Source organism: Rhizobium mayense, from assembly GCF_030272705.1.
GTDB lineage: Bacteria > Pseudomonadota > Alphaproteobacteria > Rhizobiales > Rhizobiaceae > Rhizobium > Rhizobium mayense.
The window spans coordinates 1-56917 of record NZ_JARFYM010000002.1; the positions used below are offsets into that span (position 1 = coordinate 1).

Annotated in this window: 54 protein-coding genes (1 of these 54 cut by a window edge); 29 read left to right on the plus strand and 25 right to left on the minus strand. The window is 60.4% G+C overall.

Annotated elements, in window-relative coordinates:
• Nucleotides 1-171: 171 nt before the first annotated feature.
• Entirely contained in the window at nt 172-1365 is a 1194-nt protein-coding gene (locus PY649_RS02655; RefSeq protein ID WP_285866575.1) for a Gfo/Idh/MocA family protein, read from the plus strand.
• 128 nt (nt 1366-1493) lie between these two features.
• Nucleotides 1494-1643: a hypothetical protein gene (locus PY649_RS02660; RefSeq protein ID WP_285866576.1), complete on the plus strand. Its 150-nt coding sequence runs from the start codon at nt 1494-1496 to the stop codon at nt 1641-1643.
• Between the two features lie 128 nt (nt 1644-1771).
• On the opposite strand, the gene PY649_RS02665 is transcribed toward PY649_RS02660, so the two are convergent.
• The 4 genes from PY649_RS02665 to PY649_RS02680 are packed head-to-tail and all read right to left on the minus strand — an operon-like array spanning nt 1772 to nt 6003.
• Nucleotides 1772-2563: an HpcH/HpaI aldolase family protein gene (locus PY649_RS02665; RefSeq protein ID WP_285866577.1), complete on the minus strand. Its 792-nt coding sequence runs from the start codon at nt 2561-2563 to the stop codon at nt 1772-1774.
• 10 nt (nt 2564-2573) lie between these two features.
• A complete protein-coding gene (locus PY649_RS02670) occupies nt 2574-4052 on the minus strand; it encodes an NAD-dependent succinate-semialdehyde dehydrogenase (RefSeq protein WP_285866578.1) in 1479 nt (492 codons plus the stop codon).
• A 35-nt stretch (nt 4053-4087) separates the two neighbouring features.
• Complete coding sequence (locus tag PY649_RS02675; RefSeq protein ID WP_285867175.1) at nt 4088-5206, minus strand: tartrate dehydrogenase; 1119 nt, start codon at nt 5204-5206, stop codon at nt 4088-4090.
• A gap of 32 nt (nt 5207-5238) precedes the next feature.
• Nucleotides 5239-6003, minus strand: a complete 765-nt coding sequence (locus tag PY649_RS02680) for an SDR family NAD(P)-dependent oxidoreductase (RefSeq protein ID WP_285866579.1) — start codon at nt 6001-6003, stop codon at nt 5239-5241.
• Between the two features lie 578 nt (nt 6004-6581).
• Between PY649_RS02680 and PY649_RS02685 the strand changes: the two genes are divergently transcribed.
• From PY649_RS02685 to PY649_RS02695, 3 genes are read left to right on the plus strand one after another with little or no spacing between them, the layout of a single operon-like run.
• Complete coding sequence (locus PY649_RS02685) at nt 6582-7613, plus strand: methionine ABC transporter ATP-binding protein (protein ID WP_285867176.1); 1032 nt, start codon at nt 6582-6584, stop codon at nt 7611-7613.
• Nucleotides 7603-8271: a methionine ABC transporter permease gene (locus PY649_RS02690; protein WP_285866580.1), complete on the plus strand. Its 669-nt coding sequence runs from the start codon at nt 7603-7605 to the stop codon at nt 8269-8271. Before PY649_RS02685 ends, PY649_RS02690 begins: the two co-directional genes overlap by 11 nt.
• Before the next feature lie 42 nt (nt 8272-8313).
• Entirely contained in the window at nt 8314-9090 is a 777-nt protein-coding gene (locus PY649_RS02695) for a MetQ/NlpA family ABC transporter substrate-binding protein (protein WP_285866581.1), read from the plus strand.
• Between the two features lie 341 nt (nt 9091-9431).
• On the opposite strand, the gene PY649_RS02700 is transcribed toward PY649_RS02695, so the two are convergent.
• Entirely contained in the window at nt 9432-11015 is a 1584-nt protein-coding gene (locus tag PY649_RS02700; protein WP_285866582.1) for a DHA2 family efflux MFS transporter permease subunit, read from the minus strand.
• Between the two features lie 27 nt (nt 11016-11042).
• On the minus strand, nt 11043-12227 hold the full coding sequence (locus PY649_RS02705) for an HlyD family secretion protein (RefSeq protein WP_285866584.1): 1185 nt from the start codon (nt 12225-12227) through the stop codon (nt 11043-11045).
• A 138-nt stretch (nt 12228-12365) separates the two neighbouring features.
• Here PY649_RS02705 and PY649_RS02710 point away from each other — a divergent pair, with 138 nt between their 5' ends.
• Complete coding sequence (locus PY649_RS02710; RefSeq protein ID WP_285866585.1) at nt 12366-13013, plus strand: TetR/AcrR family transcriptional regulator; 648 nt, start codon at nt 12366-12368, stop codon at nt 13011-13013.
• Nucleotides 13014-13015: 2 nt separating this feature from the next.
• On the opposite strand, the gene PY649_RS02715 is transcribed toward PY649_RS02710, so the two are convergent.
• The 3 genes from PY649_RS02715 to PY649_RS02725 form a co-directional block, all read right to left on the minus strand.
• Nucleotides 13016-13891 (minus strand): ABC transporter permease, encoded by an 876-nt coding sequence (locus tag PY649_RS02715; protein WP_285866586.1) that lies wholly within the window; start codon nt 13889-13891, stop codon nt 13016-13018.
• A complete protein-coding gene (locus tag PY649_RS02720; protein WP_285866587.1) occupies nt 13888-14829 on the minus strand; it encodes an ABC transporter permease in 942 nt (313 codons plus the stop codon). Before PY649_RS02720 ends, PY649_RS02715 begins: the two co-directional genes overlap by 4 nt.
• A gap of 115 nt (nt 14830-14944) precedes the next feature.
• Nucleotides 14945-16453, minus strand: a complete 1509-nt coding sequence (locus PY649_RS02725) for an ABC transporter substrate-binding protein (RefSeq protein WP_285866588.1) — start codon at nt 16451-16453, stop codon at nt 14945-14947.
• 222 nt (nt 16454-16675) lie between these two features.
• On the opposite strand from PY649_RS02725, the gene PY649_RS02730 reads away from it, so the two are divergent.
• The 4 genes from PY649_RS02730 to PY649_RS02745 all read left to right on the plus strand — a co-directional run bounded on the left by PY649_RS02730 (nt 16676) and on the right by PY649_RS02745 (nt 21464).
• A complete protein-coding gene (locus PY649_RS02730; RefSeq protein ID WP_285866589.1) occupies nt 16676-17869 on the plus strand; it encodes an ROK family transcriptional regulator in 1194 nt (397 codons plus the stop codon).
• A 74-nt stretch (nt 17870-17943) separates the two neighbouring features.
• Nucleotides 17944-19533: a gamma-glutamyltransferase gene (gene ggt / locus PY649_RS02735; protein ID WP_285866590.1), complete on the plus strand. Its 1590-nt coding sequence runs from the start codon at nt 17944-17946 to the stop codon at nt 19531-19533.
• Between the two features lie 18 nt (nt 19534-19551).
• Nucleotides 19552-21165, plus strand: a complete 1614-nt coding sequence (locus PY649_RS02740) for an ABC transporter ATP-binding protein (protein WP_285866591.1) — start codon at nt 19552-19554, stop codon at nt 21163-21165.
• A gap of 53 nt (nt 21166-21218) precedes the next feature.
• A complete protein-coding gene (locus tag PY649_RS02745) occupies nt 21219-21464 on the plus strand; it encodes a type II toxin-antitoxin system prevent-host-death family antitoxin (RefSeq protein ID WP_285866592.1) in 246 nt (81 codons plus the stop codon).
• 4 nt (nt 21465-21468) lie between these two features.
• Here the strand turns inward: PY649_RS02745 and rhaI are convergent, their stop codons facing one another.
• Nucleotides 21469-22761: an L-rhamnose catabolism isomerase gene (rhaI, locus tag PY649_RS02750; protein WP_285866593.1), complete on the minus strand. Its 1293-nt coding sequence runs from the start codon at nt 22759-22761 to the stop codon at nt 21469-21471.
• Between the two features lie 221 nt (nt 22762-22982).
• Nucleotides 22983-25079, minus strand: a complete 2097-nt coding sequence (locus PY649_RS02755; protein ID WP_285866594.1) for a bifunctional rhamnulose-1-phosphate aldolase/short-chain dehydrogenase — start codon at nt 25077-25079, stop codon at nt 22983-22985.
• A 203-nt stretch (nt 25080-25282) separates the two neighbouring features.
• On the opposite strand from PY649_RS02755, the gene PY649_RS02760 reads away from it, so the two are divergent.
• From PY649_RS02760 to PY649_RS02795, 8 genes are all read left to right on the plus strand, one after another.
• Nucleotides 25283-26095, plus strand: a complete 813-nt coding sequence (locus PY649_RS02760) for a DeoR/GlpR family DNA-binding transcription regulator (protein ID WP_285866595.1) — start codon at nt 25283-25285, stop codon at nt 26093-26095.
• Nucleotides 26096-26151: 56 nt separating this feature from the next.
• A complete protein-coding gene (gene rhaS / locus PY649_RS02765) occupies nt 26152-27147 on the plus strand; it encodes a rhamnose ABC transporter substrate-binding protein (protein ID WP_104826770.1) in 996 nt (331 codons plus the stop codon).
• A gap of 72 nt (nt 27148-27219) precedes the next feature.
• Nucleotides 27220-28755, plus strand: coding sequence for a sugar ABC transporter ATP-binding protein (locus tag PY649_RS02770; RefSeq protein ID WP_285866596.1), 1536 nt, complete (start codon nt 27220-27222; stop codon nt 28753-28755).
• A 10-nt stretch (nt 28756-28765) separates the two neighbouring features.
• Entirely contained in the window at nt 28766-29770 is a 1005-nt protein-coding gene (locus PY649_RS02775) for an ABC transporter permease (RefSeq protein ID WP_285866597.1), read from the plus strand.
• Entirely contained in the window at nt 29767-30780 is a 1014-nt protein-coding gene (locus PY649_RS02780; protein WP_285866598.1) for an ABC transporter permease, read from the plus strand. The genes PY649_RS02775 and PY649_RS02780 overlap by 4 nt, the downstream gene beginning before the upstream one ends.
• Nucleotides 30777-31103 carry an L-rhamnose mutarotase gene (gene rhaM / locus PY649_RS02785; RefSeq protein WP_285866599.1) on the plus strand — a complete coding sequence of 109 codons (327 nt, stop codon included), beginning with the start codon at nt 30777-30779 and terminating at the stop codon, nt 31101-31103. Before PY649_RS02780 ends, rhaM begins: the two co-directional genes overlap by 4 nt.
• Nucleotides 31100-32485 (plus strand): FGGY-family carbohydrate kinase, encoded by a 1386-nt coding sequence (locus PY649_RS02790; RefSeq protein ID WP_285866600.1) that lies wholly within the window; start codon nt 31100-31102, stop codon nt 32483-32485. Before rhaM ends, PY649_RS02790 begins: the two co-directional genes overlap by 4 nt.
• Nucleotides 32486-32589: 104 nt before the next feature.
• The gene (locus tag PY649_RS02795; RefSeq protein ID WP_285866601.1) at nt 32590-33240 is read left to right on the plus strand and encodes an HD domain-containing protein; all 651 of its coding nucleotides are present in this window, start codon (nt 32590-32592) and stop codon (nt 33238-33240) included.
• A gap of 54 nt (nt 33241-33294) precedes the next feature.
• Here the strand turns inward: PY649_RS02795 and PY649_RS02800 are convergent, their stop codons facing one another.
• The 3 genes from PY649_RS02800 to PY649_RS02810 form a co-directional block, all read right to left on the minus strand.
• A complete protein-coding gene (locus PY649_RS02800; protein WP_285866602.1) occupies nt 33295-34254 on the minus strand; it encodes a GlxA family transcriptional regulator in 960 nt (319 codons plus the stop codon).
• Between the two features lie 91 nt (nt 34255-34345).
• Nucleotides 34346-34585 carry a tautomerase family protein gene (locus tag PY649_RS02805; RefSeq protein ID WP_285866603.1) on the minus strand — a complete coding sequence of 80 codons (240 nt, stop codon included), beginning with the start codon at nt 34583-34585 and terminating at the stop codon, nt 34346-34348.
• 60 nt (nt 34586-34645) lie between these two features.
• Nucleotides 34646-35356, minus strand: a complete 711-nt coding sequence (locus PY649_RS02810; protein WP_285866605.1) for an SDR family NAD(P)-dependent oxidoreductase — start codon at nt 35354-35356, stop codon at nt 34646-34648.
• Nucleotides 35357-35571: 215 nt separating this feature from the next.
• On the opposite strand from PY649_RS02810, the gene PY649_RS02815 reads away from it, so the two are divergent.
• Entirely contained in the window at nt 35572-36498 is a 927-nt protein-coding gene (locus tag PY649_RS02815) for a LysR family transcriptional regulator (protein ID WP_285866606.1), read from the plus strand.
• Nucleotides 36499-36522: 24 nt separating this feature from the next.
• Here the strand turns inward: PY649_RS02815 and PY649_RS02820 are convergent, their stop codons facing one another.
• Nucleotides 36523-37419, minus strand: coding sequence for a LysR family transcriptional regulator (locus tag PY649_RS02820; RefSeq protein ID WP_285866608.1), 897 nt, complete (start codon nt 37417-37419; stop codon nt 36523-36525).
• 122 nt (nt 37420-37541) lie between these two features.
• On the opposite strand from PY649_RS02820, the gene PY649_RS02825 reads away from it, so the two are divergent.
• Entirely contained in the window at nt 37542-38159 is a 618-nt protein-coding gene (locus tag PY649_RS02825) for a glutathione S-transferase family protein (RefSeq protein WP_285867177.1), read from the plus strand.
• Nucleotides 38160-38213: 54 nt separating this feature from the next.
• Nucleotides 38214-39197 carry a pyridoxamine 5'-phosphate oxidase family protein gene (locus PY649_RS02830; RefSeq protein ID WP_285866609.1) on the plus strand — a complete coding sequence of 328 codons (984 nt, stop codon included), beginning with the start codon at nt 38214-38216 and terminating at the stop codon, nt 39195-39197.
• Between the two features lie 28 nt (nt 39198-39225).
• Here the strand turns inward: PY649_RS02830 and PY649_RS02835 are convergent, their stop codons facing one another.
• Nucleotides 39226-39948, minus strand: coding sequence for an SDR family NAD(P)-dependent oxidoreductase (locus PY649_RS02835; protein WP_285866610.1), 723 nt, complete (start codon nt 39946-39948; stop codon nt 39226-39228).
• Between the two features lie 88 nt (nt 39949-40036).
• Nucleotides 40037-40654, minus strand: a complete 618-nt coding sequence (locus PY649_RS02840) for an FMN-dependent NADH-azoreductase (RefSeq protein WP_285866611.1) — start codon at nt 40652-40654, stop codon at nt 40037-40039.
• 87 nt (nt 40655-40741) lie between these two features.
• Between PY649_RS02840 and PY649_RS02845 the strand changes: the two genes are divergently transcribed.
• From PY649_RS02845 to PY649_RS02860, 4 genes are all read left to right on the plus strand, one after another.
• Complete coding sequence (locus PY649_RS02845) at nt 40742-41116, plus strand: winged helix-turn-helix transcriptional regulator (protein ID WP_285866612.1); 375 nt, start codon at nt 40742-40744, stop codon at nt 41114-41116.
• A gap of 346 nt (nt 41117-41462) precedes the next feature.
• The gene (locus PY649_RS02850) at nt 41463-42995 is read left to right on the plus strand and encodes a DUF4153 domain-containing protein (RefSeq protein WP_285866614.1); all 1533 of its coding nucleotides are present in this window, start codon (nt 41463-41465) and stop codon (nt 42993-42995) included.
• An 8-nt stretch (nt 42996-43003) separates the two neighbouring features.
• Nucleotides 43004-43720 carry a response regulator gene (locus tag PY649_RS02855; protein WP_285866615.1) on the plus strand — a complete coding sequence of 239 codons (717 nt, stop codon included), beginning with the start codon at nt 43004-43006 and terminating at the stop codon, nt 43718-43720.
• Nucleotides 43720-44733: a HAMP domain-containing sensor histidine kinase gene (locus PY649_RS02860; protein WP_285866616.1), complete on the plus strand. Its 1014-nt coding sequence runs from the start codon at nt 43720-43722 to the stop codon at nt 44731-44733. The genes PY649_RS02855 and PY649_RS02860 overlap by 1 nt, the downstream gene beginning before the upstream one ends.
• An 89-nt stretch (nt 44734-44822) precedes the next feature.
• Here PY649_RS02860 and PY649_RS02865 read toward each other — a convergent pair whose 3' ends face one another.
• Complete coding sequence (locus PY649_RS02865; RefSeq protein WP_285866617.1) at nt 44823-45161, minus strand: carboxymuconolactone decarboxylase family protein; 339 nt, start codon at nt 45159-45161, stop codon at nt 44823-44825.
• 124 nt (nt 45162-45285) lie between these two features.
• Here PY649_RS02865 and PY649_RS02870 point away from each other — a divergent pair, with 124 nt between their 5' ends.
• Entirely contained in the window at nt 45286-46212 is a 927-nt protein-coding gene (locus PY649_RS02870; RefSeq protein ID WP_285866618.1) for a cupin domain-containing protein, read from the plus strand.
• Between the two features lie 233 nt (nt 46213-46445).
• Entirely contained in the window at nt 46446-47552 is a 1107-nt protein-coding gene (locus PY649_RS02875; RefSeq protein WP_285866619.1) for a branched-chain amino acid ABC transporter substrate-binding protein, read from the plus strand.
• Between the two features lie 80 nt (nt 47553-47632).
• Here the strand turns inward: PY649_RS02875 and PY649_RS02880 are convergent, their stop codons facing one another.
• The 5 genes from PY649_RS02880 to PY649_RS02900 all read right to left on the minus strand — a co-directional run bounded on the left by PY649_RS02880 (nt 47633) and on the right by PY649_RS02900 (nt 52659).
• Nucleotides 47633-48457, minus strand: coding sequence for a sugar phosphate isomerase/epimerase family protein (locus tag PY649_RS02880; RefSeq protein WP_285866620.1), 825 nt, complete (start codon nt 48455-48457; stop codon nt 47633-47635).
• Nucleotides 48458-48487: 30 nt separating this feature from the next.
• On the minus strand, nt 48488-49660 hold the full coding sequence (locus tag PY649_RS02885) for a dihydrodipicolinate synthase family protein (protein WP_285867178.1): 1173 nt from the start codon (nt 49658-49660) through the stop codon (nt 48488-48490).
• 16 nt (nt 49661-49676) lie between these two features.
• Complete coding sequence (locus tag PY649_RS02890) at nt 49677-50834, minus strand: Gfo/Idh/MocA family protein (protein WP_285866621.1); 1158 nt, start codon at nt 50832-50834, stop codon at nt 49677-49679.
• Between the two features lie 231 nt (nt 50835-51065).
• Nucleotides 51066-51785, minus strand: coding sequence for a TetR/AcrR family transcriptional regulator (locus tag PY649_RS02895; RefSeq protein ID WP_285866622.1), 720 nt, complete (start codon nt 51783-51785; stop codon nt 51066-51068).
• Between the two features lie 244 nt (nt 51786-52029).
• On the minus strand, nt 52030-52659 hold the full coding sequence (locus tag PY649_RS02900) for a VOC family protein (RefSeq protein ID WP_285866623.1): 630 nt from the start codon (nt 52657-52659) through the stop codon (nt 52030-52032).
• 292 nt (nt 52660-52951) lie between these two features.
• Here PY649_RS02900 and PY649_RS02905 point away from each other — a divergent pair, with 292 nt between their 5' ends.
• Entirely contained in the window at nt 52952-54160 is a 1209-nt protein-coding gene (locus PY649_RS02905) for a TIGR03862 family flavoprotein (RefSeq protein ID WP_285866624.1), read from the plus strand.
• 10 nt (nt 54161-54170) lie between these two features.
• Here the strand turns inward: PY649_RS02905 and PY649_RS02910 are convergent, their stop codons facing one another.
• Both PY649_RS02910 and PY649_RS02915 read right to left on the minus strand, forming a co-directional pair.
• On the minus strand, nt 54171-55124 hold the full coding sequence (locus PY649_RS02910) for an NAD-dependent epimerase/dehydratase family protein (RefSeq protein ID WP_285866625.1): 954 nt from the start codon (nt 55122-55124) through the stop codon (nt 54171-54173).
• A gap of 134 nt (nt 55125-55258) precedes the next feature.
• Nucleotides 55259-56014 carry a GntR family transcriptional regulator gene (locus PY649_RS02915; protein ID WP_285866626.1) on the minus strand — a complete coding sequence of 252 codons (756 nt, stop codon included), beginning with the start codon at nt 56012-56014 and terminating at the stop codon, nt 55259-55261.
• 184 nt (nt 56015-56198) lie between these two features.
• Here PY649_RS02915 and PY649_RS02920 point away from each other — a divergent pair, with 184 nt between their 5' ends.
• Nucleotides 56199-56917, plus strand: partial view of an ABC transporter substrate-binding protein gene (locus PY649_RS02920; RefSeq protein ID WP_285866627.1) — the 5' portion only. It continues 268 nt past the right edge of the window; the window shows 719 of its 987 coding nt (coding positions 1-719); the start codon lies at nt 56199-56201; the stop codon falls past the right edge of the window.

Sequence of the window (56917 nt, forward strand, 5' to 3'; positions counted from 1 at the left end):
TGCGACCATCGATGCTGACCTCCTCTCAGCCAGCATCTTGAATCACATTCGACATCAAAAGGGAATCCGCGATTCAAACATAATCAGAAACGCTCTAGTGTGGCGCTGTGCTCTTGCTAAGGTTGCGCTATCTAATTTCTCTCATCGGTCAGTATGAAGGGCGAGTTTCCCATGTCGCAGGCTGTGGTCTTCAAACTTCTCGGCAGGCGGGTGCGGCTCGGCCTGATCGGCGGCGCACAAGGCTCGCTCATCGGCCCAGTGCACCGCACGGCCGCGCGCCTCGACGATTGCTTTGATCTCGCCGCCGGTGTCTTTTCCTCCGATCCGGAGCGGTCGCTGAACTCCGCCCATGCCTTCGGCATCAAGCGCGGCTATACCGATGTCCAAGCCATGATCGAGGCCGAAACCGTGCGGGCTGACGGCATCGACGCCGTCGCTATCATGACGCCGAACGACAGCCACTATGAATATGCTGCTGCCGCTCTCGACGCCGGTCTCGACGTCATCTGCGACAAGCCGCTGACCAACGATTACGACAGCGCGCTGGCGCTCGCCCGCAAGGCGCATGACCGCGGCCGTATCCTCTCGCTCACCCATAATTATTCCGGCTATCCCATGGTGCGCGAGGCGCGTGCCACCGTCACCGGCGGCGAGATCGGCGCACTCCGTCTCGTCAATGTCCGCTATGTGCAGGGCTCGCTCAGCCGACCCGTCGAGGCCGAGCCGGACAAGATGGCGCCGCGCACCAAATGGCGGCTCGATACGGCCAAGGGCGGCAAGAGCCATGTCCTTGGCGATATCGGCGTCCATGCTCATCAACTGATGAGCTTTGTCTGTGGCCGCCGCATCGCCGCCGTGCTCGCCGATGTCGGCCCGTCGCTGCCTGGCCGCACGGCACATGACACGGCGCAGGTGATCCTGAAATTCGATGACGGCACGCGGGGCCAGATGCTGGTCAGCAAGGTGGCGACGGGCGCGCAGAACGTCGTCAGCATAGAAGCCTATGGCGAAGACGGCGGCATTTTCTGGAACCAAGCAGAAGCCAACGATCTGCGCGTCATGCGGCTGAACCGCGCCGACGAGGTGCGCACGCGCGGCCTGCCGAGCCTACATCCGCACGCCCAACGCGCCACCCGCCTGCCCACCGGCCACCCCGAAGCCTTCTTTGAGGCCTTCGCCAATATCTATACCGATTTCGCCGAACTGGTTGCCGCCCGCATTGCCGGCGCCGAACCTGATCCGCTGGCCCAATTGACGCCCAATGCCTGGACCGGTGTTGATGGTCTGGCCTTTATCGATGCTTGCCTGGAGTCGACTGCGACGGGGACATGGGCTGACGTGGTTTACGAGCACGATCGGTTCTGATTTCCGGGCAGTGATTTTTCCATTCAGGACCAACGACAGATTTCAATTCGCATTCCCCTCCGCCCCTCGCAATCTCGCGAGAATCACACTAGATATATCCGCATAGGTTGTATATTTAGGGGAATATTATGGACAAATATGCGAAGACGATTCTGACTGTAATAGCCGCCGCACTGGTAGTGATCGCGCTGCAGAATTTCATTACGCCTGCCCAAGCCGTCGGCAACGGCTGCGGCTACAATATGTATAATCCTTGCTACGTTAAGCTCGCACCTTAAAGGACCTCAATATCTCCAATCTCGGCGTGACCGTTCCATCCCGCGCTGCCTAGGCGATCGGAGCGAGGCGATAAGCCGTGCGGCACCATTGATGATGCGCACGGCTTGGCTCCGAAAGCAGAGATCTATCAGCTATCAGCAATCTTGCGGGCAGCGGTGATCGCGGCGCGAGCGCCGGCGCGGAGCTGCCCTGTTTCGCCGCCGGCAATGACGAGATCCAAACCGAGCTTCAGGAATTGCCCCGCCCGATCACCGTCTGTTCCGAAGGCGCAGATCAGCTTGCCATGGGCGCGGCAACGCCCCACCGCATGCGCCAATGTCTGGTCGATCGCGGCGCTGTCGGGCGCGAGGCGCGCACCATTCGAGAGCGCGATGGAGAGATCGGACGGACCGATGAAGATGCCGTCGATGCCGTCGACGGCGAGGATTTCATCGATGGCATCGAGCGCGGCACGGGTCTCAACCATGGCGATGGTGACGGTCAGTCCATTGGCACCCTGCAGATATTCGTCAGCGGCAATCCCGAAATGATTAAGCGCAAGCGACGGTCCCCAACTGCGCTCGCCGAGTGGCGGATATTTCGTTGCTTTGACCAGGGCGCGAGCGTCATCGGCCGAATTGATCATCGGCGCAATGATGGCGGAGGCCCCGGCGTCCAGAAGCCGCGAGGCCGAGGCAAAATCGGCGACCGGAATGCGTGCGATCGCTGGCTTGCCGGTCAGGCGCACCTGGGCGATGCCATTGGCGGCGGAGGCCATGTCCCACATCCCGTGCTGCATATCGAGCACCACGGCGTCGAAGGCCTCTTGCGACAGGTGGTTGACCAGCAACGGGTCGGGCGTACCGATCCATGCTGCGATCATGCCACCATTTTCCCGGCGCTTAAGTCGCCCGGCGAAACCGTCAATATCAGTCGTCATATGTTTTTCCTCAACCACCAAGCCCGCCAAGGGCAAGATATTTCACTTCAAGATATTCCTCGATGCCGTATTTCGAGCCCTCGCGACCGATGCCGGATTGCTTCATGCCGCCAAAGGGGGCAACGGCTGTCGATATCAGGCCCTCGTTAATGCCGACAATACCGAATTCCAGCGCCTCGGCTACCCGAAAGATACGGCCGACATCACGCGCATAGAAATAAGAAGCAAGGCCGAACGGCGTGTCGTTTGCCATTTCGATCGCCTGCTCCTCGGTCTCGAAACGAAACAACGGTGCGACAGGCCCAAACGTTTCCTCATGGAAAATATCCGCAGCCGTTGAGACGCCGGCCAAGATAGTTGGCTCGTAGAAATTGCCGCTGCGACCGTCCCGTTTGCCGCCGGAAACCAGTCTGGCGCCTCGCTCCAGAGCGTCGCCGACATGCGCCTCGACCTTGCGCATAGCGTCTTCGTCGATCAGTGGGCCAAGCGTCACGCCATCCTGCATGCCGTTCCCGAGCTTCAGCTTGGCGACGGCCGCACTGAGCTTTTCGGCAAAGGCGTCATGTATTTTGTCCTGCACCAGGATGCGGTTGGCGCAGACGCAGGTCTGACCGGTATTGCGGAACTTCGAGACGATCGCGCCTTTCACGGCTTCATCGAGATCGGCATCGTCGAAAACGATGAAGGGCGCGTTGCCGCCGAGTTCCATGCTCGTCTTCTTGATCGTCGGCGCACACTCGGCGAGCAATCTTGCGCCGACAGCGGTGCTGCCGGTGAAGGAGAGCTTTCTGACCAGCGGACTTCCGGTGATCGCCGGGCCGGTTTCCGACGAAGGGCCGGTGATGACGTTGCAAACACCGGCGGGAAAACCGGCCTCTTCGGCGAGAACCGCGATCGCCAAGGCTGAATAGGGTGTCTGGCTCGCCGGTCGGATGACGCCGGCGCAGCCCGCGGCCCAGCCGGGGCCGGCCTTGCGTGTGATCATGGCGGAAGGGAAATTCCAGGGCGTAATCGCCGCGAAAACGCCGATCGGCTGCTTCTGAACGATCAGCCGCCGGCCGGCGACGGGCGCCGGGATCACATCGCCATAGACACGCCTGGCCTCCTCCGCGAACCATTCGATGAAGCTCGCCGAATAGGCGATCTCGCCTCGACTTTCACTCAGCGGCTTGCCCTGTTCGATCGTCATGATCGCCGCCAGATCCTCGGTGTTTTCGAGCATCAGCGAGCAAAGTTTTTTGAGATAGTCGGATCGTTGTTGCGCGGTCAACGCTGCCCAGGCCTTTTGCGCCTTGTAGGCGGCATCGATCGCGCGGTTGGTCTCCGTCGCGCCCATGGACGGCACGCGGCCGATGATATCGCCCGTTGCCGGGTTGAGGACATCGTAGGTCCGGCCGCCATCGGCAGCGACCCATTTGCCGCCGATGTAGTTGGCCTCGCGAAAAAGCTCCGGGCGACGGAGCGTGTGACCAGAAAGACGCTGATACATGATCGTGATCCTCCCATTTGGAATGGCGCCGGCGATCAGGCGGGAATGCTCGCCTCCCCCGGCGCGAAGTTGGAGCCGCGAAGCGCGTCGCAAACTGCGCGTGTCACCTCCACGGTCGTTGCCTTGCCACCAAGATCTCGAGTGAGAATGCCGGCCGCGCAAACCTGTTCCACCGCCGTGATCAGTGCATGAGCGGCGGCGGCCTCGCCGAGATGCTCGAGCATCATCGAGGCGGTCCAGAAGCTCGCGACTGGATTGGCAATACCCTTGCCGGTGATGTCGAAGGCCGAACCGTGGATCGGCTCGAACATCGAAGGAAACCGGCGCTCGGGATCAATATTGCCTGTGGGTGCAATGCCGAGCGAGCCGGCGAGCGCAGCGGCGAGATCCGACAGAATATCCGCATGCAGATTGGTCGCCACGACCGTATCGATGCTTCTTGGCCGGCTGACCATGCGGAAGGTCATCGCGTCGACCAACTCTTTGTCCCAGGAAATATCGGGAAAATCAGCCGCGACCTCGGCGGCGATCTCGTCCCACAACACCAGGCCGTGGCGCTGTGCGTTCGATTTGGTGACGACGGTCAGATGCTTGCGCGGACGTTTCGCAGCCTCAGTGAAAGCGAAGCGCATGATCCGCTCGACGCCGCGGCGGGTGAAGATCGACGTTTCCGTCGCCACCTCCTCCGGCAGGCCGATATGGGCGCGGCCGCCATGGCCGGAATATTCGCCCTCGGAATTTTCGCGGATGATCAGCCAGTCGAGATCACCCCGCTCGACACCGCGCAGCGGGCTGGTAACGCCGGGGAATATCCTGGTCGGGCGGACATTGGCATATTGGTCGAGCCGCTGGCAGATCGGCAACCTAAGTCCCCATAAGGTGACATGGTCCGGGATATCCGGCGCGCCGACGGCGCCAAAATAGATCGCATCCGCCTTCTTCAACAACGTCAGTCCATCGGATGGCATGAAGGCGCCGGTTCTGCGGTAGCGCTCGCTGCCCCAATCAAAGTGATCGACCTCGATCGAGAAACCGCCGTCACGCGCTGCCAGCACATCCACCACTTCCAATCCGGCCGCAATCACCTCCGTGCCGATCCCGTCTCCCGGAATGGCGGCAATCCTGTATTTCCGCTGTGGAACGGAAGCTTCCATGTTGCTCACGCAGACCCCTCCTCTCGGCCGCCTCAGACCGTTCCGCCATTCACCAGAAGCACTTGCTTGGTGATCATCTTGCTGTCATCGGCGGCGAGGAACAAGCAGACGCGCGCCACGTCGCTTTCCTCGACCGGATCGGGGATGCATTGCATCTGGCGACCGGCGGCGATCTTGTTTTCATCCTGATACCATAGTGCGCGCTGCCGGTCGGTGATGATCATGCCCGGCGCCACGGCATTGACGCGGATGCGGTCCGGGCCAACCTGGCGAGCAAGCGAATTGGTGAAACCAACGATCGCCGCCTTGGCGGTGCAATAGGCCTGCATGTCCAACGCACCGCGAATCCAGGCGCCCGACGTCATGTTGATGATCGAGCCGTAGCCGAGTTCGCGCATGTTCGGCACCACCGCCTGTGCGGCAAAAAAGACGTGGCGCAGATTGACGGACATCATCCAATCGAACTCTTCGGCAGAGACATCAAGGAAATCCTGGCGGCGGTCATTGGCGGCATTGTTGACAAGGACGGCGACCGGGCCGATCTCACGCCTGATCCTGGCGAAAGCGGCTTTCATCGCCTCGATATCGGTGAGATCGCAGCGATAGAAATCAACCTTCGTTTGCCCGCTCGAAAGATCCGATACCAGCCGGCTGCCGGCTTCCTCCTGAATATCGAGGATAGCGATACGGGCGCCGTTGGCGGCAAAGGCACGAACGATCGCCTCGCCGATCCCCGACGCTCCGCCAGTGACGACGACCGTTCGGTTACGAAGGCTCGGATATTGAGTCATTTCCATCGATAAAAGCCGCTCCTATCGGCCAGTCATGTCATGCCCGGCGCGCCGTCAGGCGAAGCCGGCTGCGTCTGTCATATCAAAGCCACTCCGTAGCCTTCAGAGTCTGATAGGCGCCCTCCACCAGCGAGGCTTTGCGGTCGGCTTGCACCTGAGGTTCGTGGGGATTGACGCGCATGCCCGTGGACTGGGCGGAGGGTCGTGCGGGGCGACGGGATCTGGCATCAAAACCTTTCGAAGCGCGGGTCGAAAGTTGTCGTCAGACTCGACCATACAAGTGGTCCGATACCTTTGCATACCAGATAGAATTTCACCAGCAAGTTTCGCCGGAGGCAGACGGATCCCCCTCGTGACCGCTCGCCAAGAAAGCTCTCTCAATGCGCCAAACGCTTGTTTGTCTTCGAATGTGCAGCCTGATTGGCTAATCTGTTCAATTGCGGTTATAGAGCCGCTAGTTTGTGAAGACCAACACTTGAGAGCATAGCATGACAACGCAAAACGCGGGCCAGCAAACGGCTGCCAGCGCCGCGACAAACGGTCAGCTCGGAAGCGAGCCGGCGGGCACCGCGCATTCGGTGCCGATGGTAGATTTCCAGGGTGCCGGGAAGCGTTACGGACCCGCCGGCGAAGGCGGCTTCACCGCCGTCGAGAGCGTCGATCTTACTGTTGGACGCGGCGCCATCACCGGCATTATCGGCCGCTCCGGCGCCGGCAAGTCGACGCTGATCCGCATGGTCAACGGGCTCGAGACCGTAACGTCGGGCAAGGTGCTCGTCGATGGCGTCGACGTCGGCGGGCTCGGCGAGGACGCATTGCGAGGTTTGCGCCGTCAGATCGGTATGATCTTCCAGCATTTCAACCTTCTGTCGTCGCGCACCGCCTTCGACAATGTGTCGCTGCCGCTGGAGATCGCCGGCGTCGATAAAAGGACGATCCGCACCAAGGTCGGGCCGCTGCTCGATCTCGTCGGTCTCGGCGACAAGGCCGGCAGCTATCCGTCGGAGCTGTCCGGCGGCCAGAAGCAGCGCGTCGGCATTGCCCGCGCGCTGGCCACCGATCCGAAACTGCTGCTCTCCGACGAAGCGACCTCGGCGCTGGACCCCGAGACGACGCAGTCGATCCTTGAGCTCCTGAAGCGGATCAACGCCGAGCTCGGTCTCACCATTCTCCTGATCACGCATGAGATGGACGTCGTGAAAACCATCGCCAGCCACGTGGCTGTCATCGACGCTGGCCGCATCGTCGAGGCCGGCCGGACCTTCGATGTCTACACCAATCCGCAGCACGACACGACACGCACGCTGCTTGCCTCGGCCCTGAAACTGCCGCACTGGCTGCGCTCCGTCGTCAAGCCGGAGCCGTCGGCCGGCGACAGGATACTGGTCCGGCTGGTGTTCTTCGGGGACACGGCCTTCAAGCCCCTGACCGGTCGGCTGGTCGCCGAACTCGGCTCGGACGTCAATATCCTCGCCGGCGCGATCGAGGAGATCTCAGGCGAGCCCTTCGGTTCGCTTGTCGTCTCCTATTCGGCCGAGCCCGATGTCGTCGCGCGAGCGAATCGCTTCTATGCCGAAACGGGTCTTTCCACGGAGGTGCTCGGTTATGTCGCCTGATATGCTCTTCAACCTGCTTTCCAAGGCGCTGATACAGACCCTGCAGATGGTTTTCGTCGCCGGCATCGTCGGCTCGATCATCGGTTTGCCGATCGGGGTGTTTCTGGCAACCAGCGGCAAGGGCGAGCTGTTTCCGGCGCCGACGACCAATCGCGTGCTCGGCCTCATCGTGAATGCGGCGCGCTCGACACCGTTCATCATCCTGGTCGTCGCCATCGTGCCTCTAACGCGGCTTTTGACCGGCACGTCGATCGGCACCTGGGCGGCGATCGTGCCGCTCACCATTGCCACCATCCCGTTCTTTGCCCGCCTGGTCGAATCCGCGATCCGCGAGGTCGACAAGGGCCTGATCGAAGCCGCCCGCGCCATGGGGGCGACGCCATTCCAGATCGTCTTCAAGGTGCTGCTCGCCGAGGCGCGGCCCAGCATCCTGATGGCGCTGACGATGACCATCGTCAGCCTGATCGGCTACTCGGCCATGGTCGGGGCCGTCGGCGGCGGCGGTCTGGGCGACCTCGGCATCCGCTTCGGCTACCAGCGCTTCAATCCCGAGATGATGGTGCTTGTCGTCATAGTGCTGATCGTTCTGGTGCAGGCGGTGCAGAGCGCCGGCGACGGGCTCGCCCGGCGTTTCGACAAGCGCAACCGGAAGAACTGATCTGTTACACGCATAACCAATAGAAATACCAAGGAGACACCAATGAAGAAGTTCATCATCGCAGCCGCGATTGCGGCCTTTGCCGCCGGCTCTGCCTTCGCCGAGAATATCAAGGTCGGCGTCACGCCGGGCGAGCACGCGCAGATCATGGAAAAGGTTGCCGAAGTCGCGAAGACGAAAGGCCTCAACATCGAGATCGTCGAATTCTCCGACTATGTCGTGCCGAACCAGGCGCTGGCCGATGGCGACATCCAGGCCAACTCGTTCCAGCACCAGCCCTATCTCGACAACCAGATCGCCGACCGCAAGTTCGACCTCGTCAGCATCGGCACCACCATCACCACCCCGATGGGTGTCTACTCCAAGAAGGTGAAGAGCCTCGACGAGCTGAAGGAAGGCGCCACCGTCGCTATCCCGAACGACCCGACCAACGGCGGCCGCGCGCTTCTGGTTTTGGCCAGCAAGGGCCTGATCAAGTTCAAGGCAAACGCGGGCATCAAGGTGACGGTCGCCGATATCGTCGAAAACCCGAAAAACATCGATTTCGCAGAGATCGACGCCGCGCAGCTGCCGCGCTCGCTTGAAGATGTCGATGCCGCCGTCATCAACACCAATTACGCCATGGAAGCCGGCCTGAATCCGAAGAAGGATGCCATCGCCATCGAAAGCGAAAAGTCGCCTTACGCCAATGTCATCGTCGTCCGCGCTGCTGACAAGGACGCGCCCTGGGCCAAGACGCTGGTCGAATCTTACCACGATGAAAGCATCCGCAAGTTCATCGACGAGCAGTTCAAGGGCGCCGTGATCGCATCCTGGTAAGAGCTGTTTCTTCAGGTAAAAACATCGAACGGTCCGGCTCTGCCGGGCCGTTTTTCGTTGGGAGATGGCATTTTGGCATCGCCGTGAGGGGCGGCGTGATCGAGGAACGCGGCCATCGGGTGTTCGTTCGAGGAGAGAACGCAATCTATCTGTGATCGGCTCGATAGATTTTGGTCATGCGCTCAGCCGAGCGGTTAGCAACTGCATTCGGGCGGCGTCATCGAATTGGCGGGCAACCGCGGCAAGCTGACGGAGCTTGTCGCGGCCCATATGAAGCCATCGAAGGAAGTCTATTTGCGCCCGGCCAGGGGGCAAGATCGTTTCGCGAGAGCCGGTGCCGGTTAGTGGGCACCGGCGCCGCCGCCGGCTTGGGGCTTGCGAGCGAAGAGCGTGGCGACCGCGGCGGTGGCCAAGAGGATACCGATGACGGCGAAGGTGTCGCTGAAACCCATGATCAGCGCTTGCCGCTTGATGATGTTGCCGAGGGCGACTGTCGCCTTCTGCGTGGCAAGGGCATGATCCGATACGCCATGCGACAGGAAATAATTGGTCACCTGCGTCAAGCGCTCCCGCACCTCGTCGCGTGACAGGGTCACCGACTGGCCTATGATATTGGAATGGAACTGCTCGCGCTTGGTGAGCACCGTGCCAAGCGTCGCCGTTCCAACCGCACCGCCGAGGTTTCGCAGCATATTGGTCAGGCCGGATGCCGCGGCGGCATCGGCGGGCGCGATGCCGGCCGTTGTGATGGCGGTGATTGGGGTGATGACCATTGCCTGGCCGATGGCACGCACGATATTCGGTATCCAGAACTGATCACCCGCGGTGTCGGCGGAAAGGGTCACGTTCATGAAGCAGCTTATGGCGAAGATACCAATGCCGAGGAAGCCGATATAGCGGACATCGAAGCGCCTCATCATCATCGGAACAAGCGGAATGAGGATGAGTTGCGGCAGGCCTGTCCAGGCCAGCACGTTGCCGATCTGCTCGGCATTGTATCGCTGCACCTGGCCGAGATATTGCGGCAGGATATAGACCGATCCGAAGAGCGCGAAACCGACCAGCACGTTGACGAGAACGCCGATGCCGAAATTGCGTTGCTTCAAAAGCCGCAGCTTCACCAGCGGGTTCTTGACGGTCAGCTCAATCCAGATGAAGGCACTGAGCGAAACGACAGCGATGGCGCTGAGCTTCAGGATGAAGGGCGAGGAGAACCAGTCATCCTTATTGCCCTCTTCGAGCACGGTCTGCAGCGCAGAAAGCCCGATTGCCATCGTCACGATGCCAGCCCAGTCGCCCTGCTTCAGAAGGCCAAGCTGCAGCGGTCCCTTTTCAAGCGTCAGCGCAAGCGCGATCGCCATGATGGCGCTCGGCAGCGCGTTGATGAAGAAGATCGTCTGCCAGCCATAATTTTCGGTCAGGTAACCGCCGATGGTCGGGCCGATGGCCGGGGCTACCGTGACCGAAAGCGCGAAGATCGCAAGCCCGGTCGGCTGCTGCACCTTCGGCAGCTTGGTCAGGATCATCGTGAAGGCCATGGGGATGAGCACACCGCCGGCAAAGCCCTGCAGCCCGCGAAGCACGATCATCGTGCCGAGATCGTGCGCGAAAGCGCAGGCGATCGAGAACAAGGGGAACAGGATAGAGTTTGCCAAAATATAACGGCGGAACGAAAAGACGTTGCTGAAGAAAGCCGTCAGCGGGATGACGACGATTTCGCCGATCAGATACGAGGTGGAGATCCAGGCGCCGTTATCGACGCCCGTGCCGATGCCGCCCTCAATATCGAGGAGCGAGGCATTGGTGATCTGGATGTTCAGGATCGCCATGAAGGCGCCAATCATGGCGGCAAGCACGGCGATCCATTCTGTGGTGCTTGCTCGCGCGCTCCGCTGCTGGATGGCGGTGGCTGTGGTGGTGGACATGGTTCGATACTCCTCATCCTTCACCGTTCAAGCGCCGTGGCCCTGGTCGGCCGTCTTGATGTCGATGCTCGGTTGTACCGACATGCCAGGGCGCAGATCGCCGGAAGCGGCGCTGTCGCTATCAAGCACGATCTTGACCGGGATGCGTTGTACGACCTTGGTGAAATTGCCCGTGGCGTTGTCCGGCGGCAGCAGTGCGAATTCCTGGCCGCTGGCAGGCGCCAGGCTGTCGACATGGCCGTGATAGACTCGTCCAGGGAACATATCGACTTCGATGTCGACCGGCTGGCCGGCATGCACGTCGGTTAATTGCGTCTCTTTGTAATTGGCGACGATATAGGCCGCCGATGTCGGCACCACCGACATCAACTGCGTGCCCGCTTGCACATATTGGCCGACGCGGAGCGTGCGGTTGCCAACGACACCGTCGAGCGGCGCGATGATCGTTGTATAGGATAGATTAAGCTCGGCCTGGTTTTGGACGGCCTGGTCACGGGCAAGTGTTGCCTTGGCTTGCGCCAGTTGCGCCTTCAGCAGATCAACCTGCTTGGTCGTTGCGGCGAGTGATGCCGTGTCACGATCGATCGCGGCGCGGGCGGCGGCGATCTGCGCCGCGGCCTGTTGTGCGGTCTGCACCGGCGCGTATCCGTTGACCGAAAGGTTCGCATAGCGCTTGTCGTTTTGCTCGGCGAACGTTTCATTGGCCTTATCGACTTCGACCGTCGACTGGGCAGCCGTGACTAATGACTGCTGCATCTCGATGGACGCTTGCCTGGCCTCGACATCCGCTTGAGCGGCGGCAACATCGGCCTTAGCTTGATCGAGCGCCGTCTTGAAGTCGCGGTCATCGATACGTGCAAGCACCTGCCCCGCCTTGACCGCTTGGTTGTCGTTGACGACGACATCAGTGATATAGCCGGAAATCTTCGGCGCGATGGCGCTGTTGTCGGCCTGCACGTAAGCATCGTCGGTCGATACCTGGAAGCGGCCGACCGTCCAGTAGTTATGACCATAGTAGGCAGCGGCGGCGATCACGACGAGCGCCGTAGCGCCGAGCAGGAATGACTTGCCCCGCTTCTTCGCCGCCGGCTTTTCCTCGACGGCGATGCGTGCCAGTTCGACGGACACATCCGGCTTGCCGGCATCCATTGTCGGGGCCTCGGCACCCGGTGCCTGCTTGCCGGCATTCAGTATATGAACCTTGTTTTCCACTGTTGTCTCTCCTGATGGACAGGTTGTCTTGGAAGGGCGGATGGCCCGTAAAAATCCCCGGTCCGATATTTAGGAAACTTGTTGTTTTCCAAAATATGCGCTATAAATGGGAAGTCAACAGGAATTTGGAAAATCACAATGGTCGAAATTCACATTATTGAGAAGCGCCCCCGCGGACGGCCCCAACTTCGCTGCGACGATGATACGAAAAGCGTGATTATCGAGGCCGCCGACGTGCAGTTTCGTGAAAACGGCTACGCGGCGGCGAGCATCAACGCGATCGCCCAATCCGCCGGTGTCTCGACAAAAACGCTCTACCGGCTGTTTCCGACCAAGGCCGATCTGTTCTCAAGCATCGTTTCCGACCGCATAAGCCGGTTTTTCGTGGCTCTGGATCAGTCGACGCTAGCGACGATGGATGTGCGACAGGGCCTCGAGCGGCTGCTGACGGCCTATGGCATGCTCACGATGTCGGACGACACCGTTGATATGATGCGTCTTGTCATTGCCGAATCCGATCGCTTTCCGGAACTCGCCACATCCTTCTATGAAAAGGCGATCGTTCGCTCGAATGCCTTCATGGAAAATTGGCTGACGACTCAGTGCGAACGCGGGCTCATTCGCCTGGAAGACCCGCATATGGCCTCCGGCATGCTGCGCGGAATGATGATCATGGAGCCGCAACGCGCCGCGATCCTGCGCCAGCTCCCTGCCCCCAACATCGCGGAGATCAATCGGCGGGCGCGAATTTGCGCGGAGGTGTTCCTAAAAGGCTGCCAGGTTTGAAATCAATCCTGGCGCGGATCGAGCGCGTCGTTGAGGCCGTCGCCGAGCAGGTTGAAGCCCATGACCAGCACGATGATCGCCACGCCCGGCCAGATCGGCATCCACGGCGCTTGCTGCAGGAATTGCCTGGCCGTGTCGAGCATCGAACCCCAGGACGGGTCCGGTGGACGCTGACCCAGGCCGAGAAAGGCAAGGCTCGCTTCGGCAAGCACCGCAGTCGCCATGGTGATGGTGGCCTGTACAACGACCGGCGCAAGGATATTCGGCATGACATAGACGCCCATGATCTTGATATTGGGCACGCCGAGCAGGCGCGCTGCAGCAATATAGTCCTCGGTCTTGACGGTCAGCACTTGCCCGCGTGTGAGGCGAACGAAGATCGGCATTGCCGAAATGCCGATGGCGATCATTGCATTTTCAAGGCTGGGATTGAGGAAGGTCGCAAATGCGATTGCCAGTACCAGGAAGGGGCATGACAGCAGCGCATCCGTGCAGCGGGAAATCACGACATCGACGATACCGCCGAAATAGCCGGAGATCAGGCCCAGCGGCACGCCGATGACGATGGCGATCACCACCGAAACGAGACCGACGAGCAACGAAGCGCGTGCGCCGAAGATGACGCGGGAGAGGATATCTCGGCCGAGGTCGTCAGTGCCGAACCAATGCAGCGCCGAGGGCGCCTGCCGGACGGTCAGCCAGCTCGATACGTTCGGCGGGAATGGTGCAATGACAGGCGCAAGGATCGCCACCACCACGAAGAAGAGGACAATGAGGCCGCCGATGATGGCACTCGGCTGGCTGAGGCAGCGCCTCAGTGCGGATTTGCGATAGCCGGAAGCGGCGGGAATGGCGAGCGTGGTTTCGGTCGTGTTCATCCGCGCAACCTCGGGCTCAGAATGACATAGGCGATATCGGCGAAAAGATTGAGCAGCAGGAACATCGCCGAAGAGCACAGAACGACGGCCTGGACTACGGCATAGTCACGGCCGAACACGCCGTCGACCACCATCTTGCCGAAGCCGGGGATACCGAAGACCTGTTCGGTCAGCACCGCGCCGGACAGAAGCTCGCCGAAATGCAGCGAGCTGACGGTGACCACCGGGATCAAGCCGTTGCGCAGCACATGCCTGATAACGACGATGCGCTCCTTCAGGCCCTTGGCGCGGGCGGTTCGGACATAATCCTGCCGCAGCGTCTGCAGCATGGAGCTGCGCGTATGACGCATGACGATGGCGGAAGCCGCCGTTCCCAATACGAGGCTCGGCATCAACATATAGCGCAGATTGTCGAGCGGAGAATCGAACAAACCGACATAGCCCCCCGATGGCAGCCAGCCAAGCTTTACCGCAAAGGCTAGGATCAGCATGATGCCTAGCCAGAAGCTTGGAACCGAAAGACCAGCCAATCCGAGAATGCTGACACCGTAATCCACCGGCGTGCCGCGCTTCAGCGCCGCAATGACACCGGCTGGAATACCGATGACCAGCGCCAGGATCATCGCCATGACAGAAAGCTGGATGGTGACCGGCAATTTCTCGAGGATCATCTCGCCAATCGGCAGCTTCGTGCGGATCGACAGGCCGAAATCGCCTTGCAGGATGCCCCAGAGCCAATGGACATATTGGGTGTAGAGCGGCTGATCCAGCATGTATTTATGCCGCAGGAACTCGATGACGGTGGGATCGCGATCCTCGCCGGCGAGTGCAATCGCCGGGTCGCCGGGCAGAAGCTTCAACAGGCCGAAAACCAGGATCGATACCAGCAGCAGGGTCGGAATGGCGATCGCCAGGCGGCGCAGGATAAAAAGAAACATGGCTTTTCTCTCGCTGCATGATCCCGAAAGCTTCAATTCGGTCTTCGATGGAGATCATGCAAAACCGGAAAACGGATGGCGCGGCAGCCCCGCGCCATCCTCAGCGAATGATCGCTTACTTAGCGGGCTTTACGCCCTGCAGGCGCAGGATGCCATCCGGAAAGATCGTGATGCCCGTCACATCGGCCCTCGATGCATAGAACCAGTTCGGGTGATAGAGCGGAATGGTCGGCAGGTCGGTCAGGTAAATGTCCGTCGCCTTCTCGTAGAGCTGCTTGCGCGTTGCTTCATCCGATGCCTGGCGGGCGTCGACCAGCGTCTTGTCCATCTCCGGATTCTTGTATTTGTTGACGTTCTGGCTGCCGTCGGAGCCGAAGAAGGCATAAAGCGTCGGGTCCGGATCGGCGCGGCCGCTCCAGTTGCCGATATAGGCCTGGAAGTCTCCGGCCAGGTAGCGCTGGATGGCGGAGGTCGTCTCGAGCGGCAGCAACTGCACGTCGAAGCCGGCTTCGCTGGCGAGCGCTTGAATGATCTGCGCCACGCGCCCGTCGGTCAACGAATTTTCATAGGTGATTTCCAACTTCGGTGCGGGACCGCCGACTTCCGCGATCAGCGCCTTCGCCTTGTCGACATCGCGCGCCGGCATCGGGTGCGCCTTGCTGTAGAAGGCGCTCGACGACGGAATCATCTGATTGTCGGGAATGAACTCGCCATTGAAAGCCACCTGGTTGATGACGTTGCGGTCGAGCGACAGTTCCAAGGCCTTGCGCAGGCGGGGATCGGTGCCGATCGGCGTCTTGGCCTTGTCGCCGTTACCGACATTGATCATCAGATGGGAAACAGCAAGACCTGGCGAGGAATGCAGCGCCAACTTGTTGTCCGAACGCACGGTGGCGAGGTCCGTCGGCGCGATACGCTCGGCGACTTCGAGATCGCCGGCCTGCACTCGTGACAGGCGCACGGTGGAATCAGGAATGATGAGATACTGGACCTCGTCATAGCCAATAGCGGCGGCGTTCCAGTAACCTGGATATTTGTCGAGGGTAATGGAGTCGCGCTGCTTGCGCGCCTTCAGCATATAGGGACCGGAGCAGACCGGGTTGGTCGCGAACTCACCGCCCTTTTGGGCAGCCGTCGGCGACACCATCATGCCGGCGCGGTCGCTGAGCACGGCGAGCAGCGGGGCAAACGGCCCCTTCAGATGAAAGGTTACGTGGGTTGGATCGACCACTTCGACGGTATCGATCGGCGCAAGCTCGGCCTTGCGGTTCGATTCCTTCAGCGTCTTCATTCGTTCGATGTTGAACTTGACAGCGGCAGCATCAAATGGCGTGCCATCCTGGAAGGTGACGCCGCTGCGCAACGTGAAGGTGACGTCCGTGCCCTTGTCGTTCCACGCCCAGGCGGTTGCCAGCTGCGGCACGATATCGAGATTGGCGTTGATATCGACAAGCTTGTCGCACATGGCGGCAAAAACGATGCGGCCGGTATAGGTGCCGCTCGTCGCCGGATCGAGCGAATCCGGATCATCCTGCAGTCCGACGCGCAATGTTGCAGCATGCGCGGATCCAATCGTCACCGCCATGGCCGACGCCATCAAAAGCGCCTTGAATGAAGTTCCCATAAATTATCTCCCTGTGGCTAACCCGTCAAAGGTCTGCCCACCTGCCCAGAATTTATACAGCCGTAAGTGATGCATGGTTTTTCGCGATTGTAAAGCATCCTGACTAAATATTTGACCCAACAATAGTCAATGATTAAAAATCGACCATTTATACCGAAAATTCCACTTGACGCCCCTCCTTCATTGGATAATTTGTTCGCGAAGCTGACAAAAAATTAGGCCATGATCGACATTTCAACATCCGTTCCCCTCACGCGGCAGATCACATCGCGCACCGTGCTGCGCGCTGTCTTCGAAAACGCCCCCGTGTCGCGCGCTGAGCTGGCGCGCCTGACGGGGCTTTCGAAGCAAAGCATGTCCGAGATCGTCCGAGATCTTGAGGATGAGGGCTGGCTGCGCGTAACCGGCCGCACACAGGGCGCGGTCGGCCGAAGTGCGGTGACCTATGAACTGGAACCGCGCAAGGCCTTCGTTTTCGGCGTCGACATCGGCGGCACCAAGATTCATGCCGCGCTCGCCGATCTTACCGGCGCAATCGTCGGCGAACTCATTGAGAGCACCGACTCGCGCGGCGGCGAACGCGTGGTCGACCAGATCGTGCGCGTGCATGACGCGCTGCTGGAAAAGACCGGCATTGCCAAGAAGTCCGTGAAGATGGGTGCGATCGGCATCCCTGGCGCCGTTCATCCAAAGACCCGGCGGCTGACCATGGTGCCGAATATCCCCGGCCTGACGGACTTGGCTTTTGAAGACCTGCTTCGCGACAGGCTCGGCTATGGCATCCTCATCGAGAACGATGTCAATATGGCCGCCAAGGGAGAGCAATGGCTGGGTAACGGCCGCAGTATCGACAATTTTGTTTTCGTCGCGCTCGGCACCGGCATCGGCATGGGCATCGTCAACGAGGGCCGCATCGTCCGCGGCGCCCGTGGCGCAGCCGGCGAAATCGCCACCCTTCCGATCGGGGCCGATCCTTTCGATTCCCGTACCTTCATGGCCGGCGCGCTGGAATCGGCTATCGGCAGCATCGCCATCCGCGGCCGGTATGAAGCGCTCGGCGGCACACCGGGCCTGACCGTGCGCGAATTGTTCGAGCGCAGGGATGACCCGGCGGCGGGCATGGTGATCGATGAAGTGGCCCGCGTCGTCGCGACCTCGCTCGTTGCCATCTCCGCGGTCGTCGATCCCGAGGTGGTGATTTTTGGCGGCAGCGTTGGGGCGCGGCCCGAACTGGTGGAGCGGATCAGCTTCTATCTGTCGCGTTGCGTGCCAGTGCCCCTGTCCTGCACCATCAGCCCGCTCGGCAGCCAGGCCGGCCTTTTCGGCGCCATCGCCATCGCGCTTGACCAGTTTCGCGAGACGCTGTTTGAAATGCCAGGGCGCGTGGATCTCGGCATGGCTTTCCTGGCGGAATAAACGCCGTAAAACGATATTGAGGCCCCGCAGCAGACACGCGGACGACAACAGGCATATGGAGGAAATTGACAAACATGCAGCAGCGGGATTTTTTCAAGCCGGGCCGTTCGGTCGCAATTTCCGACAGGGGCATGGCGGCAACCTCGCATCCGCAAGCAACGCTCGCGGCGGTCGATATCTTGCGCGCCGGCGGCAGCGCAGTCGATGCGGCAGTTGCTGCGGTCGCGCTGCAGTCGGTGATCGATCCGCACATGACCGGCATCGGCGGCGACTGCTTTGCCCTATATAGCCCAGCCGGCGGCACGCCGGTCTCGCTCAATGGCTCCGGCCGCGCGCCGCAAAAGGCGAAGCTTGACTACTTCCTGGAGAAGGGTTTCACGGCCATTCCCGACGACAGTCCGCATGCGGTCACCGTTCCCGGCGCTGTTGATGCCTGGTGCCGGCTGGTCGGCTCTTATGGTCGTTTCGACATGGGCCGTGTGCTTGCGCCGGCAATCGCAGCCGCCGAAGACGGTTATTGCATTACGCCGCGCGTCGAACTCGACTGGCGCCGCTACAGCGACCGTGTCGCCAAATACCCGGCTTCCGCCGCCTATTTCCTGCCGCATGGCCGCGCACCGCGCACCGGTGAACGCATGGCCAACCCTGCCCTCGCTGCTACGCTGAAGGCCATCGCCAAGGACGGCCGCGACGCGTTCTATCGCGGCAAGGTGGCCGAGGAAATTACCCAGCTTCTGCAATCCCTTGGCGGATTGCATGAAGAAACTGATTTCGCTAATTACAAGGCTTTCGAGACCACGCCGATCTCCGGCAAATATCGCGGCCGCGACCTCTTAGAATGCCCGCCGAACGGCCAGGGCCTAGCCGCTCTTCTGATCACACGCATTCTCGATGGTTTCAACCTTCGCGATCCCAAGCTGACCGAAGCCGACCGCATCCATTTGCTCGCTGAGGCGACAAAAGCGGGTTACGCCAAGCGCGACCAGCTCATCAGCGATCCGGACCACCTGACCTTCAGCATCGACGAACTCCTATCCGACCAGTCGATTGCGGCCATGCGCGCGAAGATCAGCCTGGAACGTGCCGCTGACGTTGCGACATGGGATGGGCCGACGCACAAGGATACGGTCTATGTCTCCGTTGTCGATCGCGACGGCAATGCGATTTCACTGATCAACTCGATCTTCTTCGCTTTCGGCAGCGGCATCTATGCGCCGCGCGCCGGCGTGCTGCTGCAGAACCGCGGCTCCGGCTTCGTCGTCAAGGAAGGCCATCCGAATGCCATCGGCCCTACTAAACTGCCCTTCCACACCATCATCCCGGCCATGCTGATGGAAGATGGCAAGACGCGCATGAGTTTCGGCGTCATGGGCGGGCAATATCAAGCTGTCGGCCATGCTCATATGTTGAGCCAGATCCTCGATCGCGATTTCGATCCGCAGCAGGCAAGCGACCAGCCGCGCAGCTTCTGCTACGGCGGCAAGCTGTCGCTCGAGCCGACGATCTCGGAAGACATCAAGCTGGACCTCGAACGCCGTGGCCATGTTACCGAATGGGCGGATGAGCCGATCGGCGGCGCGCAGGCGATCTTGATCGATCACGAGCGCGGCGTCCTGCTCGGCGCCTCCGACCATCGCAAGGACGGCATCGCGCTTGGCTGTTGAGTTTGGGATATTGAAACGATGACGTCTGCTTCCGTTCTCTCCGTCCGCGACTTGACCCTCACGCTCCCATTGGGCGGAGACCGGAAATATGCGCTGCGAGGCCTAAGCTTCGACCTGGCGGAACGAGAAATCCTCTGCATCGTCGGCGAATCCGGATCGGGGAAATCCCTTTGTGCCCAGACGATCATGGGCCTGCTTCCCAAGGTGATTGGAATCGAGAAGGGCGAAATCCTGCTGGAGGGCGCGGATATCATCAGCGCGCCGCCATCCGTGCTGCGCGATCTGCGCGGTAAGCGCGTCTCCATGATCTTCCAGGAGCCGATGACGGCGCTCAATCCTTCGATGCGCATCGGCGACCAGATCGCCGAGGTGTTTGAAGCGCATGGATTGCTGACCGAGAAGGAACGGTCGGCGCGAGCTGTAACGCTCGCGACCGAAGTCGGCCTGCCCAATCCCGAGCGTATCGTCCACTCCTTCCCGCACCAGCTTTCCGGAGGCCAGCGCCAGCGCGCTATGATCGCGATGGCTCTGGCGTTGGAACCGAAAGTGCTGATTGCCGACGAGCCGACAACTGCCCTCGACGTCACCACGCAGGCGCAGATCCTGCGGCTGATCCGCGATATCCAGCAGCGGCGCGGCATGTCCGTGGTCTTCATTACCCATGATTTTGGTGTGGTGGCCGATATTGCCGACAAGGTGCTGGTGCTGCAGAAGGGCCTGATGGTCGAGCAGGGCACGGCCGACAGCGTGCTGAAACATCCGACTCAGGATTACACCAAGGCACTGCTCGCCGCCGTTCCTTCGGCAACGCCCCCGGAACGCCCCTCGACCGACGCACGCCCGATCGCCTTTTCCGTCGACAAGCTGTGCAAGACCTATGTTTCCGGTGGTGGCTTCCTGCAGCCGAAGCGCCGGACCCAGGCAGTCAACAATGTCAGCTTCGAAATCCGGCGCGGTGAAACATTGGGCCTGATCGGCGAATCCGGTTCCGGCAAATCCACGGTCGCTCGCCTAGTGACGAGGCTGATCGATCCCGACGGCGGCCAGGTCATGCTCGCAAATGACGACTTCACCAAGCTCAAAGGCGCGAAACTGCGGCAGGCGCGCAAGCGCATCCAGATGGTCTTCCAGGACCCGTTCGCCTCGCTCAACCCGCGCCGCAAAATCGGCCTTAGCATTGCGGATGGTCCGCTCGCGCACGGCGTCAGCCATGCCGAAGCGCTGCAGGAAGCTCGTCAGCTCCTCACCCTCGTCGGTCTCGATCCGCGTGCTGTCGATCGTCTGCCGCACGAATTCTCCGGCGGCCAACGCCAGCGCATCGGCCTTGCACGTGCGCTCGCCCTGAAGCCCGATGTGCTCGTCGCCGACGAATCCGTTTCCGCCCTCGATGTCACCGTGCAGGCGCAGGTGCTGAAACTACTGGAAGAGCTGAAAGGTCGCCTCGACCTCGCCATGCTGTTCATCACCCACGATCTGCATGTCGCCGCCCAGGTCTGCGACCGCATCGCCGTCATGCGCCGCGGCGAAATCGTCGAGCTGAGGCCGGCAGCCGAGCTGATCAACGACCCGCAGCATCCCTATACACGGGAATTGCTGTCCGCGATTCCAGGGCAAAGCCTGGCGGCGCATTGACGGGACATCAGCTTGAACGCATCCTATAGCTGTATCTGCCGATGGGTGACCTGATGAAAACGATTGAGATCGACGACACGGAAAGTGTCCTCACGACTTTGGTCGACGATGCGCTCAATGGAAACCGCTGCGTCATCACACGTCACGGTGAACATGCCGCAGTGATCTTATCCTACAACGAGTATCGAAGACTGGAGCAAGCGGTTCCATCTCTCGGTTGGTTGCTCACCACCGCTCCGCTTGAAGAGGACGACCTTCCGGTGAGAAAGCCGGCGCGCTGCCGGCTTCTCGAACTTTGATCTCTCAGATAATCCCGCCACCGCCCGCTGCAGAGGCCGGACGTTCGCTCGCAACCTTCTTTCGATAACCGCTCGCGCGATAGGCTGCGACAGGATCGATGGCACCGCCAGTGCGGCGGCGGGCTTCGGCGAGGATAGGCTCGACGTCGGCGCGGTAGGCACGTTTCAGTGTCTCGGATGCCATCAGAGCGTCGTTCGCGTCCTGATAGTCTGCCAGCGCCTTGCGGTCGACAATCAATGCCTGTGCATAGGCGCGGCGGATTTCGTTGGCGCTGGAAATCAGGCTTTCGATTGGGTCGGTGACGTTGTGCGACTGGTCGATCATGTGGGCCGGATGGAAGCCTTTTACCCCGCGATGCTCTGCGTCGACCAATTCGTTGAAGACGAGGAACAGGCGATAGGGCTCGATCGCGCCAGCATCGAGATCGTCGTCGCCATATTTCGAATCATTGAAGTGGAAGCCGCCGAGCTTACCGAACTGGATGAGGCGGGCGACGATCATCTCGATATTGGTGTTCGGGGCGTGGTGGCCGAGGTCGACCAGGCAGAAAGCCTTGGGCCCGAGCGTCTGCGCGATCAGATAGTTTGTGCCCCAGTCCTGCACGACGGTCGAATAGAAGGCCGGCTCGTACATCTTGTGCTCGGAAAATAGCCGCCAGTCATCCGGCAGCGCCTTGTAGATCTCCGCCATCGCGGCGAGGTAACGCTCGAACGCCTTGGTGAAATTGCTCTGGCCGGGGAAGTTGGAACCATCGCCGATCCAGACCGTCAGCGCCTTCGAACCGATCGCCTTGCCGATCTCGATGCATTCCAGATTATGCTCGACAGCCTGAGCGCGGGTTGCCGCGTCGACATGGCTGAGCGAGCCGTATTTGTAGGAATGCGCCTGGCCAGGAGCATCCGAGAAGGTGTTGGAATTCATGGCATCGAAGCCGAGGCCGAGCGCATCGCCTTTTGCTTTCAGCTCCTTGGCATCCGCCTTGTCCCAGGGGATATGCAACGAAACCGTCGGCGTCGCCTGCGTCAGCTGATGGATGACCGCGCAATCGTCGAGCTTGTCGAAAATGCCGCGTGGTTCGCCGGTGCCCGGAAAACGGGCAAAGCGCGTACCGCCGGTGCCGACACCCCAGGATGGAACGGCGACAAAGAATTCGGAGACCTTCTTCGTCACCGCCTCGATATCGACGCCACGGCGGGCGAGTGTGGCGCCGAGCGCCTCATAATCGGATTTCAGCGCAGCAGCACGCTTGTCGTTTTCCGCAGCGACCAGATCCGGCGCAATTCTGAACTCGGCCATTCTTTCCTCCCGGTTATGCAATTTCTGGCGTTGCGATGACTCGACTTTCCCTCTTCTCCCCAGCGGGGAGAAGATGCCCAACGGGCAGATGGGGGGAGTGAGGAGCATAGCGACTCACATCTTGAGCGTAAGCGAAAGATAGTACCGCATTTGCGGCGCCACCCCCTTATCCGACCCTTCGGGCCACCTTCTCCCCGAGGGGAGAAGGGAAAACGCATCCATTACCGCGTAAAGCTCTGCGCGTTGCCGGCATCGACATTGATGATGTTGCCGGTCGACTTCGCAGAAAGATCAGAAGCGAGAAAATAGATAGCTTCTGCAATATCTTCCGGGAAGACGTTCAACTTCAGCATTGAACGCTTGCGGTAATGTTCCTCCAGCTCGTCCACCTCGATTTTCGAAGAGGCCGCGCGTTGTTCGCGCCATTCGCCGTTCCATATCTTGGAGCCGCGCAGGACTGCATCGGGATTAACGGTGTTGACGCGAATGCCCGCCTCCGCACCCTCGAGCGCCAGGCAGCGTGCCAGATGAATTTCGGCAGCCTTGGCTGTGCAATAGGCTGCGGCGTTCGGAGACGAGGCAAGACCGTTCTTCGACGCGACGAAAACGATGTTGCCGCCGAGATTCTGACGGCGGAAGAGCCGGAAGGCTTCGCGCGAGACGAGGAAATAGCCGGTGGCGAGAATGTCGATATTACGGTTCCACATCGAAAGCTCCGTGCTTTCGATCGGAGCAGAAGAGGCAATACCGGCGTTGGACACGAGGATGTCGATGCCGCCGAATTCTACGCAGGCTTCCGCAAAGGACGAAATCACGGCGTCCTCCTTGGTCACGTCGAGCTTGACGCTCCGCACCGCGTCCGCACCATATTTCTTGGCGAAATCCTCCTGCGTGCTCTCAAGAGCGGTCTGATCGATGTCGGCCAGCACCACGCAGGCGCCCTCGCCCACCAGACGCGCCGCCGTGGCGCGGCCGATGCCGCCGGCGCCGCCGGTCACGAAAGCAACGCGGCCGGCCAGGCTCTTGGGCTTCGGCATGCGCTGCAGCTTCGCTTCTTCCAGCAGCCAATATTCGATATCAAAGGCTTCCTGCTCCGGCAGGCCCTGATATTCGGACACCGTCGACGCGCCGCGCATGACGTTGATGGCGTTGACGTAGAACTCGCCGGCAATCCGCGCGGTCGCCTTGTCGCGGGCAAAGGAGAGCAGACCGACGCCCGGCACCAGGAAGATCACCGGGTTGGGATCGCGCATGGCGGGCGAATTGTCGTGCTTGCAGTCATTGTAATAGCGGGCGTAGTCGGCGCGGTAGTCCTCCAGCGCCTTGTCGAGACCGGCGATGACAGCGTCGACGTCGGGCTTTGCCGGATCGAAGTCGACGATCAGCGGCCGGATCTTGGTGCGCAGGAAATGGTCCGGGCAGCTGGTGCCGAGCGCGCCGAGCGGACGGAGGTTGCTCGAATTGACGAATTCGAGCACGGCATCCTGATCGTCGAAATGACCGAGCTTGCGCTCAGCCTTGCCGATGCGACCACGAATTTCCGGCATTAGCTTGGCGGCAATCGCGCGGCGTTCCGCCTGCGGCAGGCTCCGCACGGCCGCGCCACCGAAGATTGTTTTACCTTCAGTTTTCTCCGCAAACCATTGAATTGCCTTGTTGATGATCGCCAGCGTCAGTTCGTAGCAGGCCTTTGCATCGTTCGCCCAGGTGAAGAGGCCATGGCTTTCGAGAACGACGCCCTTCGCATTCGGATGCGCCTTCACGAAGGCTTCGAGATCAAGTCCGAGCTGGAAACCGGGGCGCCTCCAGGGCAGCCAGCCGATTTCCTCACCGAAGATTTCGCGCGTCAGCTCGCGGGAATTCTTCGAGGCAGCGATCGCGATGATCGCGTCGGGATGCATGTGGTCGACATGGGTAAAAGGCACGAAGCCGTGCAGCGGCGTATCGATCGACGCAGCGCGCGCATTGAGATTGAAGGTGCAATGCGGCAGGAAGCCGACCATGCGGTCCTCGTCGGCAACGCCCTTGTAAATGCCCTTCAGGCTCTCGAGCTTGTCCTGATAAAGCGTGGCGAAACCGTCGAGCTTGATGGTGCCGACATCCCCGCCGGAGCCTTTGACCCACAGAATTTTGACCTTTTCGCCGGACAGCGGATCGGTTTCCATAACCTTGGCTGACGTATTGCCGCCACCGTAATTGGTGATACGCTTATCGGCGCCGAGCAAATTCGAGCGGTAGAGCAGCTTGCCCGGTTCATCCAAGCGGGCCGCGTATGCATCATCCCAACGATTCTCCAGAAGCCGAACCTCAGCCGCCATGTCATCCTCCCATAAGGTCATGTCTCAGAGGCAGCCGAAAACGTCTTCAGCGCCCTTTACCATCACGATATCGCTCACGCACGGTCGCCTTGTCAATCGAAAACGATCATAATTGATAATGCTGCGATGCAATATGAAAGTTTCTGAGCGTTTGTGATTGACACCTTGTCACATTTACGAAATAACCCGAGAAGGAGGAGCCGATGCACGAACGTGAACGCCATCGCATCATTTTGAGCGCCGTACAGGAAAAGCCTGTGGTGACGATTCAGGATATTTCCGAATTGACCGAGGCCTCCGAAGCGACGATCCGCCGCGATATCGCGGCCCTGCATGTGCAGGGAAAGATCCGGCGCGTGCGCGGTGGCGCCGAATCGATCCATCCTCCGCAGCTCGGCAATCTGGCCGGACGCCCCTTCCGCGTTTCAGAAGGCGTCAATATCGACAGAAAGCGCGCAATTGCGCGCAAGGCGGCCGAATTATGCGGCCAGGGCGATGCCATCATCATCAATGGCGGCACGACGACGTTCCAGCTTGTCCACTATATTTCGGCCTACCGGCTGCAGGTGATGACCAATTCCTTCGCCATTGCCGAACATCTGGTCAAGCACTCAAAGAATACGGTGACAGTTCCGGGCGGCGCGATCTATCGCGAGCAGAGCCTGATCCTGTCTCCCTTCGACAATGACACGACCCGGAACTTTTATGCGCGGCGCATGTTCATCGGCGCGCAGGGTGTCGGCCCGCTCGGCATCATGGAGGCCGATGCCCTGGTGATCCAGAGCGAACAGAAGCTGATGCGCCAAGCCGACGAACTGGTCGTCATGGTCGATTCGAGCAAGTTCCATCAGCGTTCCAGCCTGATCTTGTGTCCGCTCGAACAAGTGACCACCATCATCACCGATGACGGCATTTCGGCGGAGACTGTACGCATGATCGAGGATGCCGGCGTATCGCTGATCATAACGAGCGTCACGGCGCAGGCCGAGAGGGAGGATTCCCCGTCAGTCGCATGAGATGTGGCGGGGTGAGCATAGCCTATCAATTTTGGGCAACTTTGGGAGGAAGAGACATGAATATTGCAAAGAAATTGGCGATCGGCGTAGCGCTGGCCGTCGCAATGATGGCCGGCACGGCAAGTGCGAAAGACATCAAGATCGGCCTCGTGGTGAAGTCGCTCGGCAACGGCTTCTTCGAAGCGGCCAACAAGGGCGCTCAGGAAGCCGCGAAGGAACTCGGCGGCGTCCAGGTCATCTACACCGGCCCGACGCAGCCGACCGCCGAAGCCCAGATCGAAGTGATCAACTCGCTGATCGCACAGGGCGTCGACGCCATTGCTATCTCCGCCAACGACAAGGATGCTGTGGTGCCAGCCTTGAAGAAAGCCACGCAGCGCGGCATCAAGGTTATCTCCTGGGATTCCGGCGTGGCTCCGGCCGGCCGCATCCTGCAGCTCAATCCGTCTTCGAACGAGCTGATCGGCAAGATGTGCCTGACGCTCGCCAAGGACCATCTTGACGGCGGCAAGGGCAATTTCGCCATCCTGTCGGCGACTTCGACCGCCACAAATCAGAACATCTGGATCGGCGAGATGAAGAAGCAGCTCAAGGATTTCCCGGGCCTCAACCTCGTTACGACCGTCTACGGTGACGACCTTTCGGACAAGAGCTACCGCGAAGCCCAGGGCCTCCTGACCTCGCATCCGGAAGTCAAGGTCATCGTCGCTCCGACGACCGTCGGCGTGCTCGCCGCGTCGCAGGCCGTCAAGGACGCCGGCAAGATCGGCCAGGTCTATGTAACCGGTCTCGGCCTGCCGTCCGAAATGGCTGGCGCCATCAAGTCGGGCGCCACGAAGGAATTTGCGATCTGGAACCCGATCGACCTCGGCTATTCCGCAACGCAGATCTCCTACCGTCTCGTCAAGGGTGAAACCGACGGCAAGCCGGGCAGCGAGATCAATGCCGGTCGCATGGGCAAGATCAAGGTTGGAGACAACGGCGAAGCCGCCATGGCTGATCCTTTCGTCTACAACGCTTCGAATATCGATCAGTTCTCCAAGGTCTTCTGATCAGCAGACCCATTCGCAGCTTTCCGGCGGCTTCGGCCGCCGGACTTGGTTAACTTATCCGGTACATTGCTGATGACCACAGTCCTTCAACGACCCGCCATGGGCATGCCAAGCTTGGGCAATACGGCCATTCTGGAAATGCGCGGCATTTCGCAGATATTTCCGGGTGTAAAGGCGCTCGATGGCGTCAGTATCTCGCTTTATCCAGGCAAGGTCACCGCCCTGATCGGCGAAAACGGCGCCGGCAAATCGACGCTCGTCAAGATTCTGACCGGCATCTATCGTCCGAACGAGGGCGAAATCCTCGTCGACGGCAAGCCGGTGACGTTTCACAGCGCCCAGGCCGCGATCGACGCCGGCGTCACCGCCATACATCAGGAGACCGTGCTCTTCGACGAGCTGACGGTTGCCGAAAACATCTTTCTCGGCCATGCGCCGCGCACGAAATTCCGCACCATCGACTGGAAGACGATGAACAGCCGGTCAAGGCTGCTGCTGGAATCGCTGGAAAGCAGCATTGATCCGTCGATCCGCCTGAAGGACCTTTCCATCGCACAGCGCCATCTCGTGGCGATTGCCCGCGCCCTGTCTATCGAAGCACGCATCGTTATCATGGACGAGCCGACCGCGGCTCTCTCCCGCAAGGAGATCGATGACCTCTTCCGTATCGTCGAAGGTCTGAAGGCCAAGGGCAAAGCGATATTGTTCATCAGCCACAAGTTCGATGAACTCTATGAAATCGCCGATAACTTCGTCGTTTTCCGCGACGGCCGCGCCGTCGGACACGGCCGGCTGAAGGAGACGCCGCAAGACGAGATCGTCCGCATGATGGTCGGTCGCGACGTCAAGGATGCTTTCCCGAAGGTGCCCGTCACGATCGGCAACGTCGTGCTCGAAGTCGAGAACTATTGCCACCGCACGGAATTCCGCGGCATCTCCTTCAAGCTCCGACGCGGCGAAATCCTCGGTGTCTACGGCCTGATTGGCGCCGGTCGTTCCGAACTGTGCCAATCGCTGTTCGGCATTACCAGGCCGCTCTCGGGCCGGCTGACGCTGAACGGTCAGGAAATCCATATCCATTCGCCGCATGACGCGATCCGCGCCGGCATCGTCTATGTGCCGGAGGAGCGCGGGCGTCATGGCCTGGCGCTGCCGATGCCGATCTATCAGAACATGTCGCTGCCTTCGCTCGGGCGCACCTCGCGCAAAGGCTTTCTGACGGCCGCCAACGAGTTCGCGCTCGCCCGCAAATATGCCGAGCGGCTGGACCTGCGCGCCGCGGCCCTTTCTGTGCCGGTCGGCACGCTGTCGGGCGGCAACCAGCAGAAGGTGGTAATCGGCAAATGGCTGGCGACGCAGCCGAAGATCATCATTCTCGACGAGCCGACCAAGGGCATCGACATCGGCTCGAAGGCTGCCGTGCACGGCTTCATCAGCGAACTGGCAGCCGAAGGCCTTAGCATCATCATGATCTCCTCCGAACTGCCTGAAATCCTTGGCATGTCGGACCGCGTGCTGGTGATGAAGGAGGGCCTTTCGGCGGGCCTGTTCGAGCGCGAAGGGCTGACGCCGGAAACGTTGGTGCGCGCCGCCACGGGCAATGCATAGGGAGGGCCGGATGCCACGCATACTCAAAAAACGCGAGACGCTGCTCTTCGTCATCATCATCGTGATGATCGCCGGTTTTGCAACGCGTGCGGCCGGCTTTGCCGAGCCCGCCAATCTTGCCAATATCTTCAACGATACGTCGATCCTGATCATCCTGGCGCTGGCGCAGATGACCGTCATCCTGACGAAATCGATCGATCTTTCCGTCGCCGCCAATCTCGCCTTTACGGGCATGGCCATCGCCATGCTGAATGCCGCCTATCCCGATCTTCCGCTGATCGTGCTCGTGATCACCGCTGTCATCATGGGCGCGGTGCTCGGCGCCATCAACGGTTATCTCGTCTGGGCTCTCGAAATCCCGCCAATCGTCGTCACGCTCGGCACGCTTACCATCTATCGCGGCATGGCCTTCGTGCTGTCTGGCGGCGCCTGGGTCAATGCCCATCAGTTCACGCCGATCTTCCTCAACGTCCCCCGCACGCCGCTCCTCGGCCTGCCGGTGCTCTCGTGGATCGCCATAGCCATCGTGGTCATGATGTATTTCGTGCTGCGCTACACGCGCTTCGGCCGCTCGACCTATGCCAGCGGCGGCAATCCCGTAGCGGCCGTCTATGCGGGCATCGATGTCGGCTGGACGCGCTTTCTCGCCTTCGTGCTTTCGGGCGCTCTGGCCGGGCTCAGCAGCTATCTCTGGGTGTCGCGTTATGCGGTCGCCTATGTCGACATCGCCAACGGTTTCGAGCTCGACAGCGTCGCGGCCTGCGTCATCGGCGGCATCTCGATCGCCGGCGGCGTCGGCTCGGTCGCCGGCACCCTGCTCGGCGCGCTGTTTCTCGGCGTCATCAAGAATGCCCTGCCCGTCATCGGCATTTCGCCGTTCACGCAGATGGCGATCTCCGGCACCGTCATCATCCTCGCCGTCGCATTCAACGCCCGCCGTGAGCGTAATCGCGGCCGCATCATCCTCAGGGATCAGGCCGCCAAGGAAGCCTCGGGCAAGGAGGTCACCGCATGAGCACCCTATCCGAAACCGTGCCGGAAAAGCGCAGCATTCCCGACCGCCTGGGCACGCCCTTCAAGCGCGTGATGGCGAGCTGGGAAGTGCTGCTGCTTGGCGTGGCGATTGCCATTTTCATTTTTAACTCATTGGCTTCGCCCTATTTCCTCGACCCTTACAATCTCTCGGACGCGACCTTCAATTTCACCGAAAAGGCGATGATCGCATTCGCGATGGCGCTGCTGGTGATCGCCGGCGAAATCGACCTGTCCGTCGCCGCCATCATCGCTCTCGCGTCGACCGCTATGGGCGCCGCAGCACAGGTTGGCGTCGACACCGTAGGATTGGTGGCAATCGGACTAGGCGTCGGGCTCGTCTGCGGCATTTTCAACGGCTTCCTTGTCTCGGCGCTGAAACTGCCGTCGATCGTCGTTACCATCGGCACTATGAGCCTGTTCCGCGGTATTTCCTATATCGTCCTCGGTGACCAAGCCTATGGCAACTATCCGGATAGTTTCGCCTATTTCGGCCAGGGCTATGTCTTCTGGGTCTTCTCCTTCGAATTCGTCCTCTTCATCGTGCTGGCGATCGCCTTCGCTATTCTGCTGCATGCGACGAATTTTGGCCGGCAGGTCTATACGATCGGCAACAATGATTTTGCGGCGCGCTTCTCCGGCATTCCCGTCGAGCGGGTCAAATTCATCCTGTTCCTTCTGACCGGCATCATGAGCGGCATCGCCTCCGTCTGCCTGACCTCGCGCCTCGGCTCGACACGCCCGTCGATCGCACTCGGCTGGGAGCTGGAAGTGGTAACCATGGTGGTGCTCGGTGGCGTATCGATCCTCGGCGGCTCCGGCACCATCGGTGGCGTCGTCATTGCCGCCTTCGTCATGGGCCTGGTGACGTTCGGTCTCGGCCTTCTCAACGTGCCGGGCATCGTTATGTCGATCTTCATCGGCCTCCTCCTGATCATCACCATCGCGCTGCCGATCGTGGCACGTCGCATCAAAGCCATGAGTTCGAAATGACTGCTCCCCTCGAACGCCACGCCTTCAAGATGACACTCAATCCCGGCATGGAGGCCGAGTACAGAAGGCGTCATGACGAGATCTGGCCGGAACTGGTCGAGCTTCTGCACCAAGCCGGCGTCAGCGACTACTCCATCCATCTCGACCGCGAAACGAACACGCTGTTCGGCGTTCTCACACGGCCGAAGGATCACACGATGGCCAGCCTTCCCGATCATCCCGTCATGAAGAAATGGTGGGCGCATATGGCCGATATCATGGCAACCAATCCCGACAATTCGCCCGTTCAAAGCGATCTCGTGACGGTCTTCCATCTGCCATGATCGCTACGTCGACCTATCGCCACATCGCCGTCCTCGATATCGGCAAGACCAATGCCAAGGTCGTGGTGCTCGATGCGCAAACCGGCGCCGAGATCGCCGCCGTGCGGACCTCCAATACGACGTTGAGGAGCGGCCCTTATCCGCATTACGACATCGAGCGCTTGTGGGATTTTATCATCGGCGCGCTGAAGGGCTTCGCTACCGCACCCGGCTTCGATGCCATATCGATTACCACCCACGGTGCCTCTGCCGTTCTTCTTGGCGAAGATGGCAGCCTCGTCCTGCCGGTGCTCGATTACGAGCATTGCTATCCCGAAGCCGTGCAGGAAGCCTATGAACGCCTTCGCCCGCCATTCAGCGAGACCTTTTCGCCGAGGCTCTCGGGCGGCCTGAATGTCGGCGCGCAAATCCATTATCAAAAGAGTGTATTTCCAAGCGATTTCGCCCGCGTCAGCAAAATTCTGACCTATCCGCAATATTGGGCCTTTCGGCTGACGGGCGTCGCCGCTAACGAGGTAACTTCGCTGGGTTGCCACACGGATCTTTGGAACCCGTCCGCCGGTGCCTATTCCTCGCTGGTTGACACGCTCGGTATTCGTGCCTTGATGGCCCCCATCCGCTCCGCCTTCGATGCGCTCGGGCCTTTGTTGCCAACGATCGTGACGGAGATTGGTCTTGACGCCCCGGTCCCAGTCTTTTGCGGCATCCATGATTCCAATGCCTCGCTGCTACCGCATCTCGTGGAGAACGAGGCGCCCTTCGCCGTCGTGTCGACCGGCACCTGGGTGATCAACTTCGCCGTCGGCGGCGACCTTGATCATCTCGATCCGGCGCGCGATGCGTTGGCCAACGTCGATGCCTACGGCCGAGCGGTGCCTTCCTCCCGTTTCATGGGCGGGCGGGAATTCGAAATATTGGCGGCCGAGATCGGGACTGCATCACCGGACGCAGCCGAAAAGGCGCTCGAAACCGTGATCGAAAAGGGCATCATGCTGCTGCCGAACGTGGTCGAGGGCTCCGGCCCTTTTCCGGGCAAGAAGATGCGCTGGATCGGGCAGGCGCAGGCGAGCTCAGCGGAACGCCTGGCCGCAGCCAGCCTCTATCTGGCGTTGATGACCGAGGCTTGCCTTGGCTTGATCGGCGCCAAAGGCCCTATTTTCGTCGAGGGGCCTTTTGCACTCAATCGCGCCTATCTTGCCGCGCTGTCTTCACTGACGGGATCCGACGTTATCGCGCTGCCCGGCTCGACGGGTACCAGCCAAGGTGCGGCGCTGTTAACCGGCATCAAGCCGACGGCTCCGTCAGAAAATGTGCCTATCCGGGCCGATCTGCCGGGCCTGCGAGACTATAGGCGAGCCTGGCACCAGGCATTGGCAGAATAAACGCCTCCTTTGTCCGAATTCCACGCATCGCTTCAATTGCGATGAAAGGCCCCTTTCACGATCATCTCCGTATCCGCTGATTGGCACGATAAGGAGATTTGACCATGTCCCAGGGAAGCGAAATCATCGCCGGAATCAGGATACCGGACAGCCAGATGGCAAAGGCAGCGACGGAGTTGGTGCGCGACACCGAAACCGACCTGCTCTATCACCATTCCCGCCGCGTCTTCCTGTTCGGCGCACTGACGGGCGAGCGCAAGAAGCTGAAGTACGATCCGGAACTTCTCTATATCGGCACCATGTTCCACGATATGGGCCTGTTCGACTCCTACGCCAGCGAGACCGAGCGTTTCGAGGTCGACGGCGCCAACGCAGCCCGCGATTTTCTAAAAGCCTATGATGTCTCTGAGCGCGATATCGACGATGTCTGGGATTCGATCGCGCTGCATACGACGCCCGGCATTCCGCAGCACAAGCGACCGACAGTCGCTCTCGTCACGGCGGGCGTCGAGATGGACGTGTTGGGCATTGCGTATCACGATTTCACCGAAGAGCAGCGCCATGAGGTCTGCAACTGTCATCCGCGCGGCCTGAAATTCAAGCACGGCATTCTCTCCGCCTTCTGCTACGGCACGATCAAGAAGCCGGAATCCACCTTCGGCAACGTCAAGGCCGACGTGCTGGAGCGCATGGACCCGACCTATAAGCGGCTGAATTTCGCAGAAATGATCATGGATTCGGCCTGGGATAGCTGATCTCTCCAACCGAAGGCTCGCCGGACATGATGTCGGCGGGCCTCACCTTTGGGCCTAACTCCGCCTGAAGCTCGCCCGGTACTGGTTCGGCGTCACACCCAGGCGTTTCGCAAAAACCTGTCGCATGCGCTGGACGTTGCCGAAGCCACATTCGAAGGCGATGGCTTTCAGCGCAAGATCGCTACCTTCCAGGAGATTACGCGCCGCATCGACGCGCGCCTGCTCGACGAACTCGGCCGGCGTCACGTGAACCTGCTGCACGAAGGCGCGAGCGAAATTCCGCGGGCTCATGCCGGCCTGCTCCGCAAGATCGGCAACGGAGAGGCGGTCACGCAGATGCGCCATGACATGCTGATAGACCCTAGCGATCGGTGAGCCCTCTTCCGCCGGCGCCGCAATGTAAGGGCTGAACTGCGACTGACCGCCCTGACGCTGTGCAACGACGACGAGGCGTTTGGCAACGGCGAGCGCGACGGCCGCACCATGATCCTCATTGATGATTGCAAGGGCGAGATCGATGCCCGCCGTGACGCCGGCCGAGGTCAGAAGCGCGCCATCGCGGATGTAGATGCGATCGAAATCGACATTCGCCTCAGGAAACATCCGCGCCAGCGCCGGCGCGTTCTGCCAGTGTGTCGTCACCAGCCGGCCATCAAGAAGGCCCGCGTGGCCAAGCGCGAAGGCGCCGGTACAGACCGAGCCGTAACGCGCGGCCGCGCCGACGATGGCGTGCAGGCAGGCGATCATCCGCAGATCGGGTGCAGCGTCAGGAAGCGCCGGCCCTCCAGCGACCAGGACCAGGTCGAAGCTGGGCCTCGCCTCCTCATAGGTAAGGTCCGGCACCAGGAGCATGCCATTCGAGGCGCGAAACGGCTGTCTCTCGGGGCCGATCAAAGTCACGCGATATCCTTCACCATCAGGGATGAACGCATTCGCCTCGACGAATGCGTCCAGCGGACCGGAGACGTCGAGGGCCTGCACCTCCGGAAAAATGATCATCGCGACCGATCGCATCGAAACCGCACTCCGTCCAATCAGATAGGCAACGGAATGCGGTATAATCGATATCGGGCGTCGCGGTATAGAAAGCGCAACTGCCGCGCCGCTATTTGCCGCCTGACGCAGCAAGCTGCCGCCGATATTCCTCAACCGGCAGACCGCCGAAGCCCCAGCTATCCATCTCCACCTCATTGATAACAACAAAAGTGGTGTTCTGCGGCTTGCCGAGAACGTCAAAGAGAAGGTCGCTGACCCCCTTGATCAGGGCCGCCTTCTGTTCGGCGGTGGTTTGGGTGGCGCCCGGTGCGGTGCCTTCGCGGGTTACCTGGATGTTTACATAGGGCATGATTAAGCTCCTCGTTGGAGCGGCGACATTAGGGCGCCGCTCGTTTTGGAATTCGGTCTGTTAGCGACCGGCATGCTGGCCGCCATCTACGTGCAGGGTCTCGCCGGTGACGAAGCCGGCCTGTTCGAGATAAAGAACGGCATCGACGATGTCGGCAATATCCCCCATGCGGCCGATCGGGTGCAGGGCCGCCAGGAATTCATGTGTCTCCGGCGCATGCATCGGCGTCTTGATGACGCCGGGTGCAACCGCATTCACGCGAATGCCGCTCTTGGCATATTCGATGGCGAGGCCCCGTGTGACGGCGTCGAGCCCGCCCTTGGTCAATGAGGCAAGCGCGGCCGGGACCCCGGCAACCGGCTGATCGACCAGCGTGGTGGTGATCTGGACGATGTGACCACTGTTGCGCTTCAGCATTTCAGCGGCGGCCAATTGCGAGATATGGAAGAAGCCCTCGACATTGACGGCAATGGCATTCCGGAAATCTTCGACCGTATACTCGGTAAACGGCTTGGCAATGAAGATACCGGCGTTGTTGACCAGCGTATCGATGCGGCCGAACCGCTCCAGCGCCACCTTGACGATGCGTTCGGCGACGCCTCGGTCACCGACATCGCCATCGACAGCGACGACGGAAGGGTCGGAGGATGGCTTGATCGAACGGGAGTTGGCGACAACGGCGTAGCCGTTCTTGCGATAGGCGGTGACAAGCGCGGCGCCGATGCCCTGCGATGCACCAGTGATGATTGCGACCTTCTGTTCGTTACTCATTACCTTTTCTCCTTCGTGGGCGGCCCCGCTGGCAGGGCGCAGGCAACTGCGCCGTGGCGGTTTGCTCCGCACGCCTTGAATTTCTTTTCGATGTTGCGATTGCCCTTGAGGGGCCGGCGAAGCACTCCCGCCTCGCTTGCAAATGAGATAATGTATTGCAGAGATCGGCGGAATAATTGCCAATCGGAAGTCAGTATTGCAGATTGAGGAGGAATATGGATCGCATCGAGGCCATGAAGGTGTTTGTTACGGCGCTGGATGAAGGAAGTCTGGCCGCCGCTGGCCGTAAGCTCGGGCGTTCGGCCGCCGCAGTCACACGCGCCATCACATCCTTGGAACACCATGTCGGTGTCCAGCTTCTGCATCGGACCACCCGGGCAATTCGGCTGAGCGAGGCCGGCGAGCGCTATGCCGCCGCCTGCCGGCGCGTATTGTCCGACATGGAGGAAGCAGATCTGTTGGCAGCGGGGGAAACGAAGGCGCCGCGCGGCTTGCTGACCATAACCGCGCCGCTTATCGCCGGCGCAACGATCGTGCAGCCGATCCTCGATGCGTTTCTCGACCGCAATCCAGAGGTCAAGGCGAAACTATTGCTGCTCGACCGCCCCGTCAGCCTCGTGGACGAAGGTATCGACGTCGGCTTGCGGATCGCACATCTCTCCGACTCCAGTATGGTGGCCATCAGGATCGGCGAAGTGCGCCGGGTGATCTGCGCGGCACCATCCTACCTCGATGCCCATCCGCCGATAACGGAGCCCGCCGATCTCGCCAATCACCAATGCGTGGCGCTTGCTCAATTCGGCGAAACGAGCTGGAGCTTTCCAGCCACCTCGCCGAACGGCGCCCAACGCCTCGTGCATTTTTCGCCGCGGCTTGTCGTCAACGGCATTGCCGCAGTGATCGCGTCGGTCGCGGCCGGCCACGGCGTCACCCGTGTTTTCTCCTACCATATCGCCGAGAAAGTCAGCCGTGGTGAATTGACGGTCATTCTGGCAAAGGATGAAGCACCGCCGCTGCCGGTTCACATCGTCGTGCCCGAAGGCCGTCTTTCCGTTCCGAAAGTCCGCGCCTTTGTCGATGAGGCCGTTCCGCAACTGAGGACCGCATTCAACCGCTTTAGCAAGATGTGCCAGGAAAGCTGAAGCGTTCGGAGGATCGGCCAATCGCTAACGGATCGCCGGCACTGCTCGCAGCTGCCCCACGGCGAAATCGACAAAGGCGCGCGTCTTTGCCGAGACATGCCGGCCTTCGGGATGCACCACGTGGATCGGCAGTGGTTCCTCCTCGAACTCCTCCAGAATGATACGCAACCGGCCGTCGGCAACTGGCTTTGCGATCTGATAGGAGAGTGGGCGAGCTAGGCCCCAGCCGCTCAAGGCCGCCGAGATCGAAGCGTCGACCGTGTTGCAGAACAGGCGCGGATGAAGGGTGGGAGACAGTTTGGCTTCGGGACCGAACCGCCAATCGAGCGGCGCCGACGATCCTGTGTTCGCAATGATCGTATGGCTTGCGAGATCGGCCGGCGTCTGCGGCACGCCATGGCGTTCGAAATACGACGGCGCGCCGCAGACGACGCGGCGCACAGTGCCGACCTTGGTCGCGTTGTAGCTGGAATCCGGCAGGTGGCCGATACGGACGGCGACATCGATCCCCTCCTCCACCAGATTAACGATGCGATCGAACAGCAGCACGCGCCCGGTGACCGCCGGATGCAGCGCCAGGAACTCTGTGACGATGGGCATGACATAATATTGCCCGAAGAGCACCGGCGCCGTAATGGTGAGCACGCCGGAGGGCGTCGCATAGGAGCCGCCGGCGGACGCCTCGGCTTCATCGATGTCGGCGAGGACCCGGCTGCAGTCCTCGACATAGTGGTGGCCCTGCGCGGTCAGTTTCACCGAACGCGTCGAGCGCAAAAACAAGCGCGCACCGGTGACCTCCTCCAAAAAAGCCACGGCGCGGGTGACGGCCGGCGGGCTCATGTGCAATTGTCGCGCCGCATCGGCGAAACTGCCGGTCTCGGCCACCTTCACCAGCACCTTCATGCATTGCAGCTTATCCAAACCGACCTCTCCCGTCGATTATTCCACGCATCGGAATAGTTTCTTGTTCATTATCGCACTTCTGTTTTCCTGAGAAACAATCATTTTTGGAGGGGATAACCGCTCATCCGGAGACCAAAATGATGAAGCTCTATGTCCACCCTATGTCCGGTCACTCCCACCGCGCCCGTCTGTTCGCGTCTCTGATCGGCATCGACGTCGATATCGTCGAAGTCGACCTACCCAAGGCCGAGCACAAGACGCCGGCGTTCCTGGCACTCAATCCGTTCGGTCAGGTTCCGGTGCTGGACGACAATGGCACCATTATCGCCGACTCTACGGCGATCCTGGTCTATCTTGCCAAGAAATACGCGGAGAAGAGCTGGTTGCCGGACGATGCCGTGGGTACTGCGGCCGTACAGCGATGGCTTTCGGTCGCATCCGGCGAAATCGCCTATGGTCCCTGCGCCGCACGCCTCGTCACCATCTTCGGCGCCAAATTCAACGCGGATGAGGTGATCACCCGCGCCCATGTCATCTTGAAGCTGATCGACAGCGAGCTCGCAACGCGCCAATGGATTGCCGCCGACCATCCGACGATCGCTGATGTGGCGCTTTATAGCTACATTGCCCGCTCGCCTGAGGGCAATGTCGACCGTTTCCAATATCGCAAGGTTAGCGCCTGGCTTGCCCGCGTCGAAGCTCTTCCGGGTTTTTACGCCTTCCAAAAGACGCCAATCGGCATCGCTGACGTTGCCTGACATTTCTCCTGGAACCAACACTTCCCTTCCTCGAAAGGCCGGATCATGTTGACCATGAACAGAACCGAAAATGCCTCGCCCTGGCATGCTGGCGAAGTCGCTCTGCAGAAAAAGGCCGGGGTGGCGGAGCGGATGAGCGAAGTGGGCGAGCGCGTGTTGCGCAATTATCTGATCGAGCAGCACCGCGACTTCTATCGGCAACTGCGTTTTATCGTGCTGGGCGCGGTCGATGCAGCAGGCGATGCTTGGGCAACGCTGCGCGCCGCCCATCCCGGTTTCTTGCATAGCCCCGATATCCACACGCTCAGTGTCGATCTCGGCCGCGATCCGGCCGATCCCACCGACGCGGGCATGAACGACGGCGATGCTATCGGCATGCTCGGTATCGAGCTTCATACCCGCCGCCGCAACCGTTTGAACGGCACGATCCGCCGGCAAGGGAATGACGGCTTCGATGTCACGGTCGGCCAGTCCTACGGAAATTGTCCGCAATATATCCAACTACGGGATTTCGAATTCATCGGTGATCCGTCCGAAAGGACGGATCACGAGGCGCTACACCTCACAGAACTCGACAGCAGGGCAAAAGACATAATCACGAGTGCCGATACTTTCTTCGTCGCCTCCTATGCCGACCGAGAGAATGGGCAGCGGCAGGTAGATGTGTCGCATCGTGGCGGCAAGCCCGGCTTTGTGCGCATCGGCAGCGACGGCGTGCTGACGATTCCGGATTTTGCCGGCAATCTCTTCTTCAACACGCTCGGCAATTTCCTCGTCAACACGAAGGCGGGGCTGGTCTTTGCCGATTTCGACAGCGGCGAGCTACTGCAACTGACCGGCGACGCACAGGTTATCCTGGAGTCGCCGGAGATCGCCGCCTTTCAGGGTGCGGAGCGGCTGTGGCGTTTCACGCCTCGGCAGATCGTCCGCCGTCCGGGAGCCTTGCCGCTGCGCTGGCAATTTCGCCAGGATGGTTGGTCGCCCAGCTTGCTGAGGACTGGTCGCTGGGAAGACCAGGGGCGAGTCATCTCCGCGTAGAAGTCGATTTGCAATACAGCGCCATCCCTCACGCGCCGGGTAGCGGCGGGACAATCGCCTCGACCCAGTCACGCTCGGTGACCAGGCTCCACACCTCCTCGGCGATATCGTTGGGGTCGAGCACCGGATACCTCGGGTCGAGCATCACGCCGCCGGACGTCATGGCGCGAAGACCCGCCGAATGATCGATGACGGCGCCGATGTTGACCGTGCCAGCGAAGACACCCTTGGACGCCACCTCGGCGTTGAGCGTGAAAATATAGTTGCGCGCGGCCGCCATCATCGGGCCGACGCCGCTCAGACCAGGCATCGGGACCACAGCCGTTAGCCCACCGACGATAATAATTGCACCGTCGCCGCGCGCCAGCATGCCGGGCAGCGCCGCGTGCGACACCTCGATCGGCGAGAATGCGAAAATGCCTGCCATCGATTGAAGTTTCGATGCATCAAGCTCCGCCGCCGGCACGAAGCCGACATGTCCGACCGGCTGGTAGATGGCGACGTCGATCGAGCCAAACCGTTCCTCGATGGAGCGCACAAGTCCGGGAATACCATCGAGATTGGTAAGATCGGCCGGAAACGCTGCCGCCTCGATACCGTCGTGGGCAAGTTCGGCCACCCGCTCTTCAAGCGGCGCGGCGCGACGGGCCACGAGCGCAACTCGATAGTTTTCGCGTCCAAAGCGCTGGGCAAGCGAGGCGCCGAGCCCGGTGCCGGCACCGAAGATGGCGATCGTTTTTTTGTCGGTCATGGATTTACTCCTAAGATCGGTGTGTTGACGGGCAAGAGCTATCGCGTCCAGCCGCTAGCTCTTGCCGCAGGGGAATAGTTGTGAACAATCAGGCGGCGCGTTCAATCGCGGAGCGGATCTGCGCCTCAGCTGCGGCAATGGCGGCATTTGCCGCGTCGGGACCGTATGCAGTTCCTTCGATGCGGAAAGTTTCGACGTCGGTCAGGCCGATAAAGCCGAGCAAGCGGACGAGATAGTTGGTTTGGAAGTCTAGCGGCGCGTAGGCTCCTTCCGAGAAGACGCCACCGCTGGCCGTCACAAGATAGGTTTTCTTGCCAGTCAGCAATCCATTCGCGCCGGCTTCGCCATAGGCGAAGGTGACGCCCGGCCAGACGATATGATCGATCCAGGCCTTGAGCTGGGAAGACAAGCTGAAATTGATCATGCCCGAGCCAATGACGATCACATCCGCGGCCCGGATCTCCTGGACCAGTGTCTCCGCAAGCGCAACGGCCTGCTGCTCCTCCGGCGTTCGGATATCCAAAGGGACCATGCGGCCTTCAGTGTAGGCCGGAGTGATATGCGGTAGCGGCGTTGTCGAGAGGTCGCGTGTGGTCAGCATCCCGCCCGAGCGGGCCTTCAGGCCTTCCGCGATCTCAGTCGCGAAACGGGTGGAGAGTCCTTCAGCGCCGCGCAGGCTCGAGGTAACGACGAGAATGTTGGTCATGCTTGCTCCTGAGGAGAACGAAGTGGTAATTAATTGTGACCAACACTATTAATGTGACTATATCACTCTCCGCAAGAAGGCACATTCATGGCACTCAGTGACATCGATTTTCCTATCCCCCACATCGACGACTGTCGGATGGTGCGGGATATCCTTGATCGAGTGGGCGATAAATGGAGCCTCTATATCATTGCAACGCTGAAGGACGGACCCGTCCGCTTCAATGAATTGCGACGGCGGATCGACGGAATTTCGCAGAGAATGCTGACACTGACGCTCCGTGGACTGGAACGCGACGGGTTGGTGACGCGAACATTGTTTCCCACAATTCCGCCACGCGTGGACTATGATCTGACAGAGACGGGGCGGACACTGCTAGCTCCAGTTATGGCCTTGGTGACCTGGGCGGACGCTAATCAGCACGTAATCCAGGAAGCACGTGTCCGATACGACGCTAGTTGAGAGCGCGTCTTTTGTCTCGATCAATGACCGTCCCGAACGCCGACTGCACCTGTTGGCGAGCATGAAACACTGATCTGCTGATCCGTACCGGCTTCCGGTAGCTTGCCCTGCCATTCTCCTGAATTACTCCTCCGCCTCTGCACAAAATCTGCAATTGGCATCGGCATCTTGTCCGCATGCACAACACCGACACCCCGACGCCAAGCAGATTGATCCAAGTTCCGAACCGCCTCCTCAGGGATGGCTGGTGGCTGGAGGAGGATAGTCCGGCCTTGCCCCCGACATTGGTGCGTCCGAATGCCGGCCGTGCATTCAAGATCATTGAGGGTGGCAAAGGAGAATATAATTGACCGAAATTACAGAGGCGATGCCTTCAGACCATAGGCGGCGTCGCGGCGGCCGGACGGCATTCGTGCTGCTGGCAACGATCATATCGGCGGATTTTCTGATCTATGATCAGACACCAGGCATCAACTTATTTTACTGCGTTCTCGTCATTGCAGTCGGCATAGTGCTGATGGCAAGGCGCTTTCTGTTTCACGCCATTTTCGCTGGGCTCGGCGCCAGTGTGGCAGCCGCGATGCCCCTGGTGGAAGCGCCCACCGCGCCAGGCATGCTATTTGCCCTTTTCGGCCTCGTCGTCCTGAGCCTTTCGGGCTCAGGAATATTGCCGCCGCAGCCAACACGATGGCCGGCAATATTTCTTCGCTTTGCGGTCATTGCACCCTCTCGGCTCCTGATCGATGTTTTCCGACTCTCCATCCGCGGCACTGAACAGCGTATTCTGGAGCGGCTGTCGCATGGCGCCATCGTCTGGATCATCCCGGTAATTTCCGCGGCGATCTTTCTTGCGCTATTTCGTTCAGCCAATCCGGTGATCGAGGCGGTGCTGGATAAGATCGATCTGGCGGCCGTTCTCAATCTATTCAACCTGCCGCGCGCGCTCTTTTGGTTGGCCGTCGCAGCGTTCGTCTGGCCGTTACTGTTGCCGCGTCTCAAACGCCGGCGCAAACGGACAATTGCCGTGGCAGAAATTACCGAAGCGGCGCGAGAGAGCATCCTTTTCGGCCATGCGTCGATCTTGCGTTCCCTATTGATCTTCAATGCGCTCTTTGCCGTGCAGACATTGCTAGACCTCGCCTATCTCTGGGGTGGCGCGACCCTGCCGGATGGTATGAGCCATGCGGACTATGCTCATCGCGGTGCCTATCCGCTGATCCTGACCGCGCTGCTTGCCGCCGTCTTCGTACTCTGGGCGATGCGCCGCAACGGGCCGGGCGAGCAAAGTCCGCTGATCCGCAATCTGGTTTATCTCTGGATCATTCAGAACATTCTGCTCTGTGTCTCCTCCATCTTCCGGCTCGATCTCTACGTCGATGTTTATGCGCTGACCGAGCTTCGGGTGGCGGCGGGCATCTGGATGATTCTAGTCGCGGTCGGCTTGGGTTTAATCCTGCTCCGCATTCTGCTGCATCGCACCAACGCCTGGTTGATCAGCATGAACCTCGCGACGTTAATGCTCGTGCTTTACACCTCGGCATTTGTCGACTTTTCCGCAGTCATCGCCCGCTTTAACGTGGAGCACAGCCTTGAATTGACCGGCGAAGGTATGCCGCTCGATCTCCCTTACCTGAAGGACCTCGGTCCGACGGCAATTCCCGCAATTGATCTTTACATCCGCTCGCTCAAGAAAGGACAGGAAACCGACAAACTGCGCGCCATGGATTTGCGCTTTTGGATGGCCTATGAGTTTGAAAACAGGTCACGCACTTGGCGAAGCTGGAACTATCGAGACAACCGGATTGACATCTATATTGCCGAACACCATCGCGCCGCTATACCGCCCATGGGGAACAGCGACAGCGATCACCTCCAATAGGACGAGCAATGCCACAACGTATTCTCATCGTCGATGACGAACCCCACATTCGGGACGTGATCAGCTTTGCCCTGGAGCGTGCTGGCATGACAATCAGCACGGCCCGCAACGGCACTGAAGCGATGATGGCATTTCGCCGTGGCGATATCGACCTTATCATTCTCGATGTCGGCATGCCGGAGATGGATGGACTGGAGGTCTGTCGGCAGATTCGGCGAACCTCCGGGCTGCCCATCCTGTTCCTCTCCGCCCGCGACGAGGAGATCGACAGGATTATTGGATTGGAAATTGGTGGCGACGACTATGTGACCAAGCCGTTCAGCCCGCGCGAACTGGTGGCACGCGTGAAAGCAATCCTGAAGCGCATGGATACAAGCGCATCGAAGACGGAACTACCCGTTCTGTCGCATGGTCCGATACGGCTTGATCGCGACGGTCACGTCGTCACGATTCATGGCAACGAGGTCGGGCTCACCGGACTGGAATTCTCGATTCTCGCTGCATTGCTGGGGAGGCCGAACATGGTGTTCAGTCGCGAGCAGTTGATGACAGCAGCCTACGGCACCGGCATCTATGTGGCCGATCGCACCATCGACAGCCATATTCGCAACATTCGCGCTAAGTTCGCGACTGCCGGTTGCGATGGCGTCGTCGCGACCGTTCATGGCGTTGGCTTCAGGTTCAATGCCGGTCTCTTCAATCCCAATGCCAACGAGCGCGTTTGATGAGTGGCCCCAGGGTCCGACGGAAATGGCGGCCGACACTCGGTCTGATCGTGTTTTCAGTGCTGATTGCTGTACTCGCTCTGCCAACAGCGATCGTTATCTGGTTTCGCGCGCTCAACGGAACGACGAGCCAGATGGGGCCGGTAGAATTTGCCGCCCTCGCCGTCGCCTTCGGAATTACGCTTGCGGTCGCCTATATACTGACACGTACAGTGACCGGACCAATCGACGCCCTAATCGCCCGAACCGAAGAGATCGGCAGGGGTGGGCACGCAGCCATTCAGCCACTCAAAACCTACGGCACGCGCGAAATCGCAACGCTTTCGCAAAGCTTCCTCGACCTTGCCACGCGGCTCGTCGATCGCACGGAATATATGCGGTCTTTTGCAGCGCATGTCTCGCATGAGCTGAAGTCGCCCTTGACGGCCATCAAGGGTGCGGCGGAATTGCTGCGCGACGATGATGCCGACAAGCCCATCACACCGGAAGAGCGACGACATTTTCTCGACAACATCGTCGCCGATGCCGACAGGCTGGACGTATTGTTGAACAGGCTGCGTGAGCTTGCCTATGCCGAGCTACCGATGACCGCCGGAGAGACTTGTCTAGCTAACATCGTCGACGAGTTGCAGCATCGTTTTTTAACGCTGGTCGCAACCGCTGAAGGCGACACGGAAACGAGGTTCGCACTTTCCCTTGAGGCGGGCACGATCATTCTCGGCCACTTGGCCGACAATGCCGCCCAGCATGGCGCGAGGCATCTATGGATTACCGCATCGAAGGATGGGCACAGGATGATCGTCGTCGTCGCCGACGACGGTTCCGGCATTTCCGAAGGCAACAAAGAGCTGATCTTCAAACCGTTCTTTTCCACGCGACGGGACGTCGGCGGAACAGGAATGGGACTCGATATCACCCGCGCGATGCTGCAATCGCACGGCGGTTCGATCAGGTTAATGGAGGGCAGCCGCGCTGGCACCGCCTTCGAAATCACGGTGCCCATCGCGCTCTAACAGCCGGGCGCTTCAATCTCCTTCTGCGTGGATGTTGAGGCTCGCTTTGCGATTGAGCCTCTCTGTATTGGTGGATGTTCCGTGAGGCGTTAGCTGGCAACGGCCTCGGCGGCATCCATGACGCGGGCCGAATAGACCAAGGCGGCGCCTGCGTTGACGGAGATGGCGACGCCGAGGGCTTCGGCGATCTCTTCCTTGGTAGCCCCATGCTTCTTTGCTTCGGTGGTGTGGACGACGATACAGCCGTCGCAGCGCAGCGTGACAGCGACGGCAAGGGCGATCAGTTCGCGCTGCTTGGCGTCGAGATAATTGGTCTTCTGGCCGGCCGCCGATAGCGTCTGGTAACCCCTGACCGTTTCCGGCACGACCTTGGCGATCTCGCCGATGCGACCGAGCAACTGCGAGCGATATTCCTTCCAGTTCAACATGACGATCTCCTTCGCGATCCCAGCGGCGGCGTGATTGCCTCGGCTGTCGGAAAAGACTATGCCTCCAATCGGTGATACGTTGTATATTCCAAACGCTCATCCCCTAGCGCGATCGTCTCATTTCATGGATACATTGAGCCGCCTTGTCGAACTCTCGCATCTGCAGCCGACACTCGATATTCGCTGCCGGCTGGAGGGCGTGTTTCGTATCGATCATGAGCCGGCACAGGAGGGTGTGCTTCCCTTTCATCTCGTCCTCGATGGAAGCTGCACCATCAGGCTGCGCTCCGCACAACAAATCGTGCTGCGAGCCGGTGATTTCCTGCTCTTTCCACGCGGCAGCGCGCATATCCTCAGAAATCTTGGCGACGCCAGCGAACCAGCCGCACCACTCACGCTATCGCACGACGGCATAATGCCGTTGCGGCAAAACGGCTTGGCCGCCGATGTCGACCTGCTCTGCGGTCACTTCACATGCGCGCCGGGATCGTCTGCCTTGCTGCTCGACTCCCTGCCGGATCCGTTCCACGCGTCCCTGGCGAGCCTTCAAAACAGCGACATGCTCAAAACTTTCGTCGACCTTTTGCGTCAGGAAACGGCACTTCAGCAGCCAGGAGCACTGGTGATTGTCACCGGCATGTGTCTCGCCCTGCTCATCCTGGCGCTGCGGACACGCGACACTGCGCCGGACCGTACCCCGGGTCTTCTTGCCCTGCTTGCTGATCCGCGCCTGGGCAAATCGGTCAGAGCCGCAATGGCAGCGCCGGGGAACCACTGGACCATCGAAGGGCTCGCTAACCTCTCGGCAATGTCGCGTGCAACCTACGCACGGCAATTCATGGCCCGTGCTGGAATGACGGTCGGCGATTTCCTCACGGCGCTGAGGATGTCGGTTGCAAGCGATCTATTGCGGGGAACAAGGCGCGGCATCGCCGATATAGCCGCGGAAGTTGGCTATGAATCCGAAGCCGCATTCGGCAAGGCCTTCAAATCCCAGAACGGCCTCACGCCCGCCAAATTCCGGCGCCGCTCCCTCGATCGCGGCTTCTGAAAAATCGTTAAAATTGTCCTCACCACAGTTATTTTCTTGCGGAATCGCAGTAATATTTCTACAGAAACTGCCCTTATGAACGCTTTTGAGGTCAAAAATGTCCGAAAGCGATCATCGGCCTCGATGTCATCTCCTGTCTCCGTTTTCAGGCGCCTTACGGCAGTTCGCGCGTCATGACAGGCCATTGCGGCAGGTTAAAAGGGCGCTGCCGCGCCCATCCAAGGAGAACGAAAATGAGTCTGAAGACATTGACGGCCGCGACGTTTGTCGCCTCGCTGGCCTTCGCGCCGCTCGCCCATGCAGATATCGTGATTGGTCTGATCGCGCCGCTTACCGGCCCCGTCGCCGCCTACGGCGACCAGGTCAAGAATGGCGCACAGACCGCCGTTGACGAGATCAACAAGGCCGGCGGCATCCTCGGTCAGAAGGTCGTGCTGAAGCTTGGAGACGATGCCGGCGATCCGAAGCAAGGCGTCTCCGTCGCCAACGATTTCGTTGGTCAGGGCATTCGTTTCGTCGTGGGTCCGGTAACCTCGGGTGTCGCCATTCCGGTCTCCGACGCGCTCGCTGAAAACGGCATCCTCATGGTAACGCCGACCGCGACTGCGCCGGATCTGACCAAGCGCGGCCTCACCAATATTCTTCGCACGTGCGGCCGTGACGACCAGCAGGCCGACGTTGCAGCGAAATTCGTCCTGAAGAACTTCAAGGACAAGAAGATCGCCATCCTCAACGACAAGGCCGCCTACGGCAAAGGCCTGGCGGATGCCTTCAAGGCGACGCTGAATGCTGGCGGCGTGACCGAAGTGATCAACGATTCCCTGACCCCCGGCGAAAAGGACTACAGCGCTCTGACGTCGAAGCTCAAGGCAGCCGGCATCGATCTCATCTATTTTGGCGGTTATCATCCCGAGGGTGGCCTCCTCGCTCGTCAGTTGCATGACATCTCGGTCAAAGCGCAGATTATCGGCGGCGATGGCCTGTCGAACACAGAATTTTGGGCAATCGCCAACGAAGCCGCCCAAGGCACGATCTTCACCAACGCCTCTGACGCACTGAAGAACCCCGATTCCCAGACCGCCGCCGCGGCGCTGAAGGAGCGCAACATCCCGGCCGAAGCGTTTACTCTGAATGCCTTTGCTGCAGTGCAGGTGCTGAAGGCCGGCATTGAAAAGGTTGGCAGCGCCGACGACGCGCAAGCCGTCGCAACCGCGCTGAAGAGTGGCGAACCGATCCAGACTGCCATCGGCAAGGTCACCTATGGCGAAACTGGCGACCTCACCTCGCAGAGCTTCTCGCTCTACAAGTGGGATGCCGGCAAGATCGTCCCGGTCGAATAAGCCGCTTGGCTCAAGTCTTTGCCGGGCCATTCGTGGCCCGGCATTTTTATGCCTGCCTGATCAGGCTCGCGTTGCGCCCTTCAACAAACAGTGCGGAAGCGTTCGATGCAGGTTGAAAGGACCTCCTCACCCGGCCTTTTCCACCAATTCGCCTCCGAAAAGATTTCAACTTCCTGCGGACCGGAAAAGCCGGCCTTCTCGACAGCGGCGCGAATGCGCTTCAGGTCGATGACGCCGTCGCCCATCATGCCACGATCTAGCAGCAGATCCTTCGTCGGTACCAGCCAATCGCAGATATGGTGCGCCAGGATCTGGCCCTTGGCGCCGGCACGAGTGATTTGTTCGTAAAGCTTCGGGTCCCACCAGACGTGGTAGACATCGACGGCGACGCCGACGCCCTCGCCCAGCAGGTCGCAAATATCGAGCGCCTGTTCGAGAGTATTCACGCAGGCGCGGTCGGCGGCATACATCGGATGCAGCGGCTCGATCGCCAGCGGAATACCAGCGCTGCGAGCATGCGGCAGGATCGCAGCAATGCCGTCCGCCACCATTTCACGAGCGTGAACGATATCCTTCGAACCCTTGGGCAGACCGCCGACAACGAGGACGAGGCAATCGGCATTCAGCGCCGCCGCTTCGTCAATCGCCCGCCTGTTGTCATCAATCGCGGCCTTCAGGCCTTCGGCGTCGGCCGCCGGGAACATGCCGCCGCGGCAAAGGCCGGTGACCTTCAGCCGGTTGTCCGCCACAATCCTTGCAGCTTCGGCCAAGCCGATCGCATGCACCTGATCGCGCCAGGGGGCGATCGCGGCGATATCCTGCTTCAGGCAGGCCTCGACCGCCTGGCGCATGTCATATTGCTGGCGCACGGTCGCAAGATTGATGGAAAGGCCGGATAAAGCCATTCTGATGATCCTCCCAGATCCTGTTTCCGATTAGGCGACACCGACCGTGGCAAGGATCGTCGTCATCCGTTGCACGGCGAGGTCGGGATCCCTCAAGACACGCGCAGTGTCAGCCAGACGGAACAGCTCCGACAAGTGCACGATAGAGCGCGTGCTCTGCTGACCGCCCAACATTTGGAAGTGATCCTGGAAGCCGTTGAGATAGGCGAGGAAAACCACGCCGGTTTTATAGAAGCGCGTCGGCGCCTTGAAGATATGGCGGGACAGCGGAACGGTCGGCGCCAGCATCTGATGGAAGGCGTCGAGATTGTTCTCGGCAAGCTTCGAAAGAGCCGCGCTCGCTGCCGGCGCGATCGCATCGAAAATACCGAGCAGCGCATGCGAATAGCCATGGCTGTCCCCGGCGATCAATTCGGCATAGTTGAAATCGTCGCCGGTATACATTTTCACCGCCGGATCGAGGCGACGGCGCATGACGATCTCCTTTTCCGCCGACAGCAGCGAGATCTTGACGCCATCGACCTTGGCGGCGTTGTCGTTGATGATCGCGACGGCCGTGTCCATGGCGCGCATGTCGTCGGACGAACCCCAATAGCCGGCCAGCGCCGGATCGAACATCGAGCCGAGCCAGTGAATGATTACCGGCTGTTGGACCTGCTCGAGGATGCGATTGTAGACGCGGACATAATCGTCCGGCCCCTTGGCTGCCGCTGCAAGCGCGCGGCTCGCCATCAGGATGATGCGCCCACCCTGGCCTTCGACAAAGGCGACCTGCTCCTCATAGGCGCGGATGACGTCATCGATGGTAACATCGGGACCAGGTGCGAGATGATCGGTGCCGGCGCCGTAGGCGATCAGCGAGTCCGAGCGATTACGGGCGGCCGATTGTGCGTGCGTGATCAGCTCCCTGGCGCCGGCCCAGTCGAGGCCCATGCCGCGCTGCGCCGTGTCCATGGCCTCGGCCACGCCAAAGCCGAGATCCCAGAGATATTCGCGGAAAGCGATGGTCCGCTCCCAATCGATGTTGCGATCGAGCCAAGGATCGTTGTCGGCCAGGGGATCGACGACCACGTGGGCGGCGGCATAGGCGACGCGATTGAAGCGATGGCCGCCGGTCGGACGTTCCGGAGGGCTAAGCGGCGTGTTGGCGACGGTGAATTCGGCAAGCTTGCCGCCAGCCGCGGGCAAACGAAGGGTCTTCATCATGCTCTTAAACCTCCTAGAGAGCAGAAAGCGAGGGAACGTCGATCCAGCGGCGCTCGGCCCAGCTCCTCTGGGCGAGCTCGGCGAGTTGAACGCCCTTGGCGCCCTCGCGCAAGGTGAACTTCCAAGGCGTATCGTCAACGACGTGGCGCAAAAAATCCTCCCACTGCGCCTTGAAGCCATTCTCGAAGGCCTGCGTGTCGGGCACCTCGTCCCAGGTCTCGAAGAAATTGATCGGCTGCGGCTGATCCGGGTTCCAGACGGGCTTCGGCGTGTTGACGCGGTGCTGCGTCCAGCAGCGCATCAGTCCACAGACCGCCGAACCATGCGTTCCGTCCACTTGGAACGTCACGAGATCGTCGCGCCGCACGCGTACCGCCCAGGAGGAGTTGATCTGTGCAACCACGCCGCCATCGAGCTCGAACGTGGCATAGGCCGCATCGTCGGCGTCGGCGACATAGGTCTTGCCGTTTTCATCGACGCGGCTCGGAATATGCGTCGCGCCGTAGCAGCTGACGGCTTTGACTTCGCCGAAGAGATTGTCGAGCACGTAGCGCCAATGCGGCAGCATATCCAGGATCATCCCGCCGCCCTCGGCTTTGCGGTAGTTCCAGGATGGACGCTGTGCCTTCACACCCCAGTCGCCTTCGAAAACCCAGTATCCGAACTCGCCGCGCACGGAGAGGATCTTGCCGAAGAAGCCGCTGTCGCGCAGCATGGCGATCTTGCGCAGGCCCGGCAGATAAAGCTTATCCTGCACCACGCCGTTCTTGACGCCATGACGCTCCGCCAAAGCGGCGACCTTAAGCGCTTCGTCCAATGTCTCGGAGATAGGCTTCTCGCAATAGACATGCTTGCCCGCCGCGATGGCTCGCTCCAGCAGCGAGACGCGCATCTGCGTCGACCCGGCGTCAAAGAAAATCGTGTTGTGAGGATCGGTAAGAGCGCTGTTGAGATCGGTGGTCGTTTTCGCCAGGCCGTGCTTGCGCGCGACTTCCGCGATTTTGTCGGCGTTGCGGCCGACCAGGATCGGATCCGGCATCAACCTGTCGCCATTAGCAAGCTGCACGCCGCCCTGCTCGCGGATCGCCAGGATCGACCGTACGAGATGCTGATTGTAACCCATGCGGCCGGTGATGCCGTGCATGATGATGCCGATCTGTTTCGTCACCATGTCTTCCTCCTCCCGTAAATAACTATATAGTTACATAACTGACATGGCGAAGCGACGCTGTCAACGGCCGTTATCGACAGCCGTTACGGCAAGTGCGCGGATTCTGGTGGGATCAGGAGGCGTTTTGAGCTTAGAGCAATTCCAGGAAAAGTGCGAAGCGGTTTTCCGTCCGGAATGCGTAAAAACAAAAGGATAGAGCGGGAAAGCGATTCCGTGAAACGCTGAACCGCTCTAAGGACGCAGATAGGCGAAGATGACGTCGACGATGTGCTCGCCCCAGGAATCGATTTCCGACTTGTCGGAAAGGTTTCGCTGGAAGATCGTCGATAGCGTCCAGCGGTTCGTCAGGAAGAAGGAACCGAGGGCCGCGATGCTCATGTAGATCTTGACGGGATCGCAGCCCGGGCGAAAGTCGCCCGCTGCTGCACCGCGATCGAGCAGACCGGAAATCTCCGCAACCAGCGGCGAATGCAGCTCGAAAATCCGCGCCGACCGCTTCAGAAAGCGGGCCTTATGCATGTTCTCAGTGCTGAGAATGCCAAGGAATTCCGGATGATCCAGAAAATATTTCCATGTGAAAACAACAAGCTCCTGCATGCCTTCGGTAGGGCTGCGGTGCGAAAGATCGAGCCTCGCCTCCGCCGAGCGAATAGCGACATAACTGCCTTCGAGGACAGCGACATAGAGCGCATCCTTGCCGCCGAAATAGTGATAGAGCATGCGCTTGTTGATCTTGGCGCGCTCGGCTATAGCGTCGACGCGGGCGCCGCCATAGCCCCGCTCGGCAAATTCCTTGGTCGCCGCAGCCAGGATCGCCTTGCTCGTGCGCTCCGCATCCCTGAGACGCGGCCGTTCGGCGGTTGAACGCGGCACCGCCCGGTCCGCTGACTCGACCGCAGTTTCAGCCTTCGGGCTCCTCGATCGGCCCTTGGTGATTTTGGCTTCGCTCATCGCGGCTCCCGATTGCGTTTGGCAAGGCCCATGCGGCCCCTTAACCGTCGACAAGTACCTGATCACGGCACAAGTTGACAGCCCCCTGAAAATCGAAGGCTATAGTAACTATATAGTTATATAAAAGCAGTATCGCTAGAAATGCAAGCTTGGCGCCAAGCCGAAGCGTGGTGCTTAACACAGACCATACCCTCGCCAGGCGAGCAGAGTCGGCAGTTTTTAGACGCTTGCAGGCAGCCCGCACTTACAACGGCAGTTCCTCGCCGGCCTGTTCCCGGACCATGTACTCGGCATACCAGTCCGGCCAATTCTCATCGTGTTGGCCTCCGGCCCGCTTCTCGTGCTCGCCGTGAGCTGCTGCCGCCCGCCGGAGCGCGGCCGCAAGCTCGGTCGGCGAGGAGAATGATGTGACATTCGTGTCCACGCGCCCCGGCAATCGCGCTGTAACCTCCTGAAGCAGCCAGTTGTTGCCATCCGGGTCGCTGAATGATGCAAGCGAGGCGTAGCTGCGGCGCTGAGGATCCGGCCCACTCACACGGCCCGGTCCCTCGCCGCGGTGGAATATCTCGCTGATCTCGACACCGCGCTTGGCGAGTTCCGCATGGGCCGCTTCGATATCGGATACGACTAGGAAGAAGGTGGACGTCGAGCCCAAATGGATCGAGCATGGTGAGCCAGGAGGCGTGAACTGGACGGCGCGAGATCCGTCACTTCGAACAAAGTCTGCATCGAGCCGCCAGCCGAGGCTTTCATAGAAACTTTTGGCGCGATCGACGTCTGCGACAGGGAGGACGGCGACCTCAATCTTCAGAGCGACCGTCGGTGTTGTCGAGGCCTCGCTCGCGGTTGTGCCTTCTACCCGATTGTTGCTCATGTGGGGCTCCCTGTATTTAGAGGTTCAAAACGAAGACAAAGATTGTGAAACTGGACGCATGCAGATGACTCAGCAGAATTGCTCGTTCCGCAGTCGAAAGGATGGATCCGGCCCTTCACGACGGCATTCCCGACGGTATAGAAAGTCAACCTATGATTTAGGCGCGATGGCAGCCTTGGCTAGGGAGGCAGCTACTCCATAGTTGACGATCGGACACTCGTCGCCAAGGCACCTTGCTTTCAACGCCGGCTCGGCCCAAGAGGACAAAAACAATTCAACACCGGACGGCTTCATGACAGGAAAGCAGATCGCGATCATCGGTGGCGGGCCGGCGGGCCTGATGGCGGCCGAGGTGCTTTCTGTCTCCGGCCACCAAGTCACCGTCTATGACAGCATGCCGACGGTCGCGCGCAAATTCCTGCTGGCGGGAAAATCCGGCCTCAACATCACTCATTCGGAGGATTACATCCGCTTCGCCAATCGTTTCGGTCCGAGCTCCGACCTGTTGCGTTCGGCCCTGGACGCTTTTACGCCAGACGATATCAGGACTTGGGCGGCGGGGCTCGGCACGGAGACATTTACCGGCTCCTCGGGCCGTATTTTTCCAAAGGTGATGAAGGCCTCGCCGCTGCTGCGTGCTTGGCTCCGCAGGCTGGAGACGCGAGGCGTCAAGGTTCTGACACGGCATCGCTGGTCCGGTTTTGCCGACGGCGGCTTCGCCTTCGAGACGCCGACAGGACGAACAATCATTCAATGCGACGCAGCTCTCCTCGCGCTCGGCGGAGCGAGTTATCCCCGGCTCGGCTCGGACGCCGCCTGGATCGCCTGGCTTCGCGACAGAGGTGTGGAGATTGCCGACTTCCAGCCCGCCAATTGCGGCTTCGATGTCGCCTGGAGCGAAATCTTCAAGGAGCGCTTCGCCGGAGAGCCGCTGAAGGCGGTGACCTTGACGTCTGATGCCGGCACCTTTCCCGGCGAATTCGTCGTTTCCCAGCACGGTGTCGAAGGCAGCCTTGTCTATGCCCATGCCGCCAGTCTGCGCGAACGGCTTGCCAGCGACGGCCACGCCGCGCTCATTGTCGATCTTGCGCCCGGCAGGACAGCAGAACGGCTGTGGCGCGATCTGGCCCGACAAGACGGCAAAGCCAGCCTCTCCAATCGCCTGCGCAAAGGCGCAGGGATCGAAGGCGTCAAAACGGCTCTGCTGCGAGAACTTGCTCCTTCCGACACTCTTGCAGATCAGGATCGGCTGGCGCAGCTGATCAAGGCCCTACCGATCCCGCTTCTGAGCCCACGGCCAATCGCCGAAGCCATCTCATCGGCCGGCGGCATCCGCTGGAGCAGCGTCGACGACGGATACATGCTGAAGGCCCTTCCCAGCGTGTTCGTCGCCGGGGAGATGATCGATTGGGAAGCGCCGACCGGCGGCTACCTTCTCTCCGCCTGTTTCGCCACCGGACGCGCCGCAGCCAAAGGAATAGAGACCTGGCTACAACGGTAACCGAATGCGGTCACCCAATCCGCCCGTTCGCAATCAGCCATGTCACAGACTCCTGCACCGCCTGCAGCGAGGTGTAGCGCGGCCGGTAGCCGAGAAGCCGCTCCGCCTTGGCGATCGAGCAATTCGGACTGCGGGCGATATGTTCCCACGTCGCTTTGGCATCCTCCGGCGTCTGGCTTTCGGCCCATTTGTCGTAGGGAAGAAATTCCAGTCTCGGCTCATGGCCGAACCAGCGCGACATCGCCTCGGCATAGCCCCGAAGTGTCAGCGCACCACTCGACACTGCATGGAAACTCTCGCCGGTCGAAGCGCGCCAATTGGCGATCGCGCCCATGAACATCTGGGCGACATCATCGGCATGGACATGATGGACGGTTTCCAGGCCGAAATTCGGCAATACGAGCGATTCACCCCGCGCCAGCGTCGAAAAAGCCGCAAGGTTGAAATGACCCGCCGGATTGAGCGGTCCCCAGCCTGGGCCGACGATATGGCCAGGATGGATCAATGTCGCCGGGAAACCTTTGGTGCGTGCCTCTCCCAGCAGATAGCTCTCTATGGCGGCCTTCTGCGTTCCGTATTCGCCGAACGGTCGCTTCGGCGTCTCCTCGAGCGTCGGCACGACGGTCGCAAAACCGTGCGTCCAGATCGTGCCCGTATGCAGGAAATGGCTGACATGGCCTGAAAGAGCCTCGGTCAGATGCTTGGCGCTGTCTAGGGTGAAACAGATCATATCGATGACGATATCGGCCTTCAGAGCGCGGATCGCCCGCCCGAAACTGTCGTCCGCTTCCATCGCGGCGCGATCCATCGTCAATTGCTCGACGGCATCCCATGCACGGTTCGGCAAATAGGGTTTTGCCTGACCACGGCTCACCGTCACCACCTCATACCCGGCTTCCACCAGCCGCGGCACGAGATAAGTGCCGACATGGCCGGTTGCCCCTATGACCACTGCACGCGTCATGATGTCCTCCCAAGTATATTTTCTAAAATCGGATGATGCCGGAACCCGGCGCGAAGAAAATGATCCTCTCAAAGAATAGGAGCATGCGCCGTCTTGTCATCCCCAAACGGAAGCTGACGGAGACTTTCTTGCGACTAGGCGCCTCTTCGCAACTTTGACGGCTCGCCGTCCTCATCCTCGGACCTGATATAGACCTGCAGCGTATAGCCGATATGCTCGGTCATCAGCACCCTGGCGCGCTCGATATCGCGGTCCAGAGCGGCCTCCATCAGCGCCGTATGATGCTCGATCGCCATCGCGTCGCGCAGGGCGGCGACCGCCTTTTCATATCCGCTCTGCAGACCGGCGGCGGCGCGCTGTGTCGGCGCCAGACCGAGAAAGCGGTGATGACGGCGAAGCTGGTCGGAAATCGTACCCTGAAAGCGCAGGAGCCAGCTCGATGTGGCAGCACTCAAGAGCGCGGCATGAAATGCCGTATGCTTTTCATCCCACTCGTCGGCCATTTCCTCGGAAGCGTCATCGGGCACGATTTTGCAGCGCGAGAGGCGGTAATGCGCGGTGACCACGGCGGATTCCCAGGTTGGCCCACCTTTTTCGATCGATTCCAGCAGCAGCGGCAGTTCGACCACCATTCGCGCCCGCATCAGGTCTTCCAGCTCGGCACGGGAAACCGGGGCGACGGCAAAACCACGATTGCTGATGGCTGTCACCAGCTTTTCGGCTTCCAGCCGCGACAGCGCTTCGCGCAAGGGAGTCCAGCCGACATCATAGGCATCCCGCAAGGCGCTCAGCTTCAATGATGCGCCGGGCCTGAGCTTGGTGTTGAGAATATCCCGCCGCAGCAGCCAGTAGGCCGCTTCAGTCTTCGTCAAAGGTTCCTTGTCTTGCATAGCCCCCGTTCCCAGGTCACCGAGTTTAGGATTATATATAAAACCAACACGGGGCAAAAATATATATCATACGCGTTGATGGGGCATATCATATATCGCAAATTGACAGGGCCAACGTAGCCGCTATGATCCCAGGCAACAAAGCTGGGAGAGCAAGGCTCTCTCCAAAATACGGGAGGAAATCATGAAGAAATCCACATCCATGTGGTTGTCGGGACTGGTTCTCGCTGGCGCGTTCATGGCGAGTGTCGTCACTGCAGCCGCCGAGCCGATCAAGATCGCCATTGCCAATTTCGGCGAACATCCGCAACTCAATGCGTCGATCGCCGGCTTCAAGAAGGCGCTGGCCGACAACGGCTTCGTCGAAGGCAAGGATGTTGTCTACACCGAGAGCAACACCAGCTTCGACGCCTCGCTGGTGCCGCAGATGATCGCCAAGCTGCAGTCGGACCATCCGAAGCTGATGTACACCATCACGACGCCGGTCTCGCAGATCGCCAAGAAGGCGCTCGCCGGGTCCGGCATTCCGATCGTGTTCTCGGCCGTGACCGATCCGGTCGCCGCCAAGCTGGTTCCCTCCTGGGATGCCGGCGATGAGGGCATCACTGGCGCAAGCGACCTGCAGGATATCGCCGCCATCCTGACCTTCACCAAGAAGCTGCTTCCGAACGCCAAGCGCATCGGCGTGCCTTACAATCCGGGCGAGGCCAACGACGCTGCCCTGATCGAAAAGGTTAAGGCAGCCGCTCCGGCCGCCGGCTTCGAACTGGTCCCGGTCGGCGTCGACAATGTCAACGACATCCAGCAGCGAATCGCATCGCTCGCCGGCAAGGCAGACGTGATCTACACGCCCGCCTCCAACCTTCTGCAGCCGGCAATCACCGCCGTTGCGGCAGCCGCCCG

Coding starts and splice junctions, on each gene's coding strand:
- PY649_RS02900 (WP_285866623.1), bottom strand. CDS start 52,659: ATGAGCAACAATCGGGTAGAAGGCACAACCGCGAGCGAGGCCTCGACA.
- PY649_RS02720 (WP_285866587.1), bottom strand. CDS start 14,829: ATGTTTCTTTTTATCCTGCGCCGCCTGGCGATCGCCATTCCGACCCTG.
- PY649_RS02710 (WP_285866585.1), top strand. CDS start 12,366: ATGGTCGAAATTCACATTATTGAGAAGCGCCCCCGCGGACGGCCCCAA.
- PY649_RS02815 (WP_285866606.1), top strand. CDS start 35,572: ATGGATCGCATCGAGGCCATGAAGGTGTTTGTTACGGCGCTGGATGAA.
- PY649_RS02775 (WP_285866597.1), top strand. CDS start 28,766: ATGCCACGCATACTCAAAAAACGCGAGACGCTGCTCTTCGTCATCATC.
- PY649_RS02865 (WP_285866617.1), bottom strand. CDS start 45,161: ATGTTGAACTGGAAGGAATATCGCTCGCAGTTGCTCGGTCGCATCGGC.
- PY649_RS02890 (WP_285866621.1), bottom strand. CDS start 50,834: ATGGTGACGAAACAGATCGGCATCATCATGCACGGCATCACCGGCCGC.
- PY649_RS02830 (WP_285866609.1), top strand. CDS start 38,214: ATGAACAGAACCGAAAATGCCTCGCCCTGGCATGCTGGCGAAGTCGCT.
- PY649_RS02910 (WP_285866625.1), bottom strand. CDS start 55,124: ATGACGCGTGCAGTGGTCATAGGGGCAACCGGCCATGTCGGCACTTAT.
- PY649_RS02660 (WP_285866576.1), top strand. CDS start 1,494: ATGGACAAATATGCGAAGACGATTCTGACTGTAATAGCCGCCGCACTG.
- PY649_RS02730 (WP_285866589.1), top strand. CDS start 16,676: ATGATCGACATTTCAACATCCGTTCCCCTCACGCGGCAGATCACATCG.
- PY649_RS02835 (WP_285866610.1), bottom strand. CDS start 39,948: ATGACCGACAAAAAAACGATCGCCATCTTCGGTGCCGGCACCGGGCTC.
- PY649_RS02665 (WP_285866577.1), bottom strand. CDS start 2,563: ATGACGACTGATATTGACGGTTTCGCCGGGCGACTTAAGCGCCGGGAA.
- PY649_RS02860 (WP_285866616.1), top strand. CDS start 43,720: ATGAGTGGCCCCAGGGTCCGACGGAAATGGCGGCCGACACTCGGTCTG.
- rhaS (WP_104826770.1), top strand. CDS start 26,152: ATGAATATTGCAAAGAAATTGGCGATCGGCGTAGCGCTGGCCGTCGCA.
- PY649_RS02875 (WP_285866619.1), top strand. CDS start 46,446: ATGAGTCTGAAGACATTGACGGCCGCGACGTTTGTCGCCTCGCTGGCC.
- PY649_RS02915 (WP_285866626.1), bottom strand. CDS start 56,014: ATGCAAGACAAGGAACCTTTGACGAAGACTGAAGCGGCCTACTGGCTG.
- PY649_RS02855 (WP_285866615.1), top strand. CDS start 43,004: ATGCCACAACGTATTCTCATCGTCGATGACGAACCCCACATTCGGGAC.
- PY649_RS02740 (WP_285866591.1), top strand. CDS start 19,552: ATGACGTCTGCTTCCGTTCTCTCCGTCCGCGACTTGACCCTCACGCTC.
- PY649_RS02745 (WP_285866592.1), top strand. CDS start 21,219: ATGAAAACGATTGAGATCGACGACACGGAAAGTGTCCTCACGACTTTG.
- PY649_RS02800 (WP_285866602.1), bottom strand. CDS start 34,254: ATGCGATCGGTCGCGATGATCATTTTTCCGGAGGTGCAGGCCCTCGAC.
- PY649_RS02755 (WP_285866594.1), bottom strand. CDS start 25,079: ATGGCGGCTGAGGTTCGGCTTCTGGAGAATCGTTGGGATGATGCATAC.
- PY649_RS02695 (WP_285866581.1), top strand. CDS start 8,314: ATGAAGAAGTTCATCATCGCAGCCGCGATTGCGGCCTTTGCCGCCGGC.
- PY649_RS02675 (WP_285867175.1), bottom strand. CDS start 5,206: ATGGAAGCTTCCGTTCCACAGCGGAAATACAGGATTGCCGCCATTCCG.
- PY649_RS02790 (WP_285866600.1), top strand. CDS start 31,100: ATGATCGCTACGTCGACCTATCGCCACATCGCCGTCCTCGATATCGGC.
- PY649_RS02870 (WP_285866618.1), top strand. CDS start 45,286: ATGGATACATTGAGCCGCCTTGTCGAACTCTCGCATCTGCAGCCGACA.
- ggt (WP_285866590.1), top strand. CDS start 17,944: ATGCAGCAGCGGGATTTTTTCAAGCCGGGCCGTTCGGTCGCAATTTCC.
- PY649_RS02685 (WP_285867176.1), top strand. CDS start 6,582: ATGGTAGATTTCCAGGGTGCCGGGAAGCGTTACGGACCCGCCGGCGAA.
- PY649_RS02725 (WP_285866588.1), bottom strand. CDS start 16,453: ATGGGAACTTCATTCAAGGCGCTTTTGATGGCGTCGGCCATGGCGGTG.
- PY649_RS02700 (WP_285866582.1), bottom strand. CDS start 11,015: ATGTCCACCACCACAGCCACCGCCATCCAGCAGCGGAGCGCGCGAGCA.
- PY649_RS02885 (WP_285867178.1), bottom strand. CDS start 49,660: ATGAAGACCCTTCGTTTGCCCGCGGCTGGCGGCAAGCTTGCCGAATTC.
- PY649_RS02655 (WP_285866575.1), top strand. CDS start 172: ATGTCGCAGGCTGTGGTCTTCAAACTTCTCGGCAGGCGGGTGCGGCTC.
- PY649_RS02845 (WP_285866612.1), top strand. CDS start 40,742: ATGGCACTCAGTGACATCGATTTTCCTATCCCCCACATCGACGACTGT.
- PY649_RS02825 (WP_285867177.1), top strand. CDS start 37,542: ATGAAGCTCTATGTCCACCCTATGTCCGGTCACTCCCACCGCGCCCGT.
- PY649_RS02810 (WP_285866605.1), bottom strand. CDS start 35,356: ATGAGTAACGAACAGAAGGTCGCAATCATCACTGGTGCATCGCAGGGC.
- PY649_RS02805 (WP_285866603.1), bottom strand. CDS start 34,585: ATGCCCTATGTAAACATCCAGGTAACCCGCGAAGGCACCGCACCGGGC.
- rhaM (WP_285866599.1), top strand. CDS start 30,777: ATGACTGCTCCCCTCGAACGCCACGCCTTCAAGATGACACTCAATCCC.
- PY649_RS02680 (WP_285866579.1), bottom strand. CDS start 6,003: ATGGAAATGACTCAATATCCGAGCCTTCGTAACCGAACGGTCGTCGTC.
- PY649_RS02690 (WP_285866580.1), top strand. CDS start 7,603: ATGTCGCCTGATATGCTCTTCAACCTGCTTTCCAAGGCGCTGATACAG.
- PY649_RS02840 (WP_285866611.1), bottom strand. CDS start 40,654: ATGACCAACATTCTCGTCGTTACCTCGAGCCTGCGCGGCGCTGAAGGA.
- PY649_RS02795 (WP_285866601.1), top strand. CDS start 32,590: ATGTCCCAGGGAAGCGAAATCATCGCCGGAATCAGGATACCGGACAGC.
- PY649_RS02760 (WP_285866595.1), top strand. CDS start 25,283: ATGCACGAACGTGAACGCCATCGCATCATTTTGAGCGCCGTACAGGAA.
- PY649_RS02670 (WP_285866578.1), bottom strand. CDS start 4,052: ATGTATCAGCGTCTTTCTGGTCACACGCTCCGTCGCCCGGAGCTTTTT.
- PY649_RS02770 (WP_285866596.1), top strand. CDS start 27,220: ATGACCACAGTCCTTCAACGACCCGCCATGGGCATGCCAAGCTTGGGC.
- PY649_RS02780 (WP_285866598.1), top strand. CDS start 29,767: ATGAGCACCCTATCCGAAACCGTGCCGGAAAAGCGCAGCATTCCCGAC.
- rhaI (WP_285866593.1), bottom strand. CDS start 22,761: ATGGCCGAGTTCAGAATTGCGCCGGATCTGGTCGCTGCGGAAAACGAC.
- PY649_RS02715 (WP_285866586.1), bottom strand. CDS start 13,891: ATGAACACGACCGAAACCACGCTCGCCATTCCCGCCGCTTCCGGCTAT.
- PY649_RS02895 (WP_285866622.1), bottom strand. CDS start 51,785: ATGAGCGAAGCCAAAATCACCAAGGGCCGATCGAGGAGCCCGAAGGCT.
- PY649_RS02905 (WP_285866624.1), top strand. CDS start 52,952: ATGACAGGAAAGCAGATCGCGATCATCGGTGGCGGGCCGGCGGGCCTG.
- PY649_RS02880 (WP_285866620.1), bottom strand. CDS start 48,457: ATGGCTTTATCCGGCCTTTCCATCAATCTTGCGACCGTGCGCCAGCAA.